Annotated in this window: 38 protein-coding genes (1 of these 38 running past the window's edge); 18 read left to right on the top strand and 20 right to left on the bottom strand. The window is 67.4% G+C overall.

Annotated elements, in window-relative coordinates:
• Positions 1–100: 100 nt before the first annotated feature.
• The 5 genes from BDI24065_RS29140 to BDI24065_RS29120 all read right to left on the bottom strand — a co-directional run bounded on the left by BDI24065_RS29140 (position 101) and on the right by BDI24065_RS29120 (position 5,263).
• Positions 101–1,396, bottom strand: coding sequence for an HlyD family secretion protein (locus tag BDI24065_RS29140; protein ID WP_175034163.1), 1,296 nt, complete (start codon positions 1,394–1,396; stop codon positions 101–103).
• A gap of 12 nt (positions 1,397–1,408) precedes the next feature.
• Complete coding sequence (locus BDI24065_RS29135) at positions 1,409–2,413, bottom strand: hypothetical protein (RefSeq protein WP_175034162.1); 1,005 nt, start codon at positions 2,411–2,413, stop codon at positions 1,409–1,411.
• Positions 2,410–4,530 (bottom strand): peptidase domain-containing ABC transporter, encoded by a 2,121-nt coding sequence (locus tag BDI24065_RS29130; protein ID WP_175034161.1) that lies wholly within the window; start codon positions 4,528–4,530, stop codon positions 2,410–2,412. Before BDI24065_RS29130 ends, BDI24065_RS29135 begins: the two co-directional genes overlap by 4 nt.
• 145 nt (positions 4,531–4,675) lie before the next feature.
• Positions 4,676–4,861, bottom strand: a complete 186-nt coding sequence (locus BDI24065_RS29125; protein WP_174996417.1) for a hypothetical protein — start codon at positions 4,859–4,861, stop codon at positions 4,676–4,678.
• Between the two features lie 225 nt (positions 4,862–5,086).
• Positions 5,087–5,263 carry a hypothetical protein gene (locus tag BDI24065_RS29120; protein WP_006479216.1) on the bottom strand — a complete coding sequence of 59 codons (177 nt, stop codon included), beginning with the start codon at positions 5,261–5,263 and terminating at the stop codon, positions 5,087–5,089.
• 278 nt (positions 5,264–5,541) lie between these two features.
• Here BDI24065_RS29120 and BDI24065_RS29115 point away from each other — a divergent pair, with 278 nt between their 5' ends.
• From BDI24065_RS29115 to BDI24065_RS29085, 7 genes are all read left to right on the top strand, one after another.
• Positions 5,542–6,957, top strand: coding sequence for a TolC family protein (locus BDI24065_RS29115; protein WP_175034160.1), 1,416 nt, complete (start codon positions 5,542–5,544; stop codon positions 6,955–6,957).
• Positions 6,958–7,447: 490 nt separating this feature from the next.
• Positions 7,448–8,485: an aliphatic amidase gene (locus BDI24065_RS29110; protein WP_043183421.1), complete on the top strand. Its 1,038-nt coding sequence runs from the start codon at positions 7,448–7,450 to the stop codon at positions 8,483–8,485.
• Positions 8,486–8,553: 68 nt separating this feature from the next.
• On the top strand, positions 8,554–9,036 hold the full coding sequence (locus BDI24065_RS29105) for an AmiS/UreI family transporter (protein ID WP_174956454.1): 483 nt from the start codon (positions 8,554–8,556) through the stop codon (positions 9,034–9,036).
• Positions 9,036–9,875, top strand: coding sequence for a CbbQ/NirQ/NorQ/GpvN family protein (locus tag BDI24065_RS29100; protein ID WP_175034159.1), 840 nt, complete (start codon positions 9,036–9,038; stop codon positions 9,873–9,875). The genes BDI24065_RS29105 and BDI24065_RS29100 overlap by 1 nt, the downstream gene beginning before the upstream one ends.
• On the top strand, positions 9,872–11,431 hold the full coding sequence (locus tag BDI24065_RS29095) for a nitric oxide reductase activation protein (protein WP_175034158.1): 1,560 nt from the start codon (positions 9,872–9,874) through the stop codon (positions 11,429–11,431). Before BDI24065_RS29100 ends, BDI24065_RS29095 begins: the two co-directional genes overlap by 4 nt.
• A gap of 31 nt (positions 11,432–11,462) precedes the next feature.
• Positions 11,463–12,605, top strand: a complete 1,143-nt coding sequence (locus tag BDI24065_RS29090; protein WP_175034157.1) for a transporter substrate-binding domain-containing protein — start codon at positions 11,463–11,465, stop codon at positions 12,603–12,605.
• A gap of 6 nt (positions 12,606–12,611) precedes the next feature.
• Positions 12,612–13,223 (top strand): ANTAR domain-containing response regulator, encoded by a 612-nt coding sequence (locus BDI24065_RS29085; protein ID WP_027791381.1) that lies wholly within the window; start codon positions 12,612–12,614, stop codon positions 13,221–13,223.
• Between the two features lie 30 nt (positions 13,224–13,253).
• Here the strand turns inward: BDI24065_RS29085 and BDI24065_RS29080 are convergent, their stop codons facing one another.
• Positions 13,254–13,703 (bottom strand): winged helix-turn-helix transcriptional regulator, encoded by a 450-nt coding sequence (locus BDI24065_RS29080; protein ID WP_089453165.1) that lies wholly within the window; start codon positions 13,701–13,703, stop codon positions 13,254–13,256.
• Between the two features lie 352 nt (positions 13,704–14,055).
• Between BDI24065_RS29080 and BDI24065_RS29075 the strand changes: the two genes are divergently transcribed.
• Positions 14,056–14,979, top strand: coding sequence for an alpha/beta fold hydrolase (locus tag BDI24065_RS29075; RefSeq protein WP_175034156.1), 924 nt, complete (start codon positions 14,056–14,058; stop codon positions 14,977–14,979).
• 86 nt (positions 14,980–15,065) lie between these two features.
• On the opposite strand, the gene ggt is transcribed toward BDI24065_RS29075, so the two are convergent.
• Complete coding sequence (gene ggt / locus BDI24065_RS29070) at positions 15,066–16,787, bottom strand: gamma-glutamyltransferase (protein WP_175034155.1); 1,722 nt, start codon at positions 16,785–16,787, stop codon at positions 15,066–15,068.
• Between the two features lie 426 nt (positions 16,788–17,213).
• On the opposite strand from ggt, the gene BDI24065_RS29065 reads away from it, so the two are divergent.
• The 3 genes from BDI24065_RS29065 to BDI24065_RS29055 all read left to right on the top strand — a co-directional run bounded on the left by BDI24065_RS29065 (position 17,214) and on the right by BDI24065_RS29055 (position 23,873).
• Positions 17,214–17,738, top strand: a complete 525-nt coding sequence (locus tag BDI24065_RS29065) for a metal-dependent hydrolase (RefSeq protein WP_175034154.1) — start codon at positions 17,214–17,216, stop codon at positions 17,736–17,738.
• 201 nt (positions 17,739–17,939) lie between these two features.
• A complete protein-coding gene (locus tag BDI24065_RS29060; protein WP_175034153.1) occupies positions 17,940–22,463 on the top strand; it encodes a DEAD/DEAH box helicase in 4,524 nt (1,507 codons plus the stop codon).
• 135 nt (positions 22,464–22,598) lie between these two features.
• Complete coding sequence (locus BDI24065_RS29055) at positions 22,599–23,873, top strand: APC family permease (RefSeq protein WP_175034152.1); 1,275 nt, start codon at positions 22,599–22,601, stop codon at positions 23,871–23,873.
• A gap of 162 nt (positions 23,874–24,035) precedes the next feature.
• Here BDI24065_RS29055 and BDI24065_RS29050 read toward each other — a convergent pair whose 3' ends face one another.
• The 4 genes from BDI24065_RS29050 to BDI24065_RS29035 all read right to left on the bottom strand — a co-directional run bounded on the left by BDI24065_RS29050 (position 24,036) and on the right by BDI24065_RS29035 (position 26,698).
• On the bottom strand, positions 24,036–24,332 hold the full coding sequence (locus BDI24065_RS29050) for an XRE family transcriptional regulator (protein WP_011355454.1): 297 nt from the start codon (positions 24,330–24,332) through the stop codon (positions 24,036–24,038).
• 73 nt (positions 24,333–24,405) lie between these two features.
• Positions 24,406–24,765 (bottom strand): type II toxin-antitoxin system RelE/ParE family toxin, encoded by a 360-nt coding sequence (locus BDI24065_RS29045; protein WP_175034151.1) that lies wholly within the window; start codon positions 24,763–24,765, stop codon positions 24,406–24,408.
• A 128-nt stretch (positions 24,766–24,893) separates the two neighbouring features.
• Complete coding sequence (gene pcaQ, locus BDI24065_RS29040) at positions 24,894–25,880, bottom strand: pca operon transcription factor PcaQ (protein ID WP_175034150.1); 987 nt, start codon at positions 25,878–25,880, stop codon at positions 24,894–24,896.
• Positions 25,881–25,957: 77 nt separating this feature from the next.
• A complete protein-coding gene (locus BDI24065_RS29035; RefSeq protein ID WP_175034149.1) occupies positions 25,958–26,698 on the bottom strand; it encodes a helix-turn-helix domain-containing protein in 741 nt (246 codons plus the stop codon).
• A gap of 120 nt (positions 26,699–26,818) precedes the next feature.
• On the opposite strand from BDI24065_RS29035, the gene BDI24065_RS29030 reads away from it, so the two are divergent.
• The 3 genes from BDI24065_RS29030 (at position 26,819) to pcaG (ending at position 28,965) form a co-directional block, all read left to right on the top strand.
• Complete coding sequence (locus BDI24065_RS29030) at positions 26,819–27,385, top strand: YiiX/YebB-like N1pC/P60 family cysteine hydrolase (protein ID WP_175034148.1); 567 nt, start codon at positions 26,819–26,821, stop codon at positions 27,383–27,385.
• A gap of 275 nt (positions 27,386–27,660) precedes the next feature.
• The gene (gene pcaH, locus BDI24065_RS29025) at positions 27,661–28,368 is read left to right on the top strand and encodes a protocatechuate 3,4-dioxygenase subunit beta (protein WP_175034147.1); all 708 of its coding nucleotides are present in this window, start codon (positions 27,661–27,663) and stop codon (positions 28,366–28,368) included.
• A 3-nt stretch (positions 28,369–28,371) separates the two neighbouring features.
• Positions 28,372–28,965, top strand: a complete 594-nt coding sequence (gene pcaG / locus BDI24065_RS29020) for a protocatechuate 3,4-dioxygenase subunit alpha (RefSeq protein WP_175034146.1) — start codon at positions 28,372–28,374, stop codon at positions 28,963–28,965.
• Positions 28,966–29,424: 459 nt separating this feature from the next.
• Here the strand turns inward: pcaG and BDI24065_RS29015 are convergent, their stop codons facing one another.
• On the bottom strand, positions 29,425–30,204 hold the full coding sequence (locus BDI24065_RS29015) for an AraC family transcriptional regulator (protein WP_175034145.1): 780 nt from the start codon (positions 30,202–30,204) through the stop codon (positions 29,425–29,427).
• 142 nt (positions 30,205–30,346) lie between these two features.
• On the opposite strand from BDI24065_RS29015, the gene BDI24065_RS29010 reads away from it, so the two are divergent.
• Positions 30,347–31,126 (top strand): alpha/beta fold hydrolase, encoded by a 780-nt coding sequence (locus BDI24065_RS29010; RefSeq protein WP_175034144.1) that lies wholly within the window; start codon positions 30,347–30,349, stop codon positions 31,124–31,126.
• 38 nt (positions 31,127–31,164) lie between these two features.
• Here BDI24065_RS29010 and BDI24065_RS29005 read toward each other — a convergent pair whose 3' ends face one another.
• The 8 genes from BDI24065_RS29005 to BDI24065_RS28970 form a co-directional block, all read right to left on the bottom strand.
• Positions 31,165–31,992: a M55 family metallopeptidase gene (locus BDI24065_RS29005; RefSeq protein WP_175034143.1), complete on the bottom strand. Its 828-nt coding sequence runs from the start codon at positions 31,990–31,992 to the stop codon at positions 31,165–31,167.
• A complete protein-coding gene (locus tag BDI24065_RS29000; RefSeq protein WP_175034142.1) occupies positions 31,989–33,071 on the bottom strand; it encodes a DmpA family aminopeptidase in 1,083 nt (360 codons plus the stop codon). Before BDI24065_RS29000 ends, BDI24065_RS29005 begins: the two co-directional genes overlap by 4 nt.
• Positions 33,071–33,964, bottom strand: coding sequence for a glutathione ABC transporter permease GsiD (gene gsiD, locus BDI24065_RS28995; RefSeq protein WP_175034141.1), 894 nt, complete (start codon positions 33,962–33,964; stop codon positions 33,071–33,073). The genes BDI24065_RS29000 and gsiD overlap by 1 nt, the downstream gene beginning before the upstream one ends.
• Before the next feature lie 7 nt (positions 33,965–33,971).
• Positions 33,972–34,892 carry a glutathione ABC transporter permease GsiC gene (gene gsiC, locus BDI24065_RS28990; RefSeq protein ID WP_175034140.1) on the bottom strand — a complete coding sequence of 307 codons (921 nt, stop codon included), beginning with the start codon at positions 34,890–34,892 and terminating at the stop codon, positions 33,972–33,974.
• 79 nt (positions 34,893–34,971) lie between these two features.
• Positions 34,972–36,534 carry a glutathione ABC transporter substrate-binding protein GsiB gene (gene gsiB, locus BDI24065_RS28985; RefSeq protein WP_175034139.1) on the bottom strand — a complete coding sequence of 521 codons (1,563 nt, stop codon included), beginning with the start codon at positions 36,532–36,534 and terminating at the stop codon, positions 34,972–34,974.
• Between the two features lie 95 nt (positions 36,535–36,629).
• Entirely contained in the window at positions 36,630–38,537 is a 1,908-nt protein-coding gene (locus tag BDI24065_RS28980) for a dipeptide ABC transporter ATP-binding protein (protein WP_175034138.1), read from the bottom strand.
• Between the two features lie 29 nt (positions 38,538–38,566).
• The gene (locus BDI24065_RS28975) at positions 38,567–39,568 is read right to left on the bottom strand and encodes an isoaspartyl peptidase/L-asparaginase family protein (protein WP_175034137.1); all 1,002 of its coding nucleotides are present in this window, start codon (positions 39,566–39,568) and stop codon (positions 38,567–38,569) included.
• On the bottom strand, positions 39,565–40,509 hold the full coding sequence (locus BDI24065_RS28970) for a MurR/RpiR family transcriptional regulator (protein ID WP_175034136.1): 945 nt from the start codon (positions 40,507–40,509) through the stop codon (positions 39,565–39,567). The genes BDI24065_RS28975 and BDI24065_RS28970 overlap by 4 nt, the downstream gene beginning before the upstream one ends.
• Before the next feature lie 471 nt (positions 40,510–40,980).
• Between BDI24065_RS28970 and BDI24065_RS28965 the strand changes: the two genes are divergently transcribed.
• The 3 genes from BDI24065_RS28965 to BDI24065_RS28955 all read left to right on the top strand — a co-directional run.
• Positions 40,981–42,252, top strand: a complete 1,272-nt coding sequence (locus tag BDI24065_RS28965; protein WP_175034135.1) for an MFS transporter — start codon at positions 40,981–40,983, stop codon at positions 42,250–42,252.
• Between the two features lie 27 nt (positions 42,253–42,279).
• A complete protein-coding gene (locus tag BDI24065_RS28960; RefSeq protein WP_175034134.1) occupies positions 42,280–44,700 on the top strand; it encodes a glycoside hydrolase family 31 protein in 2,421 nt (806 codons plus the stop codon).
• Between the two features lie 112 nt (positions 44,701–44,812).
• Positions 44,813–45,520, top strand: partial view of a porin gene (locus BDI24065_RS28955; protein ID WP_175034133.1) — the 5' portion only. Its footprint extends 480 nt past the window's final position; only the first 708 of its 1,188 coding nucleotides appear in the window; the start codon lies at positions 44,813–44,815; its stop codon lies beyond the right edge, outside the window.

Raw genomic sequence — 45,520 nt, 5'->3', positions numbered from 1 at the left:
GGCCGCGCACGCGAACAGCGTCGCGCCGAGCCAGCGCGACAGCGGACGCACGGCGCCCGGCCGCGCGCGGCGGCGGTGCTTGTCCCGGCTCGCCATCGGCTCAGGCCGGCACGCCGAACAGGCGTTGACGGATGCGATACAACGGCTCGAACAGCCATTCGAGCAGGCTGCGCCGCTCCAGCACGATGTCGGCCTTCAGCATCATCCCGGCCCGCAGCGACAGCGGCCGCCCTTCGAATGCGGGCGTGCGGTCGGCCAGCTCGACCCAGGTCTTGAAGTACGTCTGCGGCGTGGCGGCATCGCCCGGCAGGTTCAGCTCCTTCGCGGAAAACGCGACCGGCGAGATCGACAGCACCTTGCCGCGATACGTGCCGAACTTCTCGACCGGATAGCTGGCGTACGCCACCTTCACTTCCTGCCCCTTCTTCACGAAGCCGGCCTTCGACGACGGAATGTAGACCTCGGCGATCAGCCCGTCGGCCTTCGCGGGCAGGATCTCGACGACGCGCGTGCCCGGCGGGTCGATCACGCCGCCCTGCACGACGTCGAGCCGCACGATCTGCCCGTCGGCCGGCGCGTACAGCACCTGGTTCACGTTCTCGTCGATGTTGTATTCCTTCGCGTTCAGCTCCTCCTGCTTGATCTTCAGTTCCGCGTTCGCGCCGTCGTACTTGCTCTGCATCGTGTCGAGGTCGCCGCGCAGCTTCATCGCGTTCTTCGCGAGCTCGGCGCGGCGCAGCAGCAGGTCCTGGTACGCCTGCCCGGCCTGCAGGTATTGCGTGTTGACCTGGTTGTACTGCTCGAGCGTCACGACCTGCTCGTCGAGCAGCTGCTTCACGCGTGTCCGCCGTTCGCCGTACTCGTCGACGATGCGCTTCTGGTCCTGGATCTGCCGGCCGATCAGCCCGCTGCTCTCGCCCTGCGCGGCGATCTGCTGGTTGATCTGCTGCACCGACGACTTGTATTCGAGCCGCGCCGCGTCGATTTGCTGCGTCACCTCGACGCGCTGCCGGTCGAGCGCCGCGCGCATGCCCTGCACGTTGTTCGCCTGGCTCACGAAGCTCGTGTCGCGCGTCACCGCGAGCAGCCGCTGGCCGGCCTTCACGTGCTGGTCCTTGCCGACGTAGACGTCGCGCACGGCCCAGCCCGGCGGCGCGCTGACGCCGATCAGCCCCGAGCGCGGCGTCAGCATCCCCGACACGCTCTCGGTGTTCGCGTAGCTCAGTTCGACGAGCGCGGTCACGAACATTGCGAACATCGCGAGCGACAGGTAGCAGAAGAACCGCATCGACACCGGCACGTCGACGACGCCGTGGATCACGGTGCCGAAGGTCGTGCCGCGCGCGAGCTTGCGCGACGGCTTCTGTTCTCGGAGGGCGGAATTCCAGGTCGGCATGGGGCAGGCTCGTCAGGAGCGACGCCGCGCGGCCGCATCGAGCAGCGGCGCCGGCATCAGGTAAGGCGTGAAGTGTTCCCAGAAATGCCACTGCTCGGGCTGGTGCACGAGCGCCTGCTCGAGCCGGTCGACGATGCGCTGGTGCGTCGCGCGCACCGGCGACGCGTCGTCGTCCGCGCCGAGCATCGGCGCGAGCGGGCTGGCCGCGAGCTCGGTGAAATGCACCGCGCAGCGATCGCGGAACGGCACGCCGGTCGCATACGCGACGAGCAGCGGAATGCCCTGCTCGACCGCGAGCTTCACGCCGCCGCCGGCCATCCGCACCCAGCGGCCGCCGAGCCGGCAGCGGTTGGTCTTGCCGAACTTGCCGTGCAGGTCGGAGAACAGCAGGAACACGGGCGCCTCGCGCCGCAGGCTCGTGATCAGCCGGCGCAGGTGCACGCGCTCCTCGATGTCGATGAACTCGACTTCGCCTGCGCCGTACTCGGCGACGAGCCGCAGCGCATCGTCGAAGAACGCGCCCGGCGCATCGCGGTGCAGGATCACCATCAGCTTGCGGTCGTCGGGAATCATGAAGCGCAGCTTCGTGACGAACAGCATCAGGTTGCCGAAGTGCAGCCCCGCGAGCATCAGCGGGCCGCCGCGCGCGAGCGCTGCCCGCAGCTGGGCGTCGCCTTCGCACGCCATCCCGTCGATCATCGACTTCATCGATTCGAGGCTGTGCGACCGCAGCTTGAGCCCCGCGAACTCCGCTTCGAACAGTTCGCGCACGATCGCCGCCGACACTTCCCGCACGCGTCGCGGATCGTCGTTCAGGTGCGCGCTCAGCATGTATGCAACCGCGCGCTCGATCGACTCGCGAATGCACGGAAAGCAGCGCAGGCATGCGCCCGAGCACCAGCGCATCAATCGCAACCCGCGCGCGGGCGACGTGCGCAGCGCGACGGCACGCACCGCGCGCCGCACCAGGAACGCATACGAGAACGGATTGAGCAGAAAGAGTCGTCCGAGCATCACCGCGTCTCCTCGGCCGAACGCCATGCGTCGGTCGCGTCGGTCAATACGCCGTCATGCATTTCGTAGATCCGGTCGACCATCGACAGGATCGACGCGTCGTGCGTGACGAGCACGATCGTGCACGGCAGCGTCAGCACGTTGCGGCAGATCTCGTGCGTCGTCGCCTGGTCGAGGTTCGACGAAAACTCGTCGAGGATCAGCAGGCGCGGCTCGCAATACAGCGCCCGCGCGATCAGGAGCCGCTGCATCTGCCCGGCCGACAGGAATTTCTGCGTATCGCCGAGCGGCGTGTCGTAGCGATGGTCGAGCCGCTCGATCTCGTCGTGGATGCACGCGAGCTTCGCTGCGTCGAACATCGCGCCGATCCGCGGCGCGGGCGCGAAATTCGTGATGTTGTCGCGGATCGTCCCGCGAAACAGCTGGTCGGACTGCGTGACGGCCGCGAGATGCTTGCGGTACTGCCGCAGGTTCACTTCCGCGAGATCGACGCCGCCGACGAACAGCGTGCCGGGCTCGGGCCGCACGAGCCCGCAGATCAGGTTCAGCAGCGTCGTCTTGCCGCTGCCGGTGCGGCCGACGATCGCGATCTTGCTGCCCGCCGGCACGTCGAGCGCGATATCGCGCAGGATCGGGCGGTTGCCGCCCTTCGGCGTGTACGACAGCGCACGGATCGCCAGCGCGCCGTCGAAGCCGTCGACCGGCCGCACGACCGCGTCCGGTGCAGGCTCCTCGGTTTCGGTCTGCAGCACGTCCGCGACACGGTCCATGTGTACCTGCAGCACCTTGCGGCGCACGTAGAGCTGGATCGAATCGATGAACTTGTCGGCGAACAGGTTCTTGTACTGGATGAACGCGTAGATCACGCCGATCGTGCTCTGCCCATGCATCACGAGCCACGCGCCGTACGTGACGATGACGAGCTGCTCGACGTGCACGATCCCTTTCGAGATCGCATCGAACAGCAACTGCAGCCGCTCCTGCTGGCGCATCGCCTGCAGCTTCTGCGTGAATGCGTTGACCCACAGGCTGCTGCGCGCGGTCTCGGCCGACAGCAGCTTGATCGAGTGCGCGGAGCGGATGTTCTCGATCAGCAGCGCGTCGGCTTCGGCGCCGCGCGTGAGGATCTGCGACATCGCGTCCTGCAGTTGCGGCTGGATCGCGAGCCGGCTCAGCGCGAACAGCACCATCCCGGCCAGGCTGATGCCGGCCAGCACCGGGCTGTAGTACAGCATCAGCACGAGCGTCAGCGTGCACGTGACGATATTGAGCAGCCCGCCGACCAGCCCGTCGACGAGAAAGCGCCCGACCTCCGACACCGACGACACGCGCGAGATCGAATCGCCGGTGTTGTGGAACAGGAAATAACCGATCGGCAGCCGCGCGAGGTGCCCGACCATGTTCGCCGACAATTGCTGCGACACGATGTTGCGCAGGTAGCTCTTGATGTTGCCGACGAGGTTCGCGTACAGCGTGTCGAACAGGAACACGATCGCGAACAGGATCGTCAGCAGGTACAGGATGTCGACGTCGGTCTTCTTCAGCGCCTCGTCGATCGTCAGCTGCACGTACGACGGGCCGAGCAACAGCAGGAGCTGTGCTGCGACGCCGCCCGCGATGCCGATCGCGAGGCTCTTGCGGATGCCGGTCAGCCCTTCGAGGTAGTCGCGCAGCCGGATCCGGTCGGCCTGCCCCGCCCGCGTGAAGCCGATGTCCGGATTCAGTTCGAGCGCATAGCCGGTGATGTGCGTGAGCGCCTGCGCGAGCGGCAGCTTCGTCTCGCCGAGCGCGGGATCGACGATGTGCACGCTGCCGTAGCCGACCTTCGTCAGCACGACATAGTGGTTCATCCCCCAGTGCAGGATGCACGGCGTCTTGAGCGCATCGAGCTCGCCCGCGTCGAACTGCAGCCCGCGAGCGCGCAGGCCGAGATCGTTCGAGATCTCCATCAGGTCGAAGAACGACAGCCCGGAATCGATCCGGACCGGATAGCGGTTGCGCAGCGTGCGCAACGTCGTTTCGCGGCCGTGCCACGACGCGATCATCGCGAGGCAGGCCAGGCCGCACTCCGTCACCTCGTCCTGCAGGACCGGACGGACTTTACGCGTATTGAAGAGCATGGTCGGGCACCCGGGGCGCGACGACGCGCCGCCCGGGCCTGCCGGTAGCGAGCCCGTGGCGGGTCGTGCGCGATACGCATGGGCGCAGCCGGCGCGCTGCCGGCTGCGGCGGAAGATCGGTGTTGCCGGCCGCTTGGCGGGCCGCTCAGCGCGACGAGCCGAGCGACATCCGGAACTGTTCGACGGCGTGGGTCTGGTACTGGGTCATCAGGCCCTGGAGTGTGGTTCCGATCGACTGATTGACGAGATCGACCGTATAGGCGGCCGAATTGGAGTAAAGCGACGCGCCGCCGCGAATCTGGCGGGCCTGTTCTTCCGTGATGTCTCGCATTTGTTGTGGCCTTTATATTGTCGGAATGCCCGCCACCGTCAGCCAATTGCAATCTCAATGGCCGTTCACTTTATTACGGGGATAATCCGGCACTCCTGCCTCCTGATAATCGCCCGAACCGAAAATAATGCATTTCGGATTCGCTTTATTTCCACTGCGGCGATCGATTCTTTTCCTTCTGTTTCGCAGCATTTCGCGCGGGGGGCGCCTCCCCGCGCACGGCGGTTACTTGCCGGTGTTATTGAACGTCTTCGGGTTCTGCAGGTAATTGCCGAGGCTCGGCAGGAACTGGCCGAGCGCGGTCACCACCGGCGCGGCGTCAACGGCGAGGCTACCCAGCGAGCTGATCGCACCGCCGCCATGCACATTCCTGACCTGTTCCGTCGTCATGACCTTCATCATTCTCTCCTCGTAAAAAATAAAGATGATGCAAAGAACCTTCGTTGAAAGACAAACGGCTTTTAATCTCTAGCGACTTGTTAATCTAATAATCACTGCGATTACGAGCCGAAATCAGGCTATCATGCGAGCGCATCGGAATTCAATGGAAGACACACTCTTACATTGGCGTTTTCCGATGCGCCACGGTTGGCAGGCATTCACGCTGTTTGAATTTCAATTTCAAAACGTTTAAATCCCGCCGCAATGCGTTGCGGCACGGGCAGGAGACGGAGACGGCCATGTTTGAAACGAGGCGCGCGCATCGCGGATCGGCGACGCAGAATGCGGGTAATTCCCTATCAAGTTTTTCGACTAGGTGGAATCCCCGACTTGCAACCATGACATTGTTCGCTGTAACGATAGCCGGCATGTCCGCAAACGCGCGTGCGTTCTGCCTCGACACCGCCTTCCAGTACGCGGTCGTGCACGATCCGCGCTACCTGCAGGCGCGCAGCGAATACGACGCGGCCCGCCAGAAATTCCCCGAAGCGCGCGCGCAGATGCTGCCGCAGGCCGCCGCGCAACTCGAATGGGGACGCTACGGCACGCACGCGAACCTGTTCGGCATCGACGTCAGCGGGTCGAGCAATGCCGCCTACGGTTCCGCGCAGGTCACGCAGGCGCTGTTCAACGTGCCCTACCTGTACGACATGCGGCGCGCGACCGAGTACGAGGAATCGGCGAAACAGAAGCTCGAGGTGGCGAGGCAGGACCTGATCCTGCGCGTCGCGAACGCGTGCTTCGACCTGCTCAGCGCGCGCGAGAAACTGCAGTCGGCCGACGACGAAGTGAACGCGCTCACCCGGCTCGAAAGCGATACGCGGCGCATGGCGCAGCTCGGGATGAAGACGATCGGCGATACGGCCGAAATCGAGGCGCGCCGCAGCCTCGCGCAATCCGACGAAGCCCTCGCGCAAACCGACGTCGACGCGCGCCGCGCGCGCTACGAGACGCTGCTCGGTTCGACGATCGATTTCTCGCGCTGGCCGCGGCTCGCGATGCGCGGGTCGTCACCGCGCATTCCGTCGGGCGAATACGCGCCGCAGGACAACCCCGCGTACCGGCAGGCGTATCGCGACGTCCAGGTCGCGCGGCTCGCCGCGAAACGCGTCAGCGCCGAGCACTTGCCGACCGTCGACCTGTTCGCGTCGTATTCGCGCGGGCTCAACCCGAACCTGCGCGGGCTCACCGATCGCTCCGACTTCCATCAGAGCGCGATCGGCGTGCAGGTGACGATCCCGATCTTCTCCGGCGGCAGCGTGTACTACCGGCAGGTGGAGGCCGAGCACGTGACCGAGCAGTACCGCAACCGGCTGCGCGAGGTCGAGGAGCAACTGGGCACCGATCATCGCGAAGCGCTGTCCGCGCTCGAATCGGTCGGCAAGCGCATCCGTGCGCTGCAGCAGTCGCTGCAGGCCGCGCGGCTTGCGTACGATTCGTCGATGAAGGCGCACCAGGTCGGCTACAGCACGACATACGAAACGCTGAACCTGCGGCGCGACATCTCGGGCATCCGGCAAAAGCTGTTCGACAGCTATCTCGATGCGCTGAAGCTGCAGCTGAAGCTGAAAAGCGTGCTGGGTACGCTCGACGAACAGTCGCTGATCGCGGTGGACAGCTTCCTCGAAAGCAACGCGGCGAGCGACCGCAGTTGAGCGGCGCTTCGATGCGTATCGACACATCCCAATACGGTTGCACACACAACCTTATTACGCATTGCCGATGCGCCTGCAAATCCGTTGACGTCGACGCGGGCGCGGCACGATACCGCCCCGTCGTTCGCGCAATCTTGCGTCCGACCCCGCGCCATCGCCCGACGCAACGCACGATCCCGGACGCACGCCGTGCCGGCCACCGGGCTCTCACGACGTGCAGGGGTATACGCGATGTTGCGTCCAAAAAAAACTTTGCCTAGAGTGCATCCCATCGATCCGGCGGACAAAGACGTCCCACGATCGTGCGCAGCGCGCGCCCGCTAGCCCGCGCTTCGCCGGCCCGACATCGGGCCACCCATCCGCATTCCCGTTATCCGACAGCGTTGTCGGATGAACGGACCGGCAAAGAAGCCCTTGCCTCGCTCGTCGAGGCAAGGGCTTTTTTTTGCCTTTCGAAAACGCACGTCTTCACCCGAACCAGGAGCACACCATGCGTCATGGCGATATTTCCAGCAGCAACGACGCCGTCGGCGTCGCCGTCGTCCAGTACAAGATGCCGCGCCTGCACACGCGCGCCGACGTGATCGCGAACGCCCGCGAAATCGCGGAGCGCGTGGTCGGCATCAAGCGCGGCCTGCCCGGCATGGACCTCATCGTGTTTCCCGAATACTCGACGCACGGAATCATGTACGACGCGAAGGAGATGTACGACACGGCGTCGACGATCCCCGGCGAGGAAACCGACATCTTCGCGGCCGCGTGCCGCAAGGCCAACGTGTGGGGCGTGTTCTCGCTGACCGGCGAGCGACACGAAGAACACCCGAACAAGGCGCCGTACAACACGCTCGTGCTGATCAACAACCAGGGCGAGATCGTGCAGAAGTACCGCAAGATCATGCCGTGGGTGCCCGTCGAAGGCTGGTATCCGGGCGACTGCACGTATGTTGCCGAAGGGCCGAAGGGGCTCAAGATCAGCCTGATCATCTGCGACGACGGCAACTATCCGGAGATCTGGCGCGACTGCGTGATGCGCGGCGCCGAGCTCGTCGTGCGCTGCCAGGGCTACATGTACCCGGCGAAGGACCAGCAGGTGCTCGTGTCGAAGGCGATGGCGTTCATGAACAACTGCTACGTCGCGGTCGCGAACGCATCCGGGTTCGACGGCGTGTATTCGTATTTCGGCCACTCGGCGATCGTCGGCTTCGACGGCCGCACGCTCGGCGAATGCGGCGAGGAAGAAAACGGCGTGCAGTATGCGGAGCTGTCGGTGAGCCTGATCCGCGACGCGCGCCGCAACATGCAATCGCAGAACCACCTGTACAAGCTGCTGCACCGCGGCTACACGGGCAAGATCGGTTCCGGCGAATCGCCGAACGGCGTCGCGCAATGCCCGTTCGAGTTCTACGCGAACTGGGTGAACGACCCGGACGGCACGCGCCAGGCCGTCGAACGGCTCACGCGCGCGACACCCGGCACGCCCGAATGCCCGATCGAGGGCATTCCGTCCGAAGCGCCCGCGCACCGCTGAGCCCGCGCCCTGCCCGGCCGTTCGCGCAGCGTGCGCGAACGGCTCCGTCTCACTCTGGAGCCTTCATCATGCTCGGTGTCGCTCTCTTCTTCATCGGCGCGGTGCTGGTCGTCAACGGCGTCGCGCTCACCGGTCGCATCGAACCGCGCGATGCCGCCGGCCTGAACCTGCTCGTCGGGCTGCTCGCGTTGCTGATCAACCTCGTCGGCCTCGTGCAGGCCTCGGCGCCGCAGCAATATTTCTCGAGCGCGGGCGGCCTGCTGTTCGCATTCACGTACCTGTATCTCGCCGCCGTCCAGTGGCGCGGGCTGCAAGGCGCGGGCCTCGGCTGGTACTGCCTGTTCGTCGCGATCAGCGCGCTCGTCTATGCGGGCACGTCGCATGACGTGCGTTTCGGCGCGATGTGGCTGCTGTGGTCGAGCCTGTGGTTCCTGTTCTTCGTCGCGCTCGGGCTGAAGCGCCGCGTGCGCTTCCTGCCCGGCTACACGATCGCGATCGGCGTCGGCACCTGCTGGCTGCCCGGCATGCTGATGATGACGGGGAGGTGGTAATGAGCGCACGCGATACGCCGCTTGCCACCGATCCGCTTGCCGGGCACCGCATTGCCGACGCACCGTTCTACCAAGCTGCCGGCGCCGAGGCCGCCTGGTTCGAGACGGCTTGCCGCCATCACCTGCCGGTCCTGCTGAAAGGGCCGACCGGTTGCGGCAAGACGCGGTTCGTCGAGTACATGGCGTGGCGCATGGGCCTGCCGCTGATCCAGGTCGCGTGCAACGACGACACGTCGGCGGCCGACCTGACCGGCCGCCACCTGCTCGATGCCGACGGCACCTACTGGGCCGACGGGCCGCTCACGCTCGCCGCGCGGCATGGCGCGATCTGCTATCTCGACGAGATCGTCGAGGCGCGCCCCGACGCGACGGTCGTGATCCATCCGCTGACCGACTCGCGGCGCGTGCTGCCGCTCGACCGGCTCGGCGAGGTCGTGCATGCGCATCCGGATTTTCATCTGGTGATCTCGTACAACCCCGGCTATCACGGCGAACACCGGCGGCTCAAGCCGTCGACCAGGCAGCGTTTCGTCGCGATCGACTTCGGCTATCCCGATGCCGCGCACGAGGCCGACGTCGTCGTGCGCGAAAGCGGCGCCGACCGCGAAACCGCGCGTCGCCTCGTCGATCTCGCCCACCACACGCGCGCGCTCGCTCAGGCCGGCAACGGGCTCGACGAAGGTGCATCGACGCGCCTGCTCGTGCACGCGGCCCGGCTGATCGTCGCGGGGCTCGCGCCGCTCGATGCGTGCCGGATCGCGATCAGCGACGCGGCGACCGACGACGCCGACACGCGCGCCGCGTTGCAGACGATGGCCGCCGCGCACTTCGCGACATGAGCGCACTGCAACTCGCCCGCTTCCTGCACGGCATGACCGCGCACGCGACCGACGTGCGGCTCGACGATGCGGCGCTGCGCACGACGCTCGGCCATGCCGCGCTGCGTGTGCCGCGCGCGTTGCCGCCCGATGCGCGCATCGCGGCGGCCGCGCACGCGCTGGCACACTGGCTGCATTCGCCGTCGGGCGAACCGGTCGACAAGCTGACGCCGATCGGCATCGCCGTCGCCGGGCTGATCGAGGATGCGCGCGTCGAAGCGCTGCTCGCGCGCACCTGGCCGGGGCTCGTGACCTTCTGGGCGCCCGCGTTCGCGCCGATCGATCGTGAAGGACTCACGTTCGGCCGCCTGTGCGCGCGGCTCGCGAAAGCGCTGTTCGATCCGTCGTATCGCGACGGCAACCCGTGGGTCGACAAGGGCGTGCAACTGTTCAACGAACACCGCGATGCGCTCGACGATTACCGCGCGTTCCGCACGATCGCATCGCGGCTCGCGAACGATCTCGGCCAGATGCGCGTGCGTTTCGAGCCCGACGACGGCGCATGGCTGCCCTATCGCGACGACAACGCGTGGCTGTGGGCACAGCCAGCTGCCGTAGCGGCCGAACAGGCAGGCAGCGAAGGCGTCGAGATGTCGGCCTCGACCGGCGGCCACAGCGACGAACCCGACGACGAACCGCCTCCCGCGCCCGATGCGCCGCGCTATCCCGAGTGGAATTGCCACACGCAGCGCGAGCGCCGCGACTGGGCGACGATCGTCGAACGCGCGCCGGCCACGTCGGTGGCACCCCGTTCGCTTGCCGCGCTGATCGAAGCCGACCGGCGCACGGCGAAGCGGGTGCCGTCTCCGCGTGCAGCCGAGCCGATGCGACGTGTCGGGCGTCAGCTCGATGGCGATGCGCTCGACGTCGATGCAGCGATCGCCGCACGGATCTCACGCCGCGCCGGACACGCGCCCGATCCGCACGTGTTCCGTCGCCGCGTGCCGCACGACGCGCGCGGGCCCGTGCTGATCCTGCTCGACCTGTCGGCGTCAACGGCCGCGCAGGTCGCCGCGCTCGAGAAACGCGCGGCGTTCGTGCTCGGTGACCTGTTCGACCGGCAGCGGCGCCGCTGGGCCGTGCACGGCTACACGTCGGACGGCCGGCATCGCGTGTACTACGCGCGCTTCAAGGATTTCGGCGAAGCATTCGACGCCGGCCGCCGTGCGGCGCTGCTCGCGGCCGACAGCGGGATGAGCACGCGCACGGGCGCGGCATTGCGCCATGCGCTGGCGTTGCTGCGTCGCGAAGCCGCGAGCGCACGGGCCGCCGTGTTGATGATCGGCGACGGCGAAGCCGCCGACATCGACGTGTTCGACCCGCGCTATCTCGTCGAGGATGCACGCCATGCGGCACGCCAGGGCCGGCAGCGCGGCGTCGCGATCGCCGGATTGTCGTTCGGCGCGCCGCCCGGGTTGTCTACAATACTTGGCGTCGGCCCGAGCTGCGTCCACGCGGCGAACGGCGACGCATTGCCGGCCGTCGTCGCGCACGCGGCCGGGCGGCTGACCGCGTGACGGCCCCACCGGAAGAGACAGGAAAGACCGAATGAACAGTGTGAAGGTTGGCGTATTGTTCTCGCAGAGCGGATGCACGTCGCACCTCGGCCAGAGCCAGTTGCGCGGCACGCTGCAGGCGATCGCCGAGATCAACGAGGCTGGCGGCGCGAACGGCTGCGAGATCGTGCCCGTCGTGCGCGATGCCTGTTCCGACCCGGCCGTCTATGCGCGGCTCGCCGAAGAGCTGATCGCCACCGAACGCGTGAACGTGCTGTTCGGCGCGTACATGTCGAGCAGCCGCAAGGCGCTGATCCCGATCGTCGAGAAATGGGACAAGCTGCTGTTCTACCCGACACTCTACGAAGGCTTCGAGTTCTCGCCGAACGTGATCTACACGGGCGCGGCGCCCAACCAGAACAGCGTGCAGCTCGCCGCGTTCATGACCGCGCAGTTCGGCGCGCGCGTGTACCTGGTCGGGTCCGACTACATCTATCCGTACGAGTCGAACCGCATCATGATCGACCTCGTCACGCAGCATCCGGAAGGTCAGATCCTCGGCGAGGTGTACATGCCGCTCGTCGCGTCCGAGCAGGATTTCGCGGCGGTGGTCGAGGACATTCGCGCGAAGGCGCCCGACTTCGTGTTCAGCACGCTGGTGGGCGACAGCACGGCCGCGTTCTACCGTGCGTATGCGCAAGCCGGCCTCGACGCACGCAAGATGCCGATCGCGAGCCTGACGACCTCCGAGATCGAGCTCGGCCAGATGGGCGCGGCCGCGGCCGGCCACTACACGTCGTCGCCCTATTTCCAGACCATCGATTCCGATGTGAACCGGCGCTGCATCGCGCAGCTCAAGGCGCGCTTCGGCGACGACGCGAGCGCGTCCGCGCCGTGGGAAGCCGCGTATTTCCAGGTTCACCTGTTCGCCAACGCGCTCGCGCGCGCCGGCACCGACCAGCGCGACCGGCTCGTCGAGCATCTCGCGGAGGCGGAATTCGATGCGCCGCAGGGGCGCGTGAAGATCGACCGGCTCACGCAGCACACATGCCTCTACCCGCGCATCGGCTGCGCGACGGCCGACGGCAATTTCACGATCGTGCGCGAAGCGACGCGGCGCGTGCATCCCGATCCGTACCTCGTCACGCATTCGCTCGGCGACCGCGTGCACGCGCCCGACGAACAGAAGGCGTAACCGACGATGCGCGCCCGCACCCCGATCCGCTCGACGCCGCGCCTGCTCGCCGAACTGCGTTCGCTCCGCGTGATGGTCTACTACCCGGACGACGACAACGGCCTGCTGCTCGTCGAGCAGCTGTCGCGCATCGGCTGCCCGAGCGAGCAGCGCTGGCCGCCGCCCGCCGCGTTGCCGGAAAGCGTCGACCTCGTGATTCTCGCGGTCCGGCCCGACCTGCTGCACCTGTCGATCCCGTGGCTGGAAGACGACGCACGCCCGCCGCTCATCGCGGTCACGACCTACGAAAGCCCGACGATCCTCGAACTGATGCTGCGCATCGATGCGCAAAGCGCGGTAACGACGCCGGTGCGCTCGTTCGGCCTGTTGAGCGCGATGGCGCTCGCGTGTCACCAGAGCCGCCGGCATGACGAATACCGACGCCGTATCGCGCAACTCGAACAGCGCGTGATGTCCGCGCGCACGCTGCAGGAAGCGAAGACGCTGCTGATGCAGCACAACGCGATCAGCGAGGAAGAGGCCTACCAGCAGATCCGTTCGCAGGCGATGGAGCGGCGCATTTCGATCAACCAGCTCGCCGAGCAGATCGTGCACGCGCACGCGCTGCTGAAGCGGTAACGCGGGCGCCATCGCCGCGATTGCCGCGCGTCAGTCCGGCGGCGGCAACACGACCGTGTCTTCCGGCCCGAGCACGCGCCCGTCCTGCGAGCGCAGTTCCAGTTTCCTGACCGGCAACCCGGTCTTCCGGTCGACGAGCAGCACGTGCGCCTCGTCCGGTTCGAAGAAGAAGTCCTCACCCCACTGCCGCAGCGCGACGAGCAGCGGAAACAGGCCGCGCCCTTTCTCGGTCAGCACGTATTCGTGATGCGCGCCGCCGTCCGCGGCCGGCACGATGTCCATGATCCCGTGCGCGACCAGGTTGCGCAGCCGCGCGGCCAGGATGTTCTTGGCCAGCCCGAGATTCTTCTGGAATTCGCCGAAGCGGCGCAACCCGTCGAACGCGTCGCGGACGATCAGCAGCGACCACCAGTCGCCGATCGCGTCCAGCGGGCGGGCAACGCCGCAGGGGGAATCCTCGTGCGTGGTTCGTCTGTTCATCGATGCATGAGCGATGCCGTTCCCGGCATGCGGGCGGGACGGCGGTCGCTTTCGTTGAAATGAATGGTTGCAATATAAAACTCACCATCCGAAAGATCAATCGCCCGAGGCCTGACTGTTCGCAATCGACGAATGGAACGGTCGATTCGGGCCTGATTGGCACTTCACCTGATACGTTCCGCTAATACATTCAGGCGGTATTCCTTTCTGGCACGTCGTCACACACCAGCGCCGCAGTCATTCGGCCAGCGGTCCAGTCACACTTTCGGTTGCAACTTGAAACCCAATATCCTACGCTTCAATTCGGTTTCAACTTGAAACCAAACTATCCGACTATCCAAAGGAGCGTTCGATGATCCGGCCCGATGCCACGTTCGATGGCACCTTTCCATTCGCCCCGCATTTCGACGACGCATCCGGCTTCCGGATGCATTACGTGGACGAAGGCCCGCACGACGGCGAAACCATCCTGTGCCTGCATGGCGAGCCCACGTGGGGTTATCTGTTCCGCCACCTGGTTGCGGCGCTGAGTCCGACGCATCGTGTCGTCGTCCCCGATCACATGGGGTTCGGCAAAAGCGCGACGCCGCAGGACCGCAGCTACTGGCTGCAGGACCATATCGACAACCTGGAGCGCTTCGTGCTCGCGCGCGGCCTCGATCGCATCACGCTCGTGATGCACGACTTCGGCGGCCCGGTCGGCATGGGGCTTGCCGCGCGGCATCCGGATCGCATCCGGCGCATCGTGTCCGCGAACGGGCCGACGCCGTTCGGCCAGCCCGATCTTGTCGAGCGATTGACAGCGAACGGTCGCGATGCGCCGTGGTTCCAGTGGATCATGCGCGCGGCGGCGGACGATACGCTGGAGACGGTGCTCGGTCAGCTCGGCTTCAACATCCTGAGCACGCTGAAGCTGAACGGATTCGAAAATCACGCGATCATCGACGACACGTGGATCGCCGCATACGGTGCGCCGTTCGCGCAACCGGCCGACTGCATCGGCGCGATCGGATGGGCTCGCGGGTTTGCCGCCGGCGCGCACCGGTTCGAGGAACCCGATACGGCGGCGCTGCGCGCGATACGCGAAAAGCCCGCGCTCGCGATCTGGGGAGACGCCGATCGAACGCTCGGCGCCGAACACTTCCTGCCGCTCTTCACGGCACTGTTTCCGTCCGCGCCCGTCGAACGGCTGGCGGGCGTCGGACATTACTGCTTCGAGGATGCGCCCGACGCCATCGCGGCACGCATCGCCGAATTCATCCGGACCACCGGCTGAGTGCGTTCCGCAGCCGGCGCACGACACCCGGCTGCGGAACACGGCGTGCGCGGCCGCCTTTGCAACCGCGCACGCGCCGCTTCACGTCAGTGGATGATCCGCGTCACGCCACGCCCGCGCGGGTCGGCCATCGCCTCCGGCGTCTTGCCGTCGATCTTGATCACCTGGATGTCGCCGCTGAAATCCTGCCCCTTCAGCGTATAGCCACGCGCCTCGATCTGCTTCGCGAGTTCGCCTTCGATCGGGTGGTACGGCTCCCAGAAGATCGTGTTCGGCGGCAGCAGCTGGTGATGGAAGCGCATCGCGCCAACCGCTTCCTTCAACGGCATCCTGAAGTCGTAGATGTTGTTGATCACCTGGAAGATCGACGTGAAGATGCGCGAACCGCCCGGCGTGCCGATCACGAGGGACACCTTGCCGTCCTTCGTCATGATCGTCGGCGACATCGACGACAGCGGGCGCTTCTTCGGTTCGATCGCGTTCGCGTCGCTGCCGACCACGCCGAACATGTTCGCGACGCCCGGCTTCGCGGAGAAGTCGTCCATCTCGTCGTTCAGCACGATGCCGGTGCCGTCGGCAATCACGCCCGAGCCGAAATACCCGTTGATCGTGTAGGTGTTCGACACCGCGTTGCCCCACTTGTCGACCACCGAGAAGTGCGTCGTCTCAGCCTTCTCCGGCATCGTCGTGCCGAGGCCCGGCTGCACGCTCTTCGTATCCGACGGCTCCTTCGAGTTGACTTCGGCCGCGCGCTTCGCGATGTATGCGTCATCGGTCAGTTGCGCGATCGGTACCTTGTAGAAATCGGGATCGCCGAGATACTGCGCACGATCGGCGAACACGCGCTTCTCGATTTCCGCGACGAGGTGGATGTACTGCGGCGAGTTGAGCTTCACGCCCTCGAAGTCCTGCTTCAGATCGGCCTTCATCTTCAGCAGCTGCACGAGGCCGATGCCGCCCGAGCTCGGGGGCGGCGCGGTGATCACGTCATAGCCGTTCCACTTCGCCTGCACCGGCTGGCGCCACACCGCGCGGTACTGCGCGAGATCCTCGGTGGTGATCAGCCCGTTGCCGTCGCCGGTCTTCATCGACGCAGCGATCAGCTCGGCCGTCTTGCCCTTGTAGAAACCTTCCGCGCCGTCGTTCGCGATGCGCGTCAGCACGTCGGCGAGATCGGGCTGCTTGAAGTTCACGCCCGCCTTCAGCCCGGAGAAATACTTGTCGAAGTTGGTCTTGCCGCCGAACTCCTTCGATGCGTCGACGCCGCGCTGCGCGAGCTGCTCGTCGACGACGAAGCCGTCACGCGCATAGTGGATCGCCGGCGCGAGCACCTGCTTCCACTTCAGCTTGCCGAAGCGCTTCTGCGCCTCCCACATGCCCGCGACCGTGCCCGGCACGCCGACCGCGCGCGGGCCGTACAGGCTCATGCCCTTCACGACGTTGCCGTCCTTGTCGAGATACATGTCCTTCGTCGCGGCGAGCGGCGCGCGTTCGCGGTAGTCGATGAAGTACGGCTTGCCGTCCTTGTAGATCGTCATGAAGCCGCCGCCGCCGATGTTGCCGGCTTCCGGATACGTGACGGCGAGCGTGAATGCGATCGCGACGGCCGCGTCGATCGCGTTGCCGCCTTCCTTGAAGATCCGCTCCGCGGCATCCGCGCTGTACTTGTCGGCCACCGCGACCGCGGAGCTCGTCAGGACCGCCGGCTGCGGCCCCTTCGCATAGACGGGCGCGTTCGGCAGGAACCCGATGCCGGCCACCGTCGCGAGCACGACAGCGGATGATTTGAAGCGATTCAGCGTAGTCATTGCATGTCCCCCATGTGGATCTCCTTCAGGCAGGAAAAGCACCTGTTCCGCTCATGGCCGCTGGCGCGCCGACGGCCATCTCCGGCTTCGTAGTATAGGGGGACAAAAAGGGTCGAACACGTGACGTGCAACGAAAGCGCATGCGTTCTGTGCGCTCGGTCATGCCGCGGCTTTTCAACATGCATGCGGAGCGGTCGAAATTGCACGCGGTGCGCGCCCGCCGCGGACGGCCGCCGCGACAGTCATCACGCAGCGCACAAAAAAACCGAAAGTTGCGAACTGCGCGGAACGCCACGCGGCACGTGCAAAAAAATCTGCAAACGTCCCTCCCGCAGCACGGGCCGATCTGCGAAGATAGCGCCCCGCTTTCGCGCCGCATCATTTTTTCGTTCACGCGCCGCTTCACGTTTCTTCGTCTCGCTTCCTATGGCATCACACAATGCGCATCATGCGTCCGGCTTCGCAGCCGGTGTCGCCGCCGCTGTCCTCGTCGCACAAACCGGTGCAACCGGCCCGTGGCACTCTGGCCTGTTCGCCGCATTCGCGGCGGGCGTCGCAGGCGGCACCGCGCCCGACTGGCTCGAAGTCGCATGGTGGAGCCGCAAGCGCCGCCTGTGGATCACCCATCGCACCGTCACGCACTGGGGCATCGGCTGGATCGCGCTGCTTGCACTCGGGTGGCACGGGCTCATCCATCATCCGCATCCACTGTGGGCCGCGCCGCTGTTCGGCTTCGCATGCGGCGGCTTGATGCACCTGCTCGCCGACTGGCCGAACCCGCTCGGCGTGCCGTGGATCTGGCGGCGTCACTCGCTCAACCTGTGGAAAAGCGGGCATTGCGACCTGATCGTCGTGGCCGCCGCATGGGGCGGCACGCTGTGGCTCGCGCAGTCGCTGTGGTCGCGTGCGCCGCTGCTCGAACAGTGGCTCGGCTGGCTGCATCGCGTTTAGTTGCAATTCGTCGCAATTCGGCACGCTGTCGGCGTGCCGACGCGCGTGCAACTTTCCGTTCGTTGAAAGTGCGGCGCAGGCCCCCATCTGAAGTAGAAACGTCGACACACATGCCCGGCACGCACGCGCGACGTCTGGCACACTGACGATTCGATTCGTGCGCGCGCCTTTCGCGCGCTTGCACCCCATTTCAACGCTCCGATGGACGTCACCGCTACCCGCCCTGCCGCCAGTGCGCTCGACGTGTTCCACCCGGCCGTCACCGCGTGGTTCCGGCGCACGTTCGCCGCGCCGACCGGCGCGCAGGCGCTCGCGTGGCCGCACATCAAGGCCGGCCGCTCGACGCTGGTCGCGGCACCGACCGGCTCCGGCAAGACGCTCACCGCATTCCTGTGCGCGCTCGACGAACTGGTGCGCGATGCACTGGCGCACGACGGCACGCTGCCCGACGCGACGCTCGTCGTGTACGTGTCGCCGCTGAAGGCGCTGTCGAACGACATCCACGTGAACCTCGATGCGCCGCTTGCCGGCATCGCCGAATCGCTCGCGCAACTCGGCCTGCCGGTGCCGGCGATCCGCACCGCCGTGCGCACCGGCGACACGACACAGGCCGAGCGCGCCGCGCTGCGCAAGCGCGCGCCGCACATCCTCGTGACGACGCCCGAATCGCTGTACGTGCTGCTGTCGTCCACGTCGGGGCGGCAGATGCTGTCGAACGTGCGCTCGGTCATCGTCGACGAAATCCATGCACTTGCGTCGTCCAAGCGCGGCAGCCATCTCGCGCTGTCGCTCGAACGTCTCGACGCGCTGGCCGGCCGTGCGCTGCCGCGCATCGGGCTGTCGGCCACGCAAAAGCCGATCGACGCGGTCGCGCGCTTCCTGGTCGGCGGCCCGGCCGACGCGCCGCGCGACTGCACGATCGTCGACACGGGCCACACCCGCGAGCGCGACCTCGCGCTCGAACTGCCGAACGTGCCGCTCGAACCCGTGATGGCAAGCGACGTGTGGGAACAGGTGTACGACCGGATCGCCGGGCTCGCGGCCGCGCATCGCACGACGCTGGTGTTCGTCAACACGCGGCGCACCGCCGAGCGCATGACGCGCCACCTCGCCGACCGGCTCGGCAAGGAAGCGATCGCCGCGCATCACGGCAGTCTCGCGAAAGAGCACCGCTTCGACGCCGAGCAGCGCCTGAAGCGCGGCGAATTGAAACTGCTCGTCGCTACCGCATCGCTCGAACTCGGCATCGATATCGGCGACGTCGATCTCGTCTGCCAGGTCGGCTCGCCGCGCGGGATCGCACCGTTCCTGCAGCGCGTCGGCCGCTCCGGCCACCATGTCGGCGGCACACCGAAGGGCCGGCTGTTCCCGCTGTCGCGCGACGAACTCGTCGAATGCGCGGCGCTGCTCGATTGCGTGCAACGCGGCGAGCTCGACACGCTGCGCATTCCCGAAGCGCCGCTCGACGTGCTCGCGCAGCAGATCGTCGCCGAAGTGGCGTGCACCGAATGGCAGGAAGACGCGCTGTATGCGAGCTTCACGCGCGCGGCGCCGTATGCGCGGCTGACGCGCGAGCGCTTCGACGAAGTGATGAAGATGCTCGCCGAAGGCTTCACGAGCCGGCGCGGCGTGCGCGGCGCGTACCTGCATCGCGATGTGGTCGGCGGCACCGTGCGCGGGCGCCGCAACGCGATGATGACCGCCACTACGTCGGGCGGCACGATCCCCGACATGGCCGACTATGCGGTGCTGCTCGAGCCGCAGGGCATCCAGGTCGGCACCGTCAACGAGGATTTCGCGATCGAGAGCCTGGCCGGCGACGTGTTCCAGCTCGGCAACCAGTCGTACCGGATCATTCGCGTGGAAACGGGCCGCGTGCGCGTGGAAGATGCGCAGGGGCAGTCGCCGAACATCCCGTTCTGGCTCGGCGAGGCGCCGGGGCGCAGCGACGAGCTGTCGGCAGCGGTCGGCCGGCTGCGCGCGCGGCTCGACGGACTGTTCGCCGACGGCGACCGGCACGCACATGACAGGGGTCGCGATCGCATCGGCAACGGAGCTGGCAGAAAGTCCGCCCCCCGAACCAACGCCAAAGCCGGCGCGAATGCGAAATCAAAGGCCGGGATCGAAGTCGATACCGACGCCTCGATTGACGTGCAGCACGACACCGTTGCCGCCGGCACCGCCGAAAGCCGCCTCGCGCCGGCGTTGCGCTGGCTCGTCGACGATCTGCACCTGTCGCCCGACGCCGCGCACCAGATTGCCGACTACCTCGCCCGCACCCGCGCCGCGCTCGGCGCGCTGCCGACGCAGGACATGCTCGTGATGGAGCGCTTCTTCGACGAATCGGGCGGCACGCAGCTCGTGATCCATTCGCCGTTCGGCAGCCGCATCAACCGCGCATGGGGGCTCGCGCTGCGCAAGCGCTTCTGCCGCAGTTTCAACTTCGAGCTGCAGGCGGCCGCGACCGACGACGCGATCATCCTGTCGCTGTCGCTCGCGCACAGCTTCGCGCTCGACGAAGTGTGGCGCTACCTGCGTTCGGCGAGCGCCGAGCACGTGCTGGTGCAGGCCCTGCTCGACGCACCGATATTCGGCGTGCGCTGGCGCTGGAACGCGACGACCGCGCTCGCATTGCCGCGCTTCACCGGCGGCAAGCGCACCGCGCCGCAACTGCAGCGAATGAAGAGCGAGGACCTGCTCGCAACCGTGTTCCCCGATCAGGTCGCGTGCCTCGAGAACATCGTCGGCGAGCGCGAGATCCCGCATCACCCGCTCGTCGACCAGACGCTCGACGACTGCCTGCACGACGCAATGGATACCGATGGCTGGCTTGCGCTGCTGCGCCGGATCGAAAGCGGCGCGATCGAGCTCGTCGCACGCGACCTGCCCGCGCCGTCGCCGCTCGCGGCCGAGATCCTGAACGCGAAGCCGTACGCGTTCCTCGACGATGCGCCGCTCGAGGAGCGCCGCACGCAGGCCGTGCAGTCGCGTCGCTGGAGCGATCCCGAATCGGCCGACGATCTCGGTGCACTCGACGCCGACGCGATCGATGCGGTGCGCGACGAAGCCTGGCCGCTCGTGCGCGACGCCGACGAGATGCACGATGCGCTGCTCACGCTCGCGTGCATCGCCGATAGCGAAGCACGCGAACACGAAGGCTGGCTCGACCGGCTCGCGGAACTCGCCGAACGCCGCCGTGCGACGAAACTCGTTACGCCTGGCGGCGCCGCGCTATGGGTGCCGGTCGAACGGCTCGTCTGCCTGCGTGCGCTGCATCCCGACGCGCGCATCGCGCCGGCGCTCAAGGTACCGGCCGCCTGCGCGCAGCCGTGGGACGCGGACGCCGCACTCGTCGACGTGATCCGCGCGCGGCTCACCGGTTTCGGGCCGCTTGCGCTCGACGCGATCGCGACACCGCTCGGCCTGCCGCCTGCGTCGATCGCGACGGCCCTCGCGGCGCTGGAGCGCGAAGGCTATGTGATGCGCGGCCGGTTCACGCCGGGCACGACGACGGACGAATGGTGCGAACGCCATCTGCTTGCGCGGATTCATCGCTATACGGTGAAGCGGCTGCGTCGCGAGATCGAGCCGGTCGAGCGCGCCGATTTCATGCGCTTCCTGTTCCACTGGCAACACCTGACGCCTGACACGCGCGGCTCGGGCCGCGATGCGCTCGCGGCCGTGGTCGAACAGCTCGAAGGCTACGAGGCCGCGGCAAGCGCATGGGAAGACGCACTGCTGCCCGCGCGACTCACCGACTACATGGCGGGCGGGCTCGACGAGCTGTGCCGCTCGGGCAAGCTCGTGTGGACGCGCATCGGCGCGCCGGCGCGCGCGGCCGGCACGCCCGTGAAGACGACGCCGATCGTGCTGCTGCCGCGCCGCCACCTCTGCGCATGGCAGGCGCTGCGCGACCCCGATGCGCAACCGGCGCTGTCCGCGCGGGCCACGCAGGTACGCGACGCCCTCGCCGCGCACGGCGCGATGTTCTTCGACGCGCTGCTCGACGACCTGCACATGCTGCCGGTCGAACTCGAACAGGCGCTCGGCGAACTCGTGTCGGCCGGCCTCGTGAACGCGGACAGTTACGCGGGCCTGCGTGCGCTGCTGAAACCGGCCGTCAAGCGCAGCGCGACCTTTGCGCCGCGCACACGGCGCGGCGGCGCGCTGATCGGCGGGATGGACGACGCCGGCCGCTGGGCACTCGTGCAACGCCACGCACCGGCGGACGATGCGCCGGTACCGAAACGCGGCCAGGCCGCGACCGACCCCGATGCGCTCGAACACATCGCATGGACGCTGCTGCGCCGCTACGGCGTCGTGTTCTGGCGGCTGCTCGAACGCGAAGCCGACTGGCTGCCGAGCTGGCGCGAACTCGTGCGGGTGCTGCAGCGTCTCGAAGCGCGCGGCGAGATTCGCGGCGGACGCTTCGTCGCCGGGCTCGCGGGCGAACAGTTCGCGCTGCCCGAAGCGATTCCGATCCTGCGCGAACTGCGGCGGCAACCGGGCGACGGCCAGTACGTGTGCGTGACGGGCGCCGATCCGCTGAATCTTGCCGGCACGCTGCTGCCCGGCGACAAGGTGCCGGCGCTGGCCGGCAATCGCGTGCTGTTCCGTGACGGCGTGCCCGTCGCATCACTGGTTTCGGGCGCGTTCCACTACGCGCCCGACCTGTCGCCCGCCGCGCGCGAGGATGCCCGCCTGCGACTCGCACGCCACTGCTGACATCGGCTGACACGCCGCTCCGCTCCGACTACTGATCGCCGGGCCGCGCTGCCGTCGTCGTTCGGGTAGCATCGAACGATTGCCCGCGCGGGCTCCCGCGCTCAAACACAACAAGACTTCCGGAGACTGCTGTCCATGCCCTCGCATGCCGATTCGCCCGCCGCTCATCACGCGGGCTCGCTGACGATTTTCCAGGGCGCCGCGCTCTATATCGGCGCGGTGCTCGGCACCGGCGTGATCGCGTTGCCCGCCTTGGCTGCCGAGGTCGCGGGGCCGGCCTCGCTGCTCGCATGGGCCGCGCTCGTCGTGCTGTCTGGGCCGCTCGCGGCCACCTTTGCCGCACTCGGTGCGCGCTATCCCGATGCCGGCGGAGTCTCGACCTACGCGCGGCGCGCTTTCGGCCCGAAAGCCGCGGCGATCGTCGGATGGTGCTTCTACTTCGCGGTACCGGCCGGCGCGCCGGCTGCCGCGATGTTCGGCGGCGCATACGTCGCGGCCGTCACGGGCGGCGGGCACACGACGGTCATCGTCACGGCTGCCGCGCTGATCGCGACCGTGTCGGCCGCGAATGCATTCGGTGTCACCGTTTCGGGCCGCATGCAGCTCGTGCTGTCGGCGCTGCTCGTCACGCTGCTGCTCGCCGCGGTGCTCGCGTCCGCGCCCCATGCACGCACCGCGAACCTGCATCCGTTCGCACCGCATGGCTGGCTCGCGGTCGGCCAGGCAGCCGCGCTGCTCGTGTGGAGTTTCGCCGGCTGGGAGGCGATCACCCATCTCGCGGCCGAATTCCGCCGGCCCGCGCACGACATGCCGCGCTCGGCCGGGATCGCGGTCGTGGTGGTCGGGTTCCTGTATCTGTCGGTCGCCGCCGCGAGCGTGACGGTGCTCGGGCCGTCTGCGGGCGCATCGGGTGCGCCGCTCGCCGAACTGATCGCGGGCGGCATCGGCGGTCATGCGCAGGTGCTGGCCGCCGCGGCCGCGCTGCTGCTCACGCTCGGCACGATGAACGCCTATTTCGCGGGCGCGGCCAAGCTCGGTGCCGCGCTCGGACGCGACGGCGCGTTGCCCGCGTGGCTCGCGCAAGGCAGCCAGGTCGGCGGTGTCCCGCGCCGCAGCCTCGGCGTGATCGCCCTGCTCGCAGCCGTCGCACTGGCCGCGACGACGCTGTCGGACGTCGGGCCGAAGCCGCTCGTGCTCGTCACGTCAGGGTGCTTCGTGATGGTGTATGGGCTCGGCGCGGCCGCCGCGCTGAAACTGCTGCCGCGCGGTAGCATCGCTTACCGTTGTGCGTGGGTTTCGCTGGTCGCGGTTGCCGGGCTGTTCCTGACGACCGGCTGGTACATCCTGTGCCCGCTGCTGCTCGCGGGCGGTGCGCTGCTCTATCTGCAGGTGGCCGGGCCGCGTCAGTGACCCGGCAGGTGCGCGCGGGCCGGCACTCGCTCGCTTGCAGCGACGCACCGGCGGATCATGGCAAAACCGATGGCCGAACCGCTGGCCGGATTGCCGTCCATTCCGGCGCGCGCATCACACGTAGGGCCTCGGGCTCGGCCGTCCGCCGTTTCTCCATGCCCGTCAGGCCGGTACCAGCTCGAAACTGAGCCGCTTGCCGAGCGCGGCGGCCGCGCTCGCGAGCGTCGCCAGCGTGAGGCTCGTGTCGGTTTCGTCGAGCAGACGGTTGAGCGCGGCGCGGCTGGTTTTCATCCGCGCGGCCATCGCGGTTTTCGTGATGTGCTGCGCCTTCATTTCCTGCCCGATCTGCCAGGCGATCACGCGCTTGATCGCGGTGGCGGTGGCCGCTTCGAGATTGCCGTCCTCCTCGAGGAAGGTATCGAAATCGCTGCCGATATGCGGGTTGTTCGTGGTCGTCATGGGGTACTCCAGTGCATGGCGTTGCCGGCTGCCTGACCGTCGAAGACGGTACGTTCCGGCGCAACCGGGAAATTCAGATGGCGCGCATCAGCGCTTTCAGGCGCGCGACGGTGACATCGAGATCGTCCGACGGCGTGGCCCGCGACTGCTTGAAGAAGCCGTGCAGCAGGACCATCGTGTCGCCGACGACCGTAAACAGCACGCGGGCGCTCCGCCCCGGCAGCATCACGCGAATCTCCCACAGATCCTGCGCCATCTTCCGGACCAGCGGCATGCCGAGCGGCCAACCGAGTTGAACGGTCTTGATCTCTTCGCCGATCGCCCTGCGCTCCGCTTTCCCGAGCGCCTTCAGCCATTCGCGCACCGGCTCGTTGCCACGGGCCGTCTGGAAGAACCGCACGCCGAGCGTGACCTGGATCTGCTGTCTCGTCATCGTCTTGACACCAATCGTACCAAAATAGGTACGATATGCCAAGCGCCACGAAGCCGGCTACTGACCGGATGGCCAATCCGGCAGCCGGGGACGGGGTCGGGCCGCGCTCGCCGCGCAGGCCCGCCGGATCAGTCGTCGCGACGCGCCGGCTTGCGCGCCGCGCGTGACGTCCGGTGCGTGCGCGTCTCGTCGAACCGCGACCGAGCGATGTCGCGCACCGCGTCGATCAGCGTCCGCGCAACCGGCGACGGCTGCGCATCGGTACGCAGCACCAGCCCGACCGGCTCGTCGGTGCCTGCCGACGGCAGCGGCAGGCGTGCCAGCGCCCCGGCCGACAGGTCGTATTCGGCCGCATAGAGCGGCACGAACCAGACCGCATCGTTTTCGAGCGCCAGCGCGCGCGCGACCGATACCGACAGCACCTCGATGAACGAATCCAGCGGCGGCACGCCACAGGCGCCGAGCAGTTGCTCGGCCGACTGACGGATCAGCGTGCCGAACGGCGGCAGCACGACCGGATAGCGCACGAGCTCGGCCGCCGGCGCCGCGCTTGACAGCAGCGGATGCCCGGCGCGCACGACGGCGACGAGCGGCTCGTTGTACAACTGCTCGAACGCAAGCCCGATCATCCGCTCGGGCTCCGACAGCCGCCCGATCGCGCACTCGATCGCGCCGGACTTCAGGCGCTCGAGCAATTCGGCGTTCGCGGCCGTCGCGATCCGCACGACGACGCGCGGCCAGCGCTCGGCGAGCGCCTTCATCAACGCGGGCGCGAGCGATGCCGCGACGGTCGGCAGCATGCCGATTTCGAGCGTCGCCGCGGCGGCCCCGCCCTCGCGCGCGAGCAGCCCGACGCCCTGCCGCAGCGCCAGCACGCACGCGTTCGCGTGCGGCATGAACAGTTGCGCCTCGCGAGTCGGCTGCGCGCCCTGCCGGCCGCGCTCGAACAGCTTCACGCCGAGGATGGCTTCCAGCTCGGCGATCGTCTTCGACACGGCCGGCTGCGTGATCGACAGGCTTTCGGCCGCCTTCTGCACGCCGCCCAGCTGCGCGACCGCGAGAAAGCACTGCAGGTGCCGGAACTTGACGCGGCCGTCGGCGATACGGTTATTCATAACGAGTGGTTATGCGATTGACGATGAAATGCCATTTTGCATAACTTTCCGGATAGCCCCAAGCACTCGACGATGTATCACGACGCGACGCGCCGCAACGCCTGAAAACTGGCCGGCTCCCACATCCGCTTCGCGATCAGCAAGCTCGTCCCGTGCTTCTGCGCGAGCGGCGCGGACGACGATTCCGCGTGCAGCGCGGCCGCCTTGCTGCGCAACCGGCGCAACTCCAGGTCGAGCTCCGCAGCGGCGGCCTCCGTCAGCATCCCCTGCGAGAACGTCATCGTCTCGCCGTCGCGGTCGAAGCGGCTGTCGAGAAAATCGCCAAGCGCATGCGCATGGAAATAGCGGCGGATCGGCCCGCCCGGCAGCCAGTCGAAATCGCGCGCGACGCGCACGCGAATCCGGTCGCCCGGCAGCAGCGCGACGACGTTCATCCGGTCGAGCATCAGCAGGTACTTCACGCACTCGGCCTTCGTCACCTGATAGGCCGACACGATGTCCTGCACGGTCCAGTAGTTGATCGCGCAAACGGCGACGACGAGCAATTTCTCGTCCGACACCAGCAACGCCTCCTGCTGCTCGGTCAGCACGTGCAGCCTCGGCGCCGACGCCGATGCTTCCTGCACGAGCTCGGCCAGCGTATAGCCGAGCAGTTGCGCGATCTCCGCGACACGCTCCAGCGTGAAGCGGCCGCTGGCGAACAGCCGCTTCACGCTGGTCTCGGACACGTCGAGCGCACGCGCGACGTCGCGGTAGGTCATGCCCTGCGCCTTCAACTGGCGCTTCAGCGTTTCGATGAGTTGGGCGGTTTCGGTCATTTTGGTATCGAAAAGTGATGCTGAAAGTCAGATATTAGGCTACCTGAGCACGCAGATGAACACTTTCAGGTACTTGTCTGCATAATCCGCTCCGTGCTGTCACCGAACGACGGAGCCGAAATGACCACCCGAACCGAAACCGCTGCCTACGAATCGCATCACACCGCCCCGCGCGATGCCCGCGACACGGATCGCACGATGCCGCTTGCCACGGTCCGCACGCTGGCCGCCAGCGCGCATGTCGGCGATCTCGTGTTCATCCGCGAAGCGGCGAGTGCACGGCGCGACGCGGCAGGCCCGGCGGGCGCGTGGGCCAACCGCTTCGGCATCGTCGTCGATACGTCGGGCGACGAACCCGTGATCGCCGAGCCCGGGTTTGCATGGACGAAGCTCACGCCGCTGTCGCGCTTCGTCGCCCATACCGACGGCGGGCGCATCGCACTGGCCCGCCGCGTCGCGGCACCGACCGTCGATGCACAGCGCCAGGTGCAATCAACGGCCGAAGAACGGATCGACGCACTGCTCGGCAACCGCTTCAACCTGCGGACGCGGCGCGGGTTCTGCGCCGACTACGTGAGCGACGTGCTCGGTGCCGACCGCGACACGACGCCGGCCGCCCTGCTGCGTAGCGGCACGCTGTCACTCGAATTCGACGGGATCGTGTTCGATCCCGGCCGTCAGTCATAACAGGCGCGCTCAGGGAGACCGGATAACAACAAGAACGACAACACAAAAAAGCGGCGACGGGCTGGCTGGAGGGCCGTGCACGGGGTCGTCACCGACGACGCGAAGCCCGATCGCTTTTTCCGCCGGACAGGCATCCTGTCCGGCGGAATTTCCATTGGCGCGTCGAACATAACGAACGGTTATGCGATTTGCGAAAAAAGGTCATTTTGCATAACTTTCCGGATTGGCTAAAGTCGTGCCATCCACTTCGCGAAATACCTATCAGGAGACGCCCGATGGATTCCCCCACGATCCTCACGCCGCGCGACTGGCCGTCGCATCCGGCCTATGTCCACCCCGAGTACCGTTCGTCCGTGAAGCGCGGCCCGACCCGCCCGCTGATCCCGCTGAAGGAGAAGCTCCGCGACCAGTACGCGCCCGTGTACGGCGCCGAAGATCTCGGCGCGCTCGACCATGACCTGACGAAGAACGCCGTGAAGAACGGCGAGCCGCTCGGCGAGCGCATGGTCGTCACGGGCCGCGTGCTCGACGAAGGCGGCAAGCCCGTGCGCAACACGCTCGTCGAGGTGTGGCAGGCGAACGCGGCCGGCCGCTACGTGCACAAGGTCGACCAGCACGACGCACCGCTCGACCCGAACTTCCTCGGCGCGGGCCGCTGCGTGACCGACGACGAAGGCCGCTACCGCTTCCTGACGATCAAGCCCGGCGCGTATCCGTGGGGCAACCATCCGAACGCGTGGCGCCCGAATCACATCCACTTCTCGCTGTTCGGCGATTACTTCGGCTCGCGTCTCGTCACGCAGATGTACTTCCCCGGCGACCCGCTGCTCGCGTACGACCCGATCTTCCAGGGCACGCCCGAGGCCGCGCGCGACCGCCTGATCTCGCGCTTCTCGATGGACATCACCGAAGAAGGCTATGCGCTCGGCTACGAATTCGACATCGTGCTGCGCGGCCGCGACGCCACCCCGATGGAGCGCTGAACCATGACGACGCTGAAGCAAACCCCTTCGCAGACGGTCGGCCCGTACTTCGCATACGGCCTGTGCCCGCAGCAATACGATTACGACCTGAAGAGCCTGTTCACGCCGACGATCGCCGCGGCCCACGCCGATGGCGAACACGTGCTGCTGGTCGGCCAGGTGTTCGACGGCGACGGCAACGTCGTCGGCGACGCGGTGCTCGAATTCACGCAGGTGGACGGCGCGGGCCGCTACCCCGCGTCGCGCGACGACATCGCGAAATCCGGCTTCACGGGCTTCGCTCGGGTCGGTACCGGCACCGATGTGCAGCAGCGCTTCGTCGTCGAGACGGTGAAGCCGGGCCGTATCGCCGCCGACGAAGCACCGCACATCAACGTGACCGTGATGATGCGCGGGATCCTCACCCACGCATTCACGCGCGTGTACTTCGACGACGAAGCCGCCGCGAATGCGGCCGACCCCGTGCTGAACGCGGTGCCGGCCGAGCGCCGCGCGACGCTCGTCGCGAAACGCGACGCGCAGCCGGGCCGCCCGGTCGTCTACCGCTTCGACATCCGCATGCAGGGGCCGGACGAAACGGTGTTCTTCGACGTGTGACGCGCGAGCCGGCGCACGCCGGCGTCGCCCGCTACCGCACCGCCGCGTGGCGCGAACCCAACAGGGATCGCGCCACGCGGCGTTTTTCGTGTTCCGTCGCCATCATTCGATGCTGCGGCGCATCGCGCCGCGTCACGGGTGCCGACGGCCCTGTCACGGGCCTTCGACCCCGGTATCGAACGCGCGATTGAAACGCATGCTGCGACAGCACATAACTCGCAGGTTCGGCAGGATATCGTTTGCGCGTTATGCGGCGTATTCTTCGTTATCCGCAACGCGTCATCGAGATTGAATCGCAATCGGAAATAATTACGCAGGTAATGCGCGACACCGCCCGTCAGGCCGTGCGCGCATTTTTTCTGACCGAGTGCCTTTAAACGCGTCTGACCGAAGTTGGCAGGCGCGTATTTTTTTGGCGGCAGCCTGCGATCGGGCGTGGCGCATGCGGATTCTTTCCGGCTAGCGCCGAATCTCCAGATAGCGGCTCGGCGTATCGCCCAGAATGCGGCGAAACGCCGACGTGAATGCGCTGGCACTCGCGTACCCGAGATCGAGCGCGACGCGCGTCACCGGCTGCCCGTCGCTCAGGCGCGCGATCGCCGCGAGCATGCACACCTGCTGGCGCCATGCGGCAAAACTCACGCCCGTCTGCGCGCGGAACTGCCGCGTGAACGTGCGACGGCTCACGCCCGCGTCGGCGGCCACCTGGTCGAGATCGGCCGCGATCGACGGCGAAGCGAGCAGGTGCCGGCACACCTTCGCCAGCCGCGCGTCGGCCGGCAGCGGCGCATGCAGCGACAGGCGCGGCATCGTCGCGATTTCCGCGACCAGCAGCGCCATCAGCTTGCCCGCGCGCCCGTCGACGTCGTACAGGGCCGGCAGATCGATCGCATCGTCGATCAGTTGCCGCAATAGCGCGGACACGCCATAGACGCCGCACTGCTCGGGCAGGCCCGCCTCCTGCGCGGCGGCGCCGGATACGAACGTGTTGAGCATCGTGACCGGCCCGGTCATCGTCATTTCGTGCCGCACGCCGGCCGGCACCCAGCACGCGCGCTGCGGCGGCACCAGCCAGCGCCCGTGCGGCGTCGACACGCTGATCGTGCCGCGCGACGCGAACGCGAATTGCCCGCGCCCGTGCGCGTGCTCCGGAAACGTCGTGCCGGCCGCATAGTCGTTCGCGATCACGACCACGCTTCGCGGAATGTTTTCGTACGGATCTAGCAGCGTATTTCTCACGGCCCGAATTCCATCATCAATGACCCGATATCGAAGGCGGGTCTCCTTCGCGCGATCTACGATCCGCTCCACCCTTGCGCGACCTGACGGCCGCAAGACCCGTCGGCCTGATCGGCCGGATTACCACTGCATCGGAGCGGACATGCCGAATACGTTTCATCGCGTGGGGGACGGCCCCCACCCTGTTCTTGTACTGCCCGGCTGGTTCGGCGACGCCCACGCGTTCGAACCCGTCGAAGCGTGGCTGTCGCGCGAGCACTTCAGCTACGTGTTCATGGACTACCGCGGTTACGGCCGCATGCACGATGCAGCGGGCGGCTACACGATCGACGAGATCGCCGCCGACGCACTTGCGCTGGCAGACGCGCTCGATTTCGCCACCTTCAGCGTCGTCGGCCATTCGATGGGCGCGATGGCGGCCGAGAAAGTCGCCGTCATGGCGCCCGAGCGCGTGCGCGCGCTGGTGCCGATCACGCCCGTGCCCTGCGGCGGCCTGCCGTTCGACGCGGAGAAACGTGCGCTATTCGAGCGTGCCGCGGATCACGTTGCCGATCGCCGCACCATCATCGATCGCAGCACCGGCGGGCGGCTGCCCGCCGCCTGGATCGAGTGGAAAGCCGCGTATTCGGCAGCCCGTTCGTCGCCGCCGGCGTTCGGCGCGTACTTCCGCGCGTGGGCCGATACGGATTTCAGCGACGAGATTGCCGGCATCCATCCGGTGAAAGTGCTGATCGGCGAGCACGATCCGGCGTTCGACGCGGCATTGATGGCCAGCACCTACCTGCGGCGTTATCCGCTCGCCACCGTCGATGTGCTGCGCAATGCGGGCCACTATCCGATGAACGAAACGCCGCTCGCGCTGGTCGCGGCAATGGAAGCGTTCCTGCTCGCGTTGACGGCCAGCCCGGACGGCAACCCCTGACGGCGTGCGGCACGCAAGCCGCATGGCGGTAATGCGCGTCACCGCAGCATGAACGACATCGCCGACAGGCTGTTCAGCGTGCGCACGACATGCTCGACCGAAGGCCCGTCGAAGCGCAGCGTCACCGCATCGACGCGCTCGAGCGTCGGCAGCACGCAGAACAGGTCGGCCAGCGCCGCCGTCTGCACGCGCAGCGTGCACGCGGCCGGCGCAGGCCGATGGGCGCCGGCGCGCACGCCTGCCGACAGCGCATGTGCGACCGCTTCGCGTGCGGCGGTTGCGATCCGCGCACATGACGCGGCGGGCGTGAGCGTATCGCCGCTCGATGCGCCGCCGGCCGTCTTGACCGTCTCGAAATGCGCATCCGGAAACAGCGGCTGCGTTTCCTCCGCGAACACATCGTCGCCCGTGGCCAGCGCGACGTGCGCACCGTATTCGCGCGCCAGCGCGCCGTACAGCCCGGCTTCGCCGAGCTCGACGCCGTTCAGCCACACCTGCGTGAACGCGAAGCTGTTGATCGTGTGCGCAAGCACGCCGCGCGTCTGCGATTTCGCGTGATAGCCGATCATGAACACGAGGTCGGGCTGCTGTTCGAGGCCCGTCATCATCCCCAGCGTGCGCGGCTTGCCGAGCACGACACGCGCACGCGCATCGAGCCCGTCGGGCAGCAGGTTGCGGAAACCCCCGTGCGAATCGTTGACCCACACGGCCTGCGCGCCGCCCATGAACGCGCCTTCGATCGCCGCGTTCGCCTCGGCGGTCATCCAGCGGCGCGCACGCTCGTATTCCGGATTGCCGGCGCGCGTCTGCTCGGTGGCAAATACGCCGGCGACGCCTTCGATGTCGGTCGAAATCAGGATCTTCATGACTGGGCAAGACGTCCTTCGTGGCCTTCGTTGAACAGGCGATCGAGATCGGGCACAGCATCGCGCAGCGACTGCCGCACGTGGCCGTCGCGCCCGGCCACCGTCACGGCCTGCAGCAGCGCATCGGCGATCGCGTGCTCGACGCTTTCGGCCGCGGCCATGAACAGCGGATCGAGCGCCGCATCGGCGACGAGGGCCGGCAGCGCGATGGTCGATGCGTCGTGCGCGATCGTGTATGCGGTGGAAAATGCGAGCGCGATGTCGCCGCTGCCGTGCCCGTAGACCGAGCCCGTGCGGGCCAGCCCCGCCCCCGCGCGGCGCGCGAGGCGCGACAGTTGCCGCGCATCGAGCGGCGCATCGGTGGCCAGCAGCAGGATGATCGAGCCCTGCTCGGGCGGTGCCGCGTGCGCGGCCTCGGCCGCACGCCGTTGCGCGACGATGCGCCCGAGCGGCACGCCACCGAGCGTCAGCATCGGCAACCGGCCGAAATTCGCGAGCACGAGCGCACCGACCGTATAGGGCCGGCCGGCCGCGACGGCAACGCGTGACGCGGAGCCAATCCCGCCCTTCAGGTCGAAGCACGACATCCCGCGCCCGGCGCCCACCGCGCCGCGTGCGACGTCACGCGATGCCGCACGGTACGCGTCGTCGTAATGCTCGGCCGAGACCGCAAGCGCCTGGATGTCGTTCAGATAGCCGTCGTTGCATTCGAACACGAGCGGGTTGACGGTCGACCAGTCGCGGCCGACCTGCGGATTCGCCGCGATCGCCGCGCGAATCTGCGCCTGCGCGACCGCGCCGACACCGAACGTATTGGTCAGCGCAATCGGCGTATCGAGCATGCCGAGCTCGTCGACCTGCACGAGCCCGACGCTCTTGCCGAACCCGTTGATCACCGCCGCCCCCGCCGGCACCTTGCTGCGGTACACGTCGCCCGAATGCGGCTTCACGACGGTCACGCCCGTCTGCACGTCGCCGGCATCGAGCGTGCAATGGCCGACCGTCACGCCCGGCACGTCGGCGATCGTGCCGCGCGGCCCGGCCGGCAGCGTCGCCGTCCACATGGGTGCGATGCGCATCAGCGGCGCTCCAGTTTCGGATCGAGCGCGTCGCGCAGCCCGTCGCCGAGCAGGTTGAACGCGAGCACGGTCAGGAAGATCGCGAGGCTCGGGAAGATCGCGATGTGCGGCGCCGTCACCATGTCCGCGCGCGCCTCGTTGAGCATCGCGCCCCACTCCGGCGTCGGCGGCTGCGCACCGAGCCCGAGGAACGACAGGCTCGCGGCCGTGATGATCGACGTGCCGATCCGCATCGTGAAGTAGACGACGACCGACGACACGGTGCCCGGCAGGATGTGCCGCATGATGATCGTCCGGTCCGACGCGCCGATGCTGCGCGCGGCCTCGACGTAGGTCATGTGCTTGAGCATCAGCGTGTTGCCGCGCACGAGCCGCGCGAACGCAGGGATGCTGAAGATCGCGACCGCGCAGATCACGTTGATCATCCCGTTGCCGAGGATCGCGACCACGCCGATCGCGAGCAGGATGCCCGGGAATGCGAACAGCACGTCGGCCACGCGCATCGTGATGCGGTCCCACCAGCCTTCGTAGTAACCGGCGAGCAGCCCGAAGAACGTGCCGATCACCGCGCCGAGCGCGACCGAGAAGAAGCCGGCCGCGAGCGAGATGCGCGTGCCCGCGATGATCCGGCTGAAGATGTCGCGGCCGAGCGAATCGACGCCGAACCAGTGCACCGCCGACGGCGCCGCGTTCAGTGCGTCGTAGTCGAAATAGTTCTCGGGATCGAACGGCACGATGTGCGGGCCGACGAACGCCAGCACGACGAGCGCCAGCACGAAGCCGCCCGCGACGAGCGCGACGGTCTGCTTGCGGAACTTGCGCCAGAATTCGCGCCACGGCGTGCGGATCGCGGTCGGTGCGGCCGGCGCCGCGGTCTGGACTGTCGCGTTCATGTGCGCCTCACTTGAACCGGATGGTCGGGTTGATGACCGCGTACAACACGTCGACGGTCAGGTTGATCAGGATGAACTCGAGCGAAAACAGCAGCACGATCGCCTGGATCACGGGGTAGTCGCGCATCGTCACCGCGTCGACGAGCAGGCGGCCGAGCCCCGGCCAGTTGAACACGACCTCGACGACGATCGAGCCGCCGAGCAGGAAGCCGAACTGCAGCCCCATCATCGTGACGACCGGGATCATCGCGTTGCGCAGGCAGTGCTTGAGCACCACCATCGGCTCGTGCACGCCTTTCGCACGCGCGGTACGCACGAAATCCTCGTTCAGCACCTCGACGAACGACGCACGCGTGAAGCGCGCCATCACGGCGGCGACCGCGGCGCCGAGCGTCAGCGACGGCAGCACGTAGCTCTTCCACGAGCCGTCCGGCACGACCGGCAGCCAGCCGAGCTTCACCGAGAAAATTTCCATCAGCAGCATGCCGAGCGCGAACGCGGGAAACGAGATGCCCGACACCGCGAGCGTCATGCCGAGGCGGTCCGGCCAGCGGTTGCGCCACACCGCCGACGCGATGCCGATCGCCATCCCGAAGGCCGTGGCCCACACCATGCCGACGAGCGTCAGCATCAGCGTCGGCATGAAGCGTTCACCGATCTCGGTCGAGACCGGCCGCTTGCTGCGCGTCGACATGCCGAAATCGCCGTGCGCGATCTTCGTGAAGAAGTTCACGAACTGCGCGGGCAGCGGGCGGTCGAGTCCGAGATCGGCACGCACGAGCGCGACCGTCGCGTCGTCGGCTTCGGGGCCGGCCGCGAGCCGCGCCGGATCGCCCGGCAGCAGGTGGACGAACAGGAACACCAGCACCGCGACGATCGCGAGCGTGGGCAGCAGGCCGAACAGGCGTTTGACGAGAAAATTCAGCATGGGGCACCGATCGAATCAGCGTGCCGGCGGCTCGCGCCGCCGGCACCGCGTGGCGGACGAGCCGCCGTCATCACCACTGTCACTTCAGCGAAATTTCGTCGAAGTTGAACGAGCCGTCCGGCATCACGTACGCACCCTGCAGCCGCTTGCTGCGCGCATACACGATCTTCTCCTGCACGAGGAAGATCCACGGTGCATCGGTCCAGATCTGCTTCTGCGCATCGGCGTAGAGGTCGGTCTTCTTCGCGCGGTCGACCGTCTCCAGCGCCTTCGTCAGATCGCCGTCGACCGTGTCGTTCTTGTAGTACGCGGTGTTGACGAGCTTCGGCGGCGCCGACGCGCCGGCGAGCAGCGGCGTGATCGCCCAGTTCGCCTCGCCCGTCGACGACGACCAGCCGATGTAGTACATCCGCACCGGCGCCTTCGCCGGATCCGGCGCGCTCTCGACCTTCGCGACGCGCTCGCCGGCCTCCAGCGCCTGCACCTGCACCTTCACGCCGACCTGCGCGAGCTGCTGCTGCACGAACTGGATCGCCTTCTGCGACGTGGAGTTGTTATACGCGGACCACAGCGTCGTCTCGAAGCCGTTCGGATAGCCGGCTTCCTTCAGCAGCGCGCGCGCCTTCGCCGGGTCGTACGGCCACGGGCCCAGCTTCGTCGCGTAGTCGACACCCTGCGGCACCACGCCGGTCGACGGCGTCGCGAAGCCGGAGAACGCAACCTTCGCGAGCGCTTCCTTGTTCACCGCGTAGTTCAGTGCCTGGCGCACCTTCGGATTGTCGAACGGCTTCTGCAGCATGTTCAGCGACACGTAGCGCTGCACGATCGACGGCCGCTCCACGATGTCGACCTTCGGATTGCCCTTCAGGTCGAGCGCCTGCTCGAACGGGATGCGGAACGCGAAATCGGCTTCGCCCGTCTTGATCAGCGCAGCGCGCGTGTTGTTGTCGACCACCGGCTTCCAGTCGATCGCGTCGATCTTCGGATAGCCCTTCTTCCAGTAGCCAGCGAACTTCTTCACCTTCAGGTCGTCGGTCTGCTTCCATTCGACGAACTCGAACGGGCCCGTGCCGACCGGATGCAGCGCGATGTCGCGGCCCCACTTCTTCAGCGCGGCCGGCGAGATCATCACGGCCGACGGGTGCGCGAGCGTGTTGATCAGCGCCGAGAACGGCTCGCGCAGCGTGATCTTCACCGTGTACGGATCGACCACTTCGGTCTTCTCGATCACGCGGAACATGTTGTAGCGCTTCAGGTGGTTCGCGGGATCGGTCACGCGGTCGAAGTTCGCCTTCACGGCCGCCGCGTTGAAATCGGTGCCGTCGTGGAACTTCACGCCCTGGCGCAGCTTGATCGTGTAGACCTTCGCATCGGGGCTCGCGTCGTAGCCGGTCGCCAGCACGTTGACGAGCTTCATGTCCTTGTCGAAGCCGAACAGCCCCTGGTAGAACGACTTGACGACGGCCTGCGACACCGTGTCGTTCGCGTCGTACGGGTCCATCGTCGTGAACGTCGAATCCACCGCCATCACCGCGGTCTGCTGCGCGAACGCGGGCACCGCGGCCGACAGCGCGAACGCGCCGGCAAGCGCGACGAAACACGCGCGCGGACGAAACATCGGGAACGAATGCTGCTTGGTCATTTTGCTGGGCTCCTATCGGTGAATCGGTGACGCCTCACGGGCGTTTCGGTTTCGACTTCCTGCAAGCTCGCGCATCGCCGTGGCGACGCATTTCTTCAGTACGCGCCGCCGACGCGGTGCGTCGCGACGTAATGATCGGGGCCGACCGCGACGAGCGGCGCGACGACCGGCTCGTCGCCGACCGCGCGAATGGGGCTCGGGATTTCGTCCGCCGCAAGCTGGCGCGGCGCATGCCGGCGCGCGGGATCGGCCACCGGCACCGCGCTCATCAGCTTCTTCGTGTACGGGTGCTGCGGCGCCTCGAACACCGCGCGGCGCGGGCCGATCTCGACGATCTGGCCGAGATACATCACCGCGACGCGATGGCTGATGCGCTCGACCACGGCCATGTCGTGCGAGATGAACAGGTACGCGACGCCGAGCTCGCGCTGCAGGTCGAGCATCAGGTTGACGATCTGCGCCTGCACCGACACGTCGAGCGCCGACACCGATTCGTCGGCGATCACGACCTTCGGGTTCAGCGCGAGCGCGCGCGCGATCGCGATCCGCTGGCGCTGGCCACCCGAGAATTCATGCGGATAGCGGCGTGCGGCCTCGGGCGGCAGGCCGACCTTGTCGAGCAGCCAGTCGACGCGCGCCTGCGCTTCGCGGCCGCTCGCAACGCCGTGCACCAGCAGCGGCTCCATGATCGAGAAGCCGACGGTCAGGCGCGGGTTCAGCGACGCGAACGGATCCTGGAAGATGAACTGGATGTTCCGGCGCAGCGCCTGCAGGTCCGGGCCTTTCAGCGCGCTGATGTCGCGGCCGTCGAACTCGATCGAGCCGCTCTGCGATTCGACGAGGCGCAGCAGCGAGCGGCCGGTGGTCGACTTGCCGCAGCCCGATTCGCCAACCAGCGCGAGCGTCTCGCCCGCGCGCAGCTCGAAGCTCACGCGCTCGACCGCATGCACGTATTGCGACACGCGACCGAACACGCCGCTCTTCACCGGGAAGCGCGTCACGAGATCGCGCACGCGCAGGATCGGCGATGCAGACTGATCGACAGGCGGCTGCGCCTCGTCGTTCGCCGCGGGTGCCGGCGACGCGGCCGGTGCTGCCGCGCTCGCGCCTTCCACCTTCAGCAGCGGGAATTTCTCGGGCGCATCGGTGCCCTGCATCGAGCCGAGCTTCGGCACGGCCGCGAGCAGCGCGCGCGTGTAGCGGTGCGCGGGCGCCGCGAAGATGCGATCCGATTCGCCCTCCTCGACCTTCTCGCCGCGATACATCACGAGCACGCGGTCGGCCACTTCCGCCACCACGCCCATGTCGTGCGTGATGAAGATCACGCCCATGTTCATCTCGTCCTGCAGCCCGCGCACGAGTTGCAGGATCTGCGCCTGGATCGTCACGTCGAGCGCGGTCGTCGGCTCGTCGGCGATCAGCAGCGCGGGCCGGCACGACAGGGCCATCGCGATCATCACGCGCTGCCGCATCCCGCCCGACAACTGGTGCGGATAGCGCGCGAACACGCGGCGCGCCTCCGGAATGCGCACGAGCTCGAGCAGCCGCAGCGTCTCCGCGCGCGCTTCCGTCGCGCTTTTCGACTGATGCAGCGCGATCGCCTCGCTGATCTGGTCGCCGACCGTGAACACCGGGTTCAGCGACGTCATCGGCTCCTGGAAGATCATCGCGATATCCGCGCCGCGAATGCCGCGCATCGTCGAGCCGCTCGCCTGCGCGAGATCGACGAGCGCGCCGCCGCGCCGGCGGAATGCGATCCGGCCGTTCGTGATCGCGCCGCCGCCGTGCTCGACGAGCCGCATCAGTGCGAGCGATGTGACCGACTTGCCCGAGCCCGATTCGCCGACGATCGCGAGCGTCTCGCCGCGATCGACGTGAAACGACACGTTGCGCACCGCATCGAACGTCGCGCCTTCGCGGCGGAACGTGACCGACAGGTCGTCGACGGCCACCACGCGCTGCTCGGGCAGCACCAGGCCGGACGGGTTACGGCTCGAAGTCATCGTGGGTCTCCTCCTCGTGCGGTCCGGGATCAGGCCGTGTCGTCGTCGCGATAGATGCCGACCACCGGCGCTTCGCCGACGCGCGCGTAGCCGCGGTACATCCCTTCCGTGTTGAACGGCATCGCGACGTTGCCCTGCGCGTCGACCGCGATGATCCCGCCGCGGCCCGCGAGGCGCGGCAACTTGTTCATCACGACGTCGTGCGCGGCATCGGCGAGCGACGCGCCGCGATACGCGATCTGCGCGGCAACGTCATGCGCGGTTGCGAGCCGGATGAACATCTCGCCGGTACCCGTCGACGACACCGCACAGGTTGCGTCGTCCGCATAGCAGCCCGCGCCGATGATCGGCGAATCGCCGACTCGCCCCGGCTGCTTGTTCGTGATGCCGCCCGTCGACGTTGCCGCCGCGATGTGGCCGTGCTGGTCGCATGCGACCGCGCCGACCGTGCCGTGCTTGCGGTCCGGATCGAGCGGTTCGGCCGGTTGCTGCTGCGATTGCGAAGCGCCGAACGTGAACGTCGCCGCGTCGTGGTCGAGCATGGCGCCCGCCGCCGCGCGCGCCTTGACCCACTGCGCGTGACGCGCCTCGGTGTCGAAGTAGCCCGGTTCCGCGAGTTCAAGCCCCTGCGCGGCCGCGAACGCATCGGCGCCCTCACCCGCGAACAGCACGTGCTCGCTGGCTTCCATCACGCGCCGCGCGGCCAGTACCGGATTGCGCACGCGCGTTGCGCAGCAGATCGCGCCGGCGCCGAGCGTCGCGCCATCCATGACCGCCGCATCGAGTTCGTGCTTGCCTTCGGCCGTATAGACGGCGCCGCGCCCGGCGTTGAACAGCGGGCAGTCCTCGAGCATCCGCACCGCGACGGTGACGGCGTCGAGCGCGCTGCCGCCATCGGCCAGCACCTGCTGCGCGGCCGTCAGGATCGCGGTCAGTTCGGCACGGTACTGTCGTTCGGTGTCGGAATCCATCGCCTCGCGCAGGATCGTGCCTGCGCCGCCGTGAATCGCAACGATCGCGGGTGAAGTCATGTTTTTTTCGGACGGTGAGTAGAAGGGTTGGCGGCCGGCGGCGTCGCTTGCGGCTGCATGAGCCACGGCAGCAGGAATTCGGTCATCTCGGCGGCGGATTTCGCGGACCGGTGCGTGCGCAACGCAACCGCGTCGATCAGCGCCTCGATCATCGCGAGCACGGCCGCTTCCGACGTCGCCGCGAAGCGCCGTTCGGCCTTGACGTACAGGTTCAGCGACGCGATCGGCGCAAGCGGCGATTGCGGGCCGTCGGAGATACCCAGCACGCGTGCCCCGCGCGCCGCCGCGCGGCGGGCGAGTTCGATCGTGTCCTTCACGTAGCGCGGAAACGCGAGCGCGATCACGAGATCGCGCGAGTCAGCCGTGTACAGACGCCGCGCCGCATGCGACGGGCCGCCGAGCAGCGCGAGCGACTGCACGTTGTCGTGACAGACGGACAGCCCGTGCTCCATCAGCCCGGTGAGAAACGCGCTCGACCCCGCGCCGAGGATCAGCACGCGCCGCGCGCCGACGATCGCCTCGACCGCGGCTTCGACATCGGCTGCGTCCAGTTGCGCCCGCGTGTTCTCGATGTTCGCGACGGCCTGGTCGAATACCGCGTCGATCCATGCGGCGCCGCGCACGCCAGGCTCCTGCTCCTGCGCGGAACGCAGCCGCTCGACCGGCCCGAGCGTCGCCTCGAAGCCCCGCACGAGCGCCGCGCGCATCGCCGGATAGCCGTCGAAACCGAGCGCCTTCGCGAAGCGGTTCGCAGTCGCGATCGACGCATTCACGGCCTGCGCGAGTTCGTCGATGCGCATCGTCGCCGCGCGAAACGGATTCGCGAGCACGAACTCGCCCATGCGGCGGTGGATCGGCGTCATCAACGGCATCGCCGACGCGATCCGCTCGGCAATCGCGGGTTCGTCGTGACTGGCGTCGTGTGGAACGAGTGGCGTCATGCGAAGGGTTGTTGCAAGGATGATGAAAATGAATTTACACAACTCCCAACCTGAAAAGAAATAAATTTTCATCAGGGTTGTCACGCCCCATCCCGAGTCTTTCGATCACCCGACGCTCGCACAGCCCCGCCGCACGGGCCTTTGGCACGGAGTCGCCGTGCGTCGCCATGCGTGTCGTTTGGCCTCGCCCATCGGGAAAACCCCGAGCAAGTTCGTTCGAATGCAATTTCACGTTGACCGGATTCGAATTCGAACATAGGATGTTCGAAAATGATCAGTCGTCAGATAACATCCATCTTCAACGACGACGAAATGTTCGCTTGAACACCACTATTCCGCTGTAATCCGGGAAAATTGGCGCCCATCAAGATCGGACATCGTACAAACAAAGCGAAACAGGCCATCCCGAACGGATGGTCGTCATGGATCGGGCCGGTGCCACGCGCCGGCCCTGCCCGACAGGAGACAGCAGTGAAGACAGTCAAGGCGTTGCGCTGGTGGATCATCGTGCTCGTATGTCTCGGCACGATCCTCAACTACCTCGCACGGAATTCCCTCGCGGTACTCGCTCCCGAGCTGAAGCAGGTGTTCGCGATCTCGACGCAGCAGTATTCGTACATCGTCGGCGCGTTCCAGATCGGTTACACGATCATGCAGCCCGTGTGCGGTTTCATCGTCGACCTGATCGGGCTGCGGCTCGGGTTCGCGCTGTTCGCGATGCTGTGGTCGGTGGTCGGCGTCGCGCACGGCTTCGCGTCGGGCTGGCTGTCGCTCGGCATCCTGCGCGGGTTCCTGGGCCTGTTCGAAGCCGCCGCGATTCCGTCGGGAATGAAGGCTGTCGCCGAATGGTTTCCCGATCGCGAGAAATCCGTCGCGGTCGGCTATTTCAACGCGGGCACGTCGCTCGGCGCCGCGATTGCGCCGCCGCTCGTCGTGTTCCTGTCGATGCGGTTCGGCTGGCAGGCCGCATTCATGGCCACCGGCGCGCTCGGCTTCATATGGGCCGCGCTCTGGTACACGCAGTACCGGTCGCCCGCCGACCATCCGCGCATCACGCCGCAGGAGCGCGCGCTGATCCGCGACGGCCAGGCCACGATGCCGCCCGTGTCGAAGCGCCGCATCCGCGACGTCGTCACCGCGCGGCGCTTCTGGGCCATCGCGCTGCCGCGCTTCTTCGCCGAGCCCGCGTGGCAAACCTTCAGCTTCTGGATTCCGCTGTATCTCGCGACCGAGCGCCACATGGAACTCAAGCAGATCGCGATCTTCGCGTGGATGCCGTTTCTCGCGGCCGACCTTGGCGGCATTGCGGGCGGCTACCTGTCGCCATACCTCGTGAAGCGGTTCAAGCTGCCGCTCGTGTGGTCGCGCGTCGCCGGCGTCGCGCTCGGCGCGGTGCTGATGCTCGGGCCCGCGATGATCGGGCTCGTGGCATCGCCGTACACGGCCATCGCGCTGTTCTGCGTCGGTGGCTTCGCGCACCAGATGATCTCCGCGCTCGTCAACACGCTGTCGGCCGACGTGTTCGATCCCGAGGAAGTCGGCACCGCGAGCGGCTTTGCCGGGATGGCCGCGTGGATCGGCGGGCTCGGCTTCTCGCTGCTGGTCGGCGCGCTTGCCGACAAGATCGGCTATGCGCCGCTGTTCGCGTGCCTCGGCCTGTTCGACATCATCGGCGTCACGCTGCTCGCGGTGCTGATCCGCGGGCAGTCGAAGCAGGAACGCCTGCTCGCACGGCACGCCTGACCTTCGCCCTCACCAGGAATCGCATTCATGACTTCGCTTCTTCATCCGCCCGTGTTCCGCGTCGCCGGCCAGCACGCGAACCGTGTGCTGCTCGCGTCCGAGGCGGGCGCAACCATCGAGATCTTCGTGCTCGAGGACGACATCGTGCGGGTGCGCGTGCTGCCCGACGCGACGGCGCGCAACCCGCGCACGTGGTCGATCGCGCCGGGCCTCGACGACGTGCCGCTCGACGGGCGCGACCGCCTCGACCTGGGCGGCTTCACGCTGCCCTCCTTCACCCTCGTCGAAGACGACGACAGCGTGTGCGTCGAGACCGCACGGATCCGGCTCGCGGTGCGCCGGCAAGGCGGCCACTGCACGTGGTCGATGCGCGGCGCGGACGGCACGTGGCGCATCGCACTCGCCGACCGCGCGACGCAGGCGTACAACTTCGGCTGGTGGGACGATCGCGCGTATCACTACGTCGCCCGCGAGCGCGGCGACAAGGTGTTCGGCCTCGGCGAACGCGCGGGCGACCTCGACCGCACCGGCGCACGCTTCGAGATGCGCAACATCGACGCGATGGGCTACAGCGCGAAGCACACCGACCCGCTGTACAAGCACATCCCGTTCTATATCACGTGGTCGCCCGCTGCCTGCCAGGGGTTCGGGCTGTTCTACGACACGCTGTCGGACTGCTCGTTCGACATGGGCCGCGAGCTCGACAACTATCACGGCCCGTACCGCTATTTCGTCGCCGAACATGGCGATCTCGACTACTACTTCATCGCGTCGCCCGACACGCCGCTCGCGGCCGCGCGACGCTTCACGTGGCTCACCGGGCGCCCTGCGCGCACGCCGAAATGGGGGCTCGGCTATTCGGGCTCGACGATGAGCTACACCGACGCGCCCGACGCGCAGCAGCAGATGAACCAGTTCGTCGAACAGTGCGACACGCATGACATCCTGTGCGATTCGTTCCACCTGTCGTCGGGCTATACGTCGATCGGCGCGAAACGCTACGTGTTCAACTGGAACCGCGACAAGTTTCCCGACGCGAAGGGCTTCGTGAAGCATTATCGCGACCACGGCATCCGCCTGTGCGCGAACATCAAGCCGTGCCTGCTGCGCGACCATCCGGCATTCGAAGACGCGGCAAAGCGCGGGCTGCTGATCCGCTCGGCGTCCGGCGAACCTGCATGGGTACAGTTCTGGGACGAGGTCGGCGCGTATCTCGACTTCACGCAGCCTGACGCGTACCGCTGGTGGCGCGAGCAGGTCACGTCGGCGCTGCTCGAATACGGGATCGAGTCGACCTGGAACGACAACAACGAGTACGAGATCTGGTCGCCCGATGCGATCGCTCATGGCTTCGGCCAGCCCTATCCCGCGCGTGAAGCAAAGGTGCTGCAGACGATGCTGATGATGCGCGCGTCACGCGAAGCGCAGCGGGCGCATGCGCCGGCGCAGCGGCCGTTCCTCGTGTCGCGCTCCGGCGGCGCCGGCATGCAGCGCTATGTACAGACCTGGTCCGGCGACAACTACACGTCGTGGGAAACCTTGCGCTACAACCTGAAGATGGGCCTCGGGCTCGCGCTGTCGGGCGTGTCGAACATCGGTCACGACATCGGCGGCTTCTCCGGGCCCGCGCCGTCGCCCGAACTGCTGCTGCGCTGGGTGCAGTTCGGCATCTTCATGCCGCGCTTCAGCATCCACTCGTGGAACGACGACGGCACCGTCAACGAACCGTGGATGTACCCGGAGATCACCGCGCAGATTGCGTCGCTGATCAAGCAGCGCTACCGGCTGCTGCCCTACCTCTATCACCTGCTGTGGCTGTCGACGACGCGCTACGAGCCCGTGCTGCGGCCGACCTTTGCCGATTTCCCCGGCGACGCGCGCTGCTACGACGAAAGCGACGACATGATGCTCGGCGACGCGCTGCTCGTCGCACCGGTCGTCGATCCCGGCCTGACGGAGCGCACCGTCTACCTGCCGTCGGGTGCGCGCTGGATGTGCTGCGCGAGCGCGCAGGCGTTCGACGGCGGCACGAGCGCGACGCTGCCCGCGCCGTTCGATACGCCGGTGATGCTGCTGCGTGAAGGCCGCGTACTGCCGCTGAACGTCGCGGAACAGCGTTTCGGCGCGCGTGCCGACACGCGCGGCTTCCTCGTCGCGCCGCGCATCGAGGACGGTGTCGCATACGGCGAATGCGTCGAGGACGACGGCGAGACGGAAGCATGGCGCGATGGCGAATACGGGCTGTGGCGCATCGAAACGGGCCGCGAGGCGTCGGGCGCGCTCGGCGTATCGGTGCGCTGGGACGGTCGCCCGGCGCGCCCAGCCGATCGCGTCGAGATCCTGCTGCCCGCGTCGCTGCAAGGCCCGATCGCCGTCCGCGGCGCGCGCGTCGAGCAGGACGCGCAGGATGGCGCATGGCGCCGCCTCGTCGTTGCATTCGATAGCTGAACCGCATACCCCCGGCAAGGTGGGCCGTTCGCGCGGCCCGCCGCCCGCCAAAGAGGAGGCGACCGAGCCTCCCGTCCACCTTGAGAAGATGAAGAGATCTGGAGATTCGACAATGAAAGCACCCGTCAACCGCTATGCAATCCTGATTTTATCGGCCGCGTCGCTCGGCACGAGCGCCGCGCACGCGCAGAGCAGCGTGACGCTGTACGGCGTCGTCGACGATTCGCTCGCGTACGTGAACAACCAGCAGGGCCACTCGAACATCTACATGCGTGACGGCAACCTGTATGCGTCGAAGTTCGGGCTGCGCGGCGACGAGGATCTCGGCGGCGGCACGCATGCGATCTTCGACCTGCAGTCCGGCTTCAACCTGAACAACGGCGCGCAATCCGCCGCCGGCCTGATCTTCAATCGCCAGGCGTTCGTCGGCCTGCGCAACGATCACTACGGCACGATGACGGCCGGCCGCCAGTACACCCCCTACTTCCTGTTCGTCGGCCCGTATGCGTCGAGCAGCTGGCTGACCGGCGCGACGGGCGCGCATCCGGGCGACATCGACGGTCTCGACACGACGATCCGCGTGAACAACTCCGTCACCTATACGTCGCCGACCTTCGCCGGGCTGACCGCCAGCGCGATGTATGCATTCGGCGGCATTGCCGGCGCGACCGGCAAGGGCAACACGTTCAGCGCCGCGCTGCGTTATGCGAACGGGCCGATCGGCGTCGCGGCCGGCTACCTGCGCATCAACAGCTCGGGCTCGTCGGCCGGCTTCCTGAATCCGGCGACCGCCGCGTCGGGCAGCTTCGCGGTGTCGGTG

Source organism: Burkholderia lata, assembly GCF_902499025.1.
Taxonomy (GTDB): Bacteria; Pseudomonadota; Gammaproteobacteria; order Burkholderiales; family Burkholderiaceae; genus Burkholderia; species Burkholderia lata_C.
Note: the sequence above shows the minus strand (reverse complement) of the source record. Positions and strands in the feature narration are given on the sequence as shown.

Bases quoted from the DNA above. Each gene is read 5' to 3' on its own strand.
- BDI24065_RS29140 (WP_175034163.1), bottom strand. From the start codon at position 1,396: ATGCCGACCTGGAATTCCGCCCTCCGAGAACAGAAGCCGTCGCGCAAG.
- BDI24065_RS29130 (WP_175034161.1), bottom strand. From the start codon at position 4,530: ATGCTCTTCAATACGCGTAAAGTCCGTCCGGTCCTGCAGGACGAGGTG.
- BDI24065_RS29125 (WP_174996417.1), bottom strand. From the start codon at position 4,861: ATGCGAGACATCACGGAAGAACAGGCCCGCCAGATTCGCGGCGGCGCG.
- BDI24065_RS29120 (WP_006479216.1), bottom strand. From the start codon at position 5,263: ATGATGAAGGTCATGACGACGGAACAGGTCAGGAATGTGCATGGCGGC.
- BDI24065_RS29115 (WP_175034160.1), top strand. From the start codon at position 5,542: ATGTTTGAAACGAGGCGCGCGCATCGCGGATCGGCGACGCAGAATGCG.
- BDI24065_RS29110 (WP_043183421.1), top strand. From the start codon at position 7,448: ATGCGTCATGGCGATATTTCCAGCAGCAACGACGCCGTCGGCGTCGCC.
- BDI24065_RS29105 (WP_174956454.1), top strand. From the start codon at position 8,554: ATGCTCGGTGTCGCTCTCTTCTTCATCGGCGCGGTGCTGGTCGTCAAC.
- BDI24065_RS29100 (WP_175034159.1), top strand. From the start codon at position 9,036: ATGAGCGCACGCGATACGCCGCTTGCCACCGATCCGCTTGCCGGGCAC.
- BDI24065_RS29095 (WP_175034158.1), top strand. From the start codon at position 9,872: ATGAGCGCACTGCAACTCGCCCGCTTCCTGCACGGCATGACCGCGCAC.
- BDI24065_RS29090 (WP_175034157.1), top strand. From the start codon at position 11,463: ATGAACAGTGTGAAGGTTGGCGTATTGTTCTCGCAGAGCGGATGCACG.
- BDI24065_RS29085 (WP_027791381.1), top strand. From the start codon at position 12,612: ATGCGCGCCCGCACCCCGATCCGCTCGACGCCGCGCCTGCTCGCCGAA.
- BDI24065_RS29080 (WP_089453165.1), bottom strand. From the start codon at position 13,703: ATGAACAGACGAACCACGCACGAGGATTCCCCCTGCGGCGTTGCCCGC.
- BDI24065_RS29075 (WP_175034156.1), top strand. From the start codon at position 14,056: ATGATCCGGCCCGATGCCACGTTCGATGGCACCTTTCCATTCGCCCCG.
- ggt (WP_175034155.1), bottom strand. From the start codon at position 16,787: ATGACTACGCTGAATCGCTTCAAATCATCCGCTGTCGTGCTCGCGACG.
- BDI24065_RS29065 (WP_175034154.1), top strand. From the start codon at position 17,214: ATGGCATCACACAATGCGCATCATGCGTCCGGCTTCGCAGCCGGTGTC.
- BDI24065_RS29060 (WP_175034153.1), top strand. From the start codon at position 17,940: ATGGACGTCACCGCTACCCGCCCTGCCGCCAGTGCGCTCGACGTGTTC.
- BDI24065_RS29055 (WP_175034152.1), top strand. From the start codon at position 22,599: ATGCCCTCGCATGCCGATTCGCCCGCCGCTCATCACGCGGGCTCGCTG.
- BDI24065_RS29050 (WP_011355454.1), bottom strand. From the start codon at position 24,332: ATGACGACCACGAACAACCCGCATATCGGCAGCGATTTCGATACCTTC.
- BDI24065_RS29045 (WP_175034151.1), bottom strand. From the start codon at position 24,765: ATGACGAGACAGCAGATCCAGGTCACGCTCGGCGTGCGGTTCTTCCAG.
- pcaQ (WP_175034150.1), bottom strand. From the start codon at position 25,880: ATGAATAACCGTATCGCCGACGGCCGCGTCAAGTTCCGGCACCTGCAG.
- BDI24065_RS29035 (WP_175034149.1), bottom strand. From the start codon at position 26,698: ATGACCGAAACCGCCCAACTCATCGAAACGCTGAAGCGCCAGTTGAAG.
- BDI24065_RS29030 (WP_175034148.1), top strand. From the start codon at position 26,819: ATGACCACCCGAACCGAAACCGCTGCCTACGAATCGCATCACACCGCC.
- pcaH (WP_175034147.1), top strand. From the start codon at position 27,661: ATGGATTCCCCCACGATCCTCACGCCGCGCGACTGGCCGTCGCATCCG.
- pcaG (WP_175034146.1), top strand. From the start codon at position 28,372: ATGACGACGCTGAAGCAAACCCCTTCGCAGACGGTCGGCCCGTACTTC.
- BDI24065_RS29010 (WP_175034144.1), top strand. From the start codon at position 30,347: ATGCCGAATACGTTTCATCGCGTGGGGGACGGCCCCCACCCTGTTCTT.
- BDI24065_RS29005 (WP_175034143.1), bottom strand. From the start codon at position 31,992: ATGAAGATCCTGATTTCGACCGACATCGAAGGCGTCGCCGGCGTATTT.
- BDI24065_RS29000 (WP_175034142.1), bottom strand. From the start codon at position 33,071: ATGCGCATCGCACCCATGTGGACGGCGACGCTGCCGGCCGGGCCGCGC.
- gsiD (WP_175034141.1), bottom strand. From the start codon at position 33,964: ATGAACGCGACAGTCCAGACCGCGGCGCCGGCCGCACCGACCGCGATC.
- gsiC (WP_175034140.1), bottom strand. From the start codon at position 34,892: ATGCTGAATTTTCTCGTCAAACGCCTGTTCGGCCTGCTGCCCACGCTC.
- gsiB (WP_175034139.1), bottom strand. From the start codon at position 36,534: ATGACCAAGCAGCATTCGTTCCCGATGTTTCGTCCGCGCGCGTGTTTC.
- BDI24065_RS28980 (WP_175034138.1), bottom strand. From the start codon at position 38,537: ATGACTTCGAGCCGTAACCCGTCCGGCCTGGTGCTGCCCGAGCAGCGC.
- BDI24065_RS28975 (WP_175034137.1), bottom strand. From the start codon at position 39,568: ATGACTTCACCCGCGATCGTTGCGATTCACGGCGGCGCAGGCACGATC.
- BDI24065_RS28970 (WP_175034136.1), bottom strand. From the start codon at position 40,509: ATGACGCCACTCGTTCCACACGACGCCAGTCACGACGAACCCGCGATT.
- BDI24065_RS28960 (WP_175034134.1), top strand. From the start codon at position 42,280: ATGACTTCGCTTCTTCATCCGCCCGTGTTCCGCGTCGCCGGCCAGCAC.